Annotated in this window: 46 protein-coding genes, 2 tRNA genes and 2 pseudogenes (1 of these 50 only partly in view); 26 read left to right on the top strand and 24 right to left on the bottom strand. The window is 70.8% G+C overall.

What is annotated here, in order from left to right; all coding sequences use genetic code 11:
* Both ACWCXB_RS06710 and ACWCXB_RS06705 read right to left on the bottom strand, forming a co-directional pair.
* Nucleotides 1-255: the 5' end (the start) of an ROK family transcriptional regulator gene (locus ACWCXB_RS06710; protein ID WP_450719719.1), read on the bottom strand. The gene continues 978 nt to the left of window position 1, outside the view; 255 of the gene's 1,233 nt are visible here — the first part of the coding sequence; the start codon lies at nt 253-255; its stop codon lies beyond the left edge, outside the window.
* Between the two features lie 153 nt (nt 256-408).
* A complete protein-coding gene (locus ACWCXB_RS06705) occupies nt 409-1,464 on the bottom strand; it encodes a mechanosensitive ion channel family protein (RefSeq protein WP_450720080.1) in 1,056 nt (351 codons plus the stop codon).
* Between the two features lie 261 nt (nt 1,465-1,725).
* Between ACWCXB_RS06705 and ACWCXB_RS06700 the strand changes: the two genes are divergently transcribed.
* Complete coding sequence (locus tag ACWCXB_RS06700; protein WP_450719717.1) at nt 1,726-2,262, top strand: HNH endonuclease; 537 nt, start codon at nt 1,726-1,728, stop codon at nt 2,260-2,262.
* A gap of 350 nt (nt 2,263-2,612) precedes the next feature.
* On the opposite strand, the gene ACWCXB_RS06695 is transcribed toward ACWCXB_RS06700, so the two are convergent.
* The gene (locus ACWCXB_RS06695; RefSeq protein ID WP_450719715.1) at nt 2,613-5,534 is read right to left on the bottom strand and encodes a beta-N-acetylglucosaminidase domain-containing protein; all 2,922 of its coding nucleotides are present in this window, start codon (nt 5,532-5,534) and stop codon (nt 2,613-2,615) included.
* Between the two features lie 240 nt (nt 5,535-5,774).
* On the opposite strand from ACWCXB_RS06695, the gene ACWCXB_RS06690 reads away from it, so the two are divergent.
* From ACWCXB_RS06690 to ACWCXB_RS06680, 3 genes are read left to right on the top strand one after another with little or no spacing between them, the layout of a single operon-like run.
* Nucleotides 5,775-5,963: a hypothetical protein gene (locus tag ACWCXB_RS06690; protein WP_450719713.1), complete on the top strand. Its 189-nt coding sequence runs from the start codon at nt 5,775-5,777 to the stop codon at nt 5,961-5,963.
* A complete protein-coding gene (gene malQ / locus ACWCXB_RS06685) occupies nt 5,964-8,288 on the top strand; it encodes a 4-alpha-glucanotransferase (RefSeq protein WP_450719711.1) in 2,325 nt (774 codons plus the stop codon). It abuts the gene before it with no gap.
* 20 nt (nt 8,289-8,308) lie between these two features.
* On the top strand, nt 8,309-8,551 hold the full coding sequence (locus ACWCXB_RS06680; protein ID WP_450719709.1) for a hypothetical protein: 243 nt from the start codon (nt 8,309-8,311) through the stop codon (nt 8,549-8,551).
* Between the two features lie 121 nt (nt 8,552-8,672).
* On the opposite strand, the gene ACWCXB_RS06675 is transcribed toward ACWCXB_RS06680, so the two are convergent.
* The gene (locus ACWCXB_RS06675) at nt 8,673-8,903 is read right to left on the bottom strand and encodes a hypothetical protein (RefSeq protein ID WP_450719707.1); all 231 of its coding nucleotides are present in this window, start codon (nt 8,901-8,903) and stop codon (nt 8,673-8,675) included.
* A gap of 151 nt (nt 8,904-9,054) precedes the next feature.
* Here ACWCXB_RS06675 and ACWCXB_RS06670 point away from each other — a divergent pair, with 151 nt between their 5' ends.
* On the top strand, nt 9,055-10,056 hold the full coding sequence (locus tag ACWCXB_RS06670; protein ID WP_450720078.1) for a DMT family transporter: 1,002 nt from the start codon (nt 9,055-9,057) through the stop codon (nt 10,054-10,056).
* On the opposite strand, the gene ACWCXB_RS06665 is transcribed toward ACWCXB_RS06670, so the two are convergent.
* Entirely contained in the window at nt 10,021-11,247 is a 1,227-nt protein-coding gene (locus tag ACWCXB_RS06665) for a S8 family peptidase (RefSeq protein ID WP_450719705.1), read from the bottom strand. The two genes, ACWCXB_RS06670 and ACWCXB_RS06665, sit on opposite strands and share 36 nt — an antisense overlap.
* On the opposite strand from ACWCXB_RS06665, the pseudogene ACWCXB_RS06660 reads away from it, so the two are divergent.
* From ACWCXB_RS06660 to ACWCXB_RS06640, 5 genes and pseudogenes are all read left to right on the top strand, one after another.
* A pseudogene (locus ACWCXB_RS06660) lies at nt 11,201-11,473 on the top strand (hypothetical protein); the annotation flags it as partial. The gene ACWCXB_RS06665 and the pseudogene ACWCXB_RS06660 sit on opposite strands and share 47 nt — an antisense overlap.
* A gap of 108 nt (nt 11,474-11,581) precedes the next feature.
* Entirely contained in the window at nt 11,582-11,992 is a 411-nt protein-coding gene (locus ACWCXB_RS06655) for a PPOX class F420-dependent oxidoreductase (protein ID WP_450720076.1), read from the top strand.
* A 79-nt stretch (nt 11,993-12,071) separates the two neighbouring features.
* Entirely contained in the window at nt 12,072-12,962 is an 891-nt protein-coding gene (locus ACWCXB_RS06650) for a LysR family transcriptional regulator (protein WP_450720074.1), read from the top strand.
* Nucleotides 12,963-13,087: 125 nt separating this feature from the next.
* The gene (locus ACWCXB_RS06645; protein ID WP_450719703.1) at nt 13,088-13,978 is read left to right on the top strand and encodes an SAM-dependent methyltransferase; all 891 of its coding nucleotides are present in this window, start codon (nt 13,088-13,090) and stop codon (nt 13,976-13,978) included.
* An 11-nt stretch (nt 13,979-13,989) separates the two neighbouring features.
* Nucleotides 13,990-15,096: a terpene synthase family protein gene (locus ACWCXB_RS06640; protein ID WP_450719701.1), complete on the top strand. Its 1,107-nt coding sequence runs from the start codon at nt 13,990-13,992 to the stop codon at nt 15,094-15,096.
* 95 nt (nt 15,097-15,191) lie between these two features.
* On the opposite strand, the gene ACWCXB_RS06635 is transcribed toward ACWCXB_RS06640, so the two are convergent.
* From ACWCXB_RS06635 to pepN (ACWCXB_RS06610), 6 genes are all read right to left on the bottom strand, one after another.
* Nucleotides 15,192-16,625 carry a cytochrome P450 gene (locus ACWCXB_RS06635; protein WP_450719699.1) on the bottom strand — a complete coding sequence of 478 codons (1,434 nt, stop codon included), beginning with the start codon at nt 16,623-16,625 and terminating at the stop codon, nt 15,192-15,194.
* Nucleotides 16,622-17,254 carry a GTP-binding protein gene (locus ACWCXB_RS06630; protein ID WP_450719697.1) on the bottom strand — a complete coding sequence of 211 codons (633 nt, stop codon included), beginning with the start codon at nt 17,252-17,254 and terminating at the stop codon, nt 16,622-16,624. Before ACWCXB_RS06630 ends, ACWCXB_RS06635 begins: the two co-directional genes overlap by 4 nt.
* A complete protein-coding gene (locus ACWCXB_RS06625) occupies nt 17,235-17,597 on the bottom strand; it encodes a DUF742 domain-containing protein (RefSeq protein WP_450719695.1) in 363 nt (120 codons plus the stop codon). The genes ACWCXB_RS06630 and ACWCXB_RS06625 overlap by 20 nt, the downstream gene beginning before the upstream one ends.
* Nucleotides 17,594-18,001: a roadblock/LC7 domain-containing protein gene (locus ACWCXB_RS06620; protein WP_450719693.1), complete on the bottom strand. Its 408-nt coding sequence runs from the start codon at nt 17,999-18,001 to the stop codon at nt 17,594-17,596. The genes ACWCXB_RS06625 and ACWCXB_RS06620 overlap by 4 nt, the downstream gene beginning before the upstream one ends.
* Nucleotides 17,998-19,548 carry a sensor histidine kinase gene (locus tag ACWCXB_RS06615; RefSeq protein ID WP_450720072.1) on the bottom strand — a complete coding sequence of 517 codons (1,551 nt, stop codon included), beginning with the start codon at nt 19,546-19,548 and terminating at the stop codon, nt 17,998-18,000. Before ACWCXB_RS06615 ends, ACWCXB_RS06620 begins: the two co-directional genes overlap by 4 nt.
* 187 nt (nt 19,549-19,735) lie before the next feature.
* Nucleotides 19,736-22,309, bottom strand: a complete 2,574-nt coding sequence (pepN, locus tag ACWCXB_RS06610) for an aminopeptidase N (protein ID WP_450719691.1) — start codon at nt 22,307-22,309, stop codon at nt 19,736-19,738.
* A 182-nt stretch (nt 22,310-22,491) separates the two neighbouring features.
* Between pepN (ACWCXB_RS06610) and ACWCXB_RS06605 the strand changes: the two genes are divergently transcribed.
* Complete coding sequence (locus ACWCXB_RS06605; protein WP_450719689.1) at nt 22,492-22,992, top strand: DUF1203 domain-containing protein; 501 nt, start codon at nt 22,492-22,494, stop codon at nt 22,990-22,992.
* Nucleotides 22,993-23,056: 64 nt separating this feature from the next.
* Here the strand turns inward: ACWCXB_RS06605 and ACWCXB_RS06600 are convergent, their stop codons facing one another.
* Nucleotides 23,057-24,100, bottom strand: coding sequence for an aspartate-semialdehyde dehydrogenase (locus ACWCXB_RS06600; RefSeq protein ID WP_450719687.1), 1,044 nt, complete (start codon nt 24,098-24,100; stop codon nt 23,057-23,059).
* 192 nt (nt 24,101-24,292) lie between these two features.
* Nucleotides 24,293-27,610: a S8 family serine peptidase gene (locus ACWCXB_RS06595; RefSeq protein WP_450719685.1), complete on the bottom strand. Its 3,318-nt coding sequence runs from the start codon at nt 27,608-27,610 to the stop codon at nt 24,293-24,295.
* 243 nt (nt 27,611-27,853) lie between these two features.
* On the opposite strand from ACWCXB_RS06595, the gene ACWCXB_RS06590 reads away from it, so the two are divergent.
* A complete protein-coding gene (locus ACWCXB_RS06590) occupies nt 27,854-28,339 on the top strand; it encodes an NUDIX hydrolase (RefSeq protein ID WP_450719683.1) in 486 nt (161 codons plus the stop codon).
* Nucleotides 28,340-28,438: 99 nt separating this feature from the next.
* Complete coding sequence (locus tag ACWCXB_RS06585; RefSeq protein WP_450719681.1) at nt 28,439-29,596, top strand: serine hydrolase domain-containing protein; 1,158 nt, start codon at nt 28,439-28,441, stop codon at nt 29,594-29,596.
* Between the two features lie 48 nt (nt 29,597-29,644).
* On the opposite strand, the gene ACWCXB_RS06580 is transcribed toward ACWCXB_RS06585, so the two are convergent.
* On the bottom strand, nt 29,645-30,658 hold the full coding sequence (locus ACWCXB_RS06580; protein WP_450719679.1) for a hypothetical protein: 1,014 nt from the start codon (nt 30,656-30,658) through the stop codon (nt 29,645-29,647).
* A 236-nt stretch (nt 30,659-30,894) separates the two neighbouring features.
* On the bottom strand, nt 30,895-33,456 hold the full coding sequence (pepN, locus tag ACWCXB_RS06575) for an aminopeptidase N (protein ID WP_450719677.1): 2,562 nt from the start codon (nt 33,454-33,456) through the stop codon (nt 30,895-30,897).
* 144 nt (nt 33,457-33,600) lie between these two features.
* Between pepN (ACWCXB_RS06575) and ACWCXB_RS06570 the strand changes: the two genes are divergently transcribed.
* Entirely contained in the window at nt 33,601-34,239 is a 639-nt protein-coding gene (locus ACWCXB_RS06570) for a mycothiol-dependent nitroreductase Rv2466c family protein (protein ID WP_450719675.1), read from the top strand.
* A 145-nt stretch (nt 34,240-34,384) separates the two neighbouring features.
* Here ACWCXB_RS06570 and ACWCXB_RS06565 read toward each other — a convergent pair whose 3' ends face one another.
* The 4 genes and pseudogenes from ACWCXB_RS06565 to ACWCXB_RS06550 all read right to left on the bottom strand — a co-directional run bounded on the left by ACWCXB_RS06565 (nt 34,385) and on the right by ACWCXB_RS06550 (nt 39,274).
* Nucleotides 34,385-35,020, bottom strand: coding sequence for a superoxide dismutase (locus ACWCXB_RS06565; RefSeq protein WP_450719673.1), 636 nt, complete (start codon nt 35,018-35,020; stop codon nt 34,385-34,387).
* Nucleotides 35,021-35,100: 80 nt separating this feature from the next.
* Nucleotides 35,101-36,126 carry a 2-hydroxyacid dehydrogenase gene (locus ACWCXB_RS06560; RefSeq protein ID WP_450719671.1) on the bottom strand — a complete coding sequence of 342 codons (1,026 nt, stop codon included), beginning with the start codon at nt 36,124-36,126 and terminating at the stop codon, nt 35,101-35,103.
* 189 nt (nt 36,127-36,315) lie between these two features.
* Entirely contained in the window at nt 36,316-37,734 is a 1,419-nt protein-coding gene (locus ACWCXB_RS06555; RefSeq protein ID WP_450720070.1) for an amino acid permease, read from the bottom strand.
* A gap of 114 nt (nt 37,735-37,848) precedes the next feature.
* Nucleotides 37,849-39,274, bottom strand: a pseudogene (locus ACWCXB_RS06550) (amino acid permease).
* Between the two features lie 245 nt (nt 39,275-39,519).
* Between ACWCXB_RS06550 and ACWCXB_RS06545 the strand changes: the two are divergent.
* The gene (locus ACWCXB_RS06545; protein WP_450719669.1) at nt 39,520-40,113 is read left to right on the top strand and encodes a biotin transporter BioY; all 594 of its coding nucleotides are present in this window, start codon (nt 39,520-39,522) and stop codon (nt 40,111-40,113) included.
* Nucleotides 40,114-40,208: 95 nt separating this feature from the next.
* Here the strand turns inward: ACWCXB_RS06545 and ACWCXB_RS06540 are convergent, their stop codons facing one another.
* On the bottom strand, nt 40,209-41,642 hold the full coding sequence (locus ACWCXB_RS06540) for an amino acid permease (RefSeq protein WP_450719667.1): 1,434 nt from the start codon (nt 41,640-41,642) through the stop codon (nt 40,209-40,211).
* A 208-nt stretch (nt 41,643-41,850) separates the two neighbouring features.
* On the opposite strand from ACWCXB_RS06540, the gene ACWCXB_RS06535 reads away from it, so the two are divergent.
* Nucleotides 41,851-42,345: a ribose-5-phosphate isomerase gene (locus tag ACWCXB_RS06535; RefSeq protein WP_450719665.1), complete on the top strand. Its 495-nt coding sequence runs from the start codon at nt 41,851-41,853 to the stop codon at nt 42,343-42,345.
* Nucleotides 42,345-43,169 carry an Fpg/Nei family DNA glycosylase gene (locus tag ACWCXB_RS06530; RefSeq protein ID WP_450719663.1) on the top strand — a complete coding sequence of 275 codons (825 nt, stop codon included), beginning with the start codon at nt 42,345-42,347 and terminating at the stop codon, nt 43,167-43,169. Before ACWCXB_RS06535 ends, ACWCXB_RS06530 begins: the two co-directional genes overlap by 1 nt.
* 121 nt (nt 43,170-43,290) lie before the next feature.
* On the opposite strand, the gene ACWCXB_RS06525 is transcribed toward ACWCXB_RS06530, so the two are convergent.
* Nucleotides 43,291-44,520, bottom strand: a complete 1,230-nt coding sequence (locus tag ACWCXB_RS06525) for a GNAT family N-acetyltransferase (protein WP_450719661.1) — start codon at nt 44,518-44,520, stop codon at nt 43,291-43,293.
* A gap of 107 nt (nt 44,521-44,627) precedes the next feature.
* Between ACWCXB_RS06525 and ACWCXB_RS06520 the strand changes: the two genes are divergently transcribed.
* Complete coding sequence (locus tag ACWCXB_RS06520) at nt 44,628-45,770, top strand: PP2C family protein-serine/threonine phosphatase (RefSeq protein ID WP_450719659.1); 1,143 nt, start codon at nt 44,628-44,630, stop codon at nt 45,768-45,770.
* A gap of 191 nt (nt 45,771-45,961) precedes the next feature.
* A complete protein-coding gene (locus ACWCXB_RS06515) occupies nt 45,962-46,411 on the top strand; it encodes an HD domain-containing protein (protein ID WP_450719657.1) in 450 nt (149 codons plus the stop codon).
* Here ACWCXB_RS06515 and ACWCXB_RS06510 read toward each other — a convergent pair.
* On the bottom strand, nt 46,359-47,561 hold the full coding sequence (locus ACWCXB_RS06510; RefSeq protein WP_450719655.1) for an acyltransferase family protein: 1,203 nt from the start codon (nt 47,559-47,561) through the stop codon (nt 46,359-46,361). The genes ACWCXB_RS06515 and ACWCXB_RS06510 overlap by 53 nt on opposite strands.
* Before the next feature lie 402 nt (nt 47,562-47,963).
* Between ACWCXB_RS06510 and ACWCXB_RS06505 the strand changes: the two genes are divergently transcribed.
* Nucleotides 47,964-48,158: a hypothetical protein gene (locus tag ACWCXB_RS06505; protein WP_450719653.1), complete on the top strand. Its 195-nt coding sequence runs from the start codon at nt 47,964-47,966 to the stop codon at nt 48,156-48,158.
* Between the two features lie 78 nt (nt 48,159-48,236).
* Here ACWCXB_RS06505 and ACWCXB_RS06500 read toward each other — a convergent pair.
* Nucleotides 48,237-48,310: transfer RNA gene (locus ACWCXB_RS06500), tRNA-Gly, on the bottom strand.
* A gap of 156 nt (nt 48,311-48,466) precedes the next feature.
* On the opposite strand from ACWCXB_RS06500, the gene ACWCXB_RS06495 reads away from it, so the two are divergent.
* From ACWCXB_RS06495 to clpX, 5 genes are all read left to right on the top strand, one after another.
* A tRNA-Pro gene (locus ACWCXB_RS06495) sits at nt 48,467-48,543 on the top strand.
* A gap of 189 nt (nt 48,544-48,732) precedes the next feature.
* Complete coding sequence (gene tig / locus ACWCXB_RS06490; RefSeq protein ID WP_450719651.1) at nt 48,733-50,142, top strand: trigger factor; 1,410 nt, start codon at nt 48,733-48,735, stop codon at nt 50,140-50,142.
* A 363-nt stretch (nt 50,143-50,505) separates the two neighbouring features.
* Nucleotides 50,506-51,111 (top strand): ATP-dependent Clp protease proteolytic subunit, encoded by a 606-nt coding sequence (locus ACWCXB_RS06485; protein WP_450720068.1) that lies wholly within the window; start codon nt 50,506-50,508, stop codon nt 51,109-51,111.
* Between the two features lie 48 nt (nt 51,112-51,159).
* A complete protein-coding gene (locus ACWCXB_RS06480) occupies nt 51,160-51,843 on the top strand; it encodes an ATP-dependent Clp protease proteolytic subunit (RefSeq protein ID WP_450719649.1) in 684 nt (227 codons plus the stop codon).
* A gap of 143 nt (nt 51,844-51,986) precedes the next feature.
* Nucleotides 51,987-53,270, top strand: a complete 1,284-nt coding sequence (clpX, locus tag ACWCXB_RS06475; RefSeq protein WP_450719647.1) for an ATP-dependent Clp protease ATP-binding subunit ClpX — start codon at nt 51,987-51,989, stop codon at nt 53,268-53,270.
* A 73-nt stretch (nt 53,271-53,343) separates the two neighbouring features.
* On the opposite strand, the gene ACWCXB_RS06470 is transcribed toward clpX, so the two are convergent.
* Nucleotides 53,344-54,318, bottom strand: a complete 975-nt coding sequence (locus ACWCXB_RS06470; RefSeq protein ID WP_450719645.1) for a hypothetical protein — start codon at nt 54,316-54,318, stop codon at nt 53,344-53,346.
* 137 nt (nt 54,319-54,455) lie between these two features.
* Between ACWCXB_RS06470 and ACWCXB_RS06465 the strand changes: the two genes are divergently transcribed.
* Nucleotides 54,456-57,077, top strand: coding sequence for a valine--tRNA ligase (locus ACWCXB_RS06465; protein ID WP_450719643.1), 2,622 nt, complete (start codon nt 54,456-54,458; stop codon nt 57,075-57,077).
* Nucleotides 57,078-57,671: the final 594 nt, after the last annotated feature.

Below are 57,671 nucleotides of genomic sequence, written 5' to 3'. Positions count from 1 at the left end.
GGCGAAGGCGGCGCGGGCATTGACGGCGTACAGCTGTGCGTTCGGTCCCGGGCGCCCCTCGGTCGTCCCGGTGGCGACGACCAGCCCGGCGGCCTCCAGTCGCGCGAGCAGCTGCGAGGCGGTGGGCTTGGAAAGTCCGGTCAGCTTGCCGATCCGCGTGCGTGAGAGCGGACCGTGCTCCAGGAGCAGATCGAGCGCGGCGCGGTCGTTCATGGCGCGGAGTACGCGTGGAGTTCCCGGGGTAGTACCGGCCATGGCGCTGCACCTGCCCTTTGAAGCACTGTTAGGAAAGTTTCCTATTTGATGCCAGGAAAGTAAGCGGACCGTCAGTTGCCCGTCAATACCCGCCGACGCAGAGCACCCCCGCGGCAACCAAGTCGTTACCTGCGGGGGTGTCCGAGAACCGGGCTACTTCGAGAGGCTCGGCGGCGGGGCGATCGGGGACGCGGCCACCGACTGCGGCGAGGTGTTCGACGCGTACGCCGACGGGGCCGCCACGCCGGCCGTCGGGTCCTTGACCGGCTGCTCGCCGTCGGCCTGGAGCGGCAGACCGCCCACGATCCGGATGCCCTCCTCGTCGAAGGCGCGCTTGATCCGCCAGCGCAGCTCGCGCTCCACACCGAGCGCCTTGCCCGGCATCGTCTTCGCGGAGACCGAGACGGTCATCCGGTCCAGCAGCACCTCGCTCAGACCCAGCACCTCGACCGGCCCCCACAGGCGCTCGTTCCAGGGCTCGTCCTTGGTCATCGTCGCGGCGGCCTCCTCGATGACCTTGCGCACGTGGTCCAGGTCCTCCGACGGGGGGACGTTCACATCGACGGACGCCGTGGCCCAGCCCTGGCTGAGGTTGCCGATGCGCTTGACCTCGCCGTTGCGGACGTACCAGATCTCGCCGTTGTCACCACGCAGCTTCGTCACCCGCAGGCCGACCTCGACCACCTCGCCCGATGCGACGCCCGCGTCGACCGTGTCACCGACGCCGTACTGATCCTCCAGGATCATGAACACGCCGGACAGGAAGTCCGTGACCAGATTCCGGGCACCGAAACCGAGCGCCACACCCGCCACACCGGCCGAGGCGAGCAGCGGGGCGAGATCGATGTTCAGCGCGCCGAGGATCATCAGGCCCGCCGTGCCGAGGATCACGAACGACGCCACGGAGCGGAGCACCGAGCCGATCGCCTCGGACCGCTGACGGCGGCGCTCGGCGTTCACCAGGAGACCGCCGAGGGCCGTGCCCTCGACCGCCTGGGCGCTGCGGTTCATCCGCTCTATCAGCTTCGTGAGCGCACGCCGTACGGCGATCCGCAGCAGCACCGCGATCACCAGGATGAGGAGGATGCGCAAGCCGACGCTGAGCCAGGTGGACCAGTTCTCCTCGACCCAGCCTGCGGCGTTGGTGGCCTTCTCGGTGGCCTTGTCGAGTGTGACGGGCGGGTCTGACGGACCGGCGGCCAGGAACACGACGGATACCTCCAGGGCGTGCGTGGGCGGTCCCACCACACTAACGGGGCACACTCCGTGCCCCGGCGCCCTGTTCGAGGGAGAGACGAGCCTCACCGGGGAATTCTCAGGATGGAGGGACGTGCGCGTGTGGTCGACCGCACACAAAATCCCTCCGGCCCGTTACGGGGACGTAGTGGCGCCACGACCAGGCAGGAGGAGAGACTGGGGGCAGATCGTCCCGGCGCGAGCCACGCGCCGCCGGCGTACAAGGAGGCATCCGTGCCGCACGTCCTGGTCCTCAACGCGTCGTACGAGCCGCTCGGCGTCGTACCGCTCCGCCGCGCGCTCGTCCTCGTCCTCGAGAACAAAGCCATCTGTCTCGAGGAGTCCGGCGCCTTCATGCACAGCGAAACCCGAGTGATGCCCGCGCCCAGCGTGGTGAGACTCAAGCGCTTCGTGCGGGTCCCCTACCGGGGGCCCGTTCCTCTGACCCGGCGCGCGCTCTTCGCGCGTGACGGAGGCCGCTGCATGTACTGCGGTGGCGTCGCAACCAGCGTCGACCACGTCATTCCGCGCAGTCGCGGCGGTCAGCACGCCTGGGACAACGTGGTGGCCGCGTGCCGCCGCTGCAACCACGTCAAGGCCGACCGGCACCTGCGCGAGCTGGGCTGGCGGCTTCGGCACCAACCGGCTCCACCGAGCGGCCTGGCCTGGCGCATCATCGGCACGGGGCATAGGGACCCGCGCTGGCTGCCATACCTGCAGCCGTTTGGCGCGGACGACGCGATGGCCCGGATCGACGGCATCTCTGCCTGACGAATCCGGGCCTTTGCGTTGCCCCTGCGGGCCGGGGCGGCACGGGCCGCCCCGGCCCGGGGGTACGTGTCCGTCTGCGGCCCGGTGGGTGGTTTGTGCCCATCCTCCTCGCGCGAAGCGCGGTGACCACGCGGCGGAGCCGCATATCGGATGCAGCGACAGTCCAGGACGCGAGCCCCGGAGCGGACCGCAACGGCACTGCCCCGGCACGGGGCACCCCCGACAACCCGGCCCGTCCGGGGGTCCCCCCACGCCGCAGGGCGTAGGGGGAGCTTGAGGACGGACACACCGGACGCCGCCACGGCACCGGGCACACCGCGCCCGGGGGCAGTCGTAGGGGCCCGGGGGCGTCAGCCCCCGGTCACCGCATACGCCTCCGCCGACCACAGCGAGTAGCCGTACTCCGTCGCCCGCGCCTCGCCCTGCACCCGGACGAAGCGGGTGCCGGGCGCGTCCATGCGGACCGTCTCGCGGCCCCCGCGCCCGTCGCGGACCGTCGCCGCCGTCCGCCAGACACGCCCGTCCGCGGACACCTGGATGCGGTACCTCGTGGCGTACGCGTCCTGCCAGTGCAGCACGACCTGCCCCACCCGCACCGGCCCGGAAAGCTCCGCCTGCCACCAGGCGCCGTCCTCCGCCGGTGAGGACCACCGCGTCGCCGGGTCCCCGTCCGTCGCCGCGGACGCGGGAAAGTCGGGGGTCTCGTCCCCGGACGAGGAGGCGGACGCGGTACGGAGCAGATCCGGCCCGCCCGTCTTCGGGTATGCCCGCACCGTCAGCGTGCTCTCCTCGCCGCCGAAGGTGAACGGCACCCGGTACTCGCCCGCCGGCGTCCCCGGCGGCACGGTGACCTCGACAGGTACGGCCGTACGCGTACCCCGCGGCACGCGCACCTCCTTCGGCACCGCCACGGTGATGCCTCGGGGCGCCTTCACGGTGAGCGCGCCCCGTACCTCGTCGGGCCGCCGCGCCGCCACGTACGCCTCGGTCCGCTGCGGCCCGCCGCCGATCGGCGCGTCCAGTTCGCCCCGTACGAGAGCCAGCCGGGCCTGCGGTTCGTCCGCGAACCACGGCACGAGCTCCCGCACCGGCGGGGCCGTGGCCGTGTGGCCGGACCACACGACGCGGATCGCGTCCGTGCGCAGGCCGGTCGTGCGGGTCTGGGTCCAGCCGGACGCGGTGAGCGGGCCGATCCGCCGCCACCCCTCGCCCGGCACATGCGCCTCCAGGACCCCGGCGGATCCGTCCGTGCCCGGTTCGGTCATCGCGGTGACCGCCTCGACGGGCCGTGCCCGGTCCAGGTTCACCGTGTACACGGAGGCGGTACGGCTCACCGACCCGGCTCTGCGGTCCGCGCCCGTCCACGCGGCGGACTCCTTCGCCGCCCGGTCCAGGAACGGGTCGAGCACGCCCTTGCCGACCGTGACGTGCCGCCCGCGGATCCCCGCACGCGCCGGCGCCAGCGCCAGCGAGGCCCGCCACGCCGCTTCGCCGTCGCCCCGGGCCTGCGCCTGCAGCATGTCGACGGCGAGCTCGCCGGCCTGCCCGTACCGCGCCAACTGGTCCACCCACGGCCCCACTTCGGCGTCCAGCGCCGACAGCCGTCCCGGCGCCTCGCGCATCACGGTGAACGTCGCCCGCAGCCGGCGGGCCGCCTCGTCCCGGGCCGCCGCGTCGGTCGTGGTCCGGGACCGCCAGAACGCGGCCAGCAGTGGTCGCAGATACGCGGACTCGTCCGGGCTGAGGATCGACGAGGCGTGGTTCCCGGCGAGCGCACTCAGCGCCTCCCTGGTCTTCGCGTCGCCGCCCGCGAGGTCCGCCACGGCCGCCTCCCAGGACTCCTGCGGCCGGTAACCCTTCGGGTTCCAGGCGTAGTCGGCGGCCGTGAAGAGGGGGATGCGGGACGCCGTCGCCTGCTCCATCGCATTGGCGAGCAGCGCGGCCGAGCCGGTCGCGACGGCCGGCTCGCGGCCCGTGTAGGGGCCGAGGAAGATACGGTCCTGGGCGTAGTCGTTGACCGGGTAGTTGTCCATGGTGACCAGCGGGTGCCGGAACACCGCGCGCGCCCCGGCCAGTTCCCGCCCGGTGATGGTGCGCGGTACGACGCCGACTCCCGTCCAGGCGACCTGGACCCGGTCGTCGAGCTGCGCGGCGAGCGCCCGCCGGTACTCGGTGGCGCCGTCCTGGTGGAACTCCGTCGGCATGACCGTGAGCGGGGCGGCGGAGGGATGGCGCTCCGCGAGATGCCCGGCCAGTTCCCCGGCGAGCCGCGCATGCGCCGCCGCGGCGGCCTCGGGTCCCGAGCCGAAGGCGTCCGCGTCGCCGTCGCAGTGCCACTCGCTGTAGCTGACGTCCTGGAACTGCAGCTGGAAGGCGCGCACCCCCAGCGCCCACATGGCGTCGACCTTGCGCTTGAGCGCTTTGACGTCGTCGTCCGACGCGAGACACATGGACTGCGCGGGTGCGACGGCCCAGGCGAGCGTCACATGGTTGCGGCGGGCCCGTTCGGCCAGCTCACGGAACTCGGCGCGCCGGTCGGCGGGGTACGGATCGCGCCAGCGGGCCTGCCGGAACGGGTCGTCGCCCGGAGCGTAGAGATAGCGGTTCTGCTTGGTGCGGCCCATGAAGTCGAGCTGCGCCAGCCGCTGTTCCCGGCTCCACGGCTGTCCGTAGAAGCCTTCCGTCATGCCGCGTACGGCGGTGCCGGGCCAGTCGCGTACGACGGCCCCGGCGACCGTACCGTCCTTGATCAGCTGCCGGAGTGTCTGCACGCCGTGGAACAGCCCGTCGTCGCCGACGCCGTCGAGGGCGACGATGTCCCGGCCGGCGACGCGGCCCACGGCGAGGCGGTAGCCGCCGGCGGGCAGATCGGCGCGTTCGGGCGCGCGCAGGACGCGCAGCGCGTCCTGCGCGCCGCTGCCGCCGAGGAGGACCAGCGGTCCCTGGCCGGGGAGCGCGGCGTGGACCGTCCGCACCCCGGCGGCGCGCAGGACGTCGCGGGCCGCTTCGACGGCGTACGGGTCGGTGCCGGGGGCCGCGAGGAGGGTCGCCTCCTGGCCGAGCGGAACCGCGGGCCCGGCGGCCCTGAGCGTCTGCGGCCGAGGCCAGACGGGCGGCAGCGCCGCATCCCCCTCGCGGTCCGGCACGGTGGTGGCGGTGGGCGCATCCGGTACACCGGGCGCGGCGGCGGCGCCGGGAGCGGTCCCGAGCAGTCCGCCGATGAGGGTGACGGCGACGGCGGTCGCCGTCTGCTTGCTGCGCCCGAACCGCACGTCCGGCTCCCCTCGCTCGCCCGGTGCCCCCGAAACGCATCGAGCCCACCACCCGTGTGGTGAACGTGTCAATGCGAGTGCCTGTTGTGTCCTCTTTGCACATCGGCGCGCGAGGGCCGCTCAACTCCCGTACGTGGAGCAGAATGTGACACGGAACACGTTGACGAGAGGTGTACGTCTGCGGCCGTGCCCGCTGGGTAGGGCTGCTATGTCCTGTTGCCCACCCTGAGGAGGCCACCTGTGGCCGCATCCGCACAGCTTCTGCTCCCCGCCCTGTCCAAACAGGTGCCGGGCCCTCTGACGAGCGAGCCGCCGCTCGCCGACGCCGCACCCCTGACCAGTGAGCCGCCCCTCGCCGACGCCGCACCCCTCACCAGCGAACCCACCGCCCCCGGCACGGCCGGCGGCACGCAGTCCCCAGGAGTCTGAATGGGCCTGGCCCGCCTGGCCGCGCTGCACGGTGTCGCCATCAGCCACTCGCCGTCGGCGGGCGTCACCGTCCCCGTCCCCGAAACCACCGTCGTCTCGGTCCTCGCCGCGCTGGGCGTGGACGCATCGACCCCGGAAGCGGTACGCGCCGCCCTCACCGCTGCCGACAGCGCCGCCGCGGACCGCCTGCTCCCCCCGACAGTGGTGCTCTGGCTGCCGGCGCCCGCCCCGCCCGTGGCCCTTCCGCACGGCACACGTGTGCGGGTACGCCTGGAGGACGGCGGCAGCCGGGAGTGGCGCGAGCCGTCGCGGCGCGTGGCTGCCGCCGCGGCACCGGGCGCCGGGCGCGCTGCTGAGGCTGCCACGCCGAGCGCGGTCGTCATGTCCGCCGGGACGGCCGAGGACCACCCGCCGGCCTCCGGCCGGGCCGTGGATCCGGGCCCGGGGACCGGTCCCCGGCCCACGGCGCAGCGCGCCTTCGGGCCTGGCGGAGCCGGTGCCGGGCCCGCCGCGGGTCCCGGTGGCGGCGGGTCGGCCGAGTGGTCCCAACTGCCCCCTGGAGTGCACCGGTTGGACGTGCGCACGGCCGACGGGCGCACCGCGCGGGCCACGCTCGTCGCCGCGCCCGAGGCCGTGGCGCAGCCCGAGGGCAGGGTGCACGGGTTTCTGGTGCAGCTCTACTCCCTGCTGTCCGGGCGTTCGTGGGGCATGGGGGACCTCGGGGATCTCGGCGAGCTGGCCGCCTGGGCCGGCAGGGCGCTCGGGGCCGGGTTCGTACAGGTCAATCCACTGCACGCGGCGGTGCCCGGCGCGCCCACCGATCCGTCCCCGTACCGGCCGAGCTCCCGCCGCTTCCCCGACCCCGTGCATCTGCGGATCGAGGACATTCCCGAGTACGCGTACGTCACCGGCCAGGACCGCGTCCGGCTCGACGCGCTCGTGGAGAAGGCCGCCGGGCTGCGCACGTCCGTCCTCGACAAGGGCGCGCTGATCGACCGCGACGCCGTGTGGGAGCTCAAGCTCCAGGCCCTGGAGCTCGTGCAGCGCGTCCCGCTCGGGCCGGGGCGGCGGGCCGAGTACTGCGACTTCCTCGCCGCACAGGGCCGGGCGCTGGACGACCACGCCACCTGGTGCGCCCTCGCCGAGGTGTACGGCTCCGACTGGCACTCCTGGCCCGCCGCGCTGCGCGACCCGCGCTCCGCGGAGACCTCGCGGGCCCGGGGCGAGCTGATGGACCGGGTCGACTTCCACTGCCGGCTCGCCTGGCTGACCGACGGGCAGCTGGCCGCCGCCTCGAGCGCCGCCCGCGCCGCCGGGATGGGCGTCGGCATCGTCCACGACCTCGCCGTCGGGGTGCACCCGGGCGGCGCGGACGCGTGGGCGCAGCAGGACGCCTTCGCCGTGGGCATGTCGGTCGGCGCGCCCCCGGACGCCTTCAACGCGCGGGGGCAGGACTGGGGCCTGCCCCCGTGGCGCCCGGACGTCCTGGCCGCCTCCGGCTACGGCCCGTACCGCGGGCTGCTCCGCGGCCTCCTCCGCCACGCGGGCGCGCTGCGCCTCGACCATGTCATGGGCCTGTTCCGGCTCTGGTGGGTACCGGCCGGCGCCGAGCCGACCGAGGGGACGTACGTCCGGTACGACGCGGAGGCCATGCTCGCCGTGCTCGTCCTGGAGGCGCACCGCGCGGGCGCCGTCGTCATAGGGGAGGACCTCGGCACGGTCGAGCCCGGCGTCCGCGAAGCCCTGTCGCGCCGCGGGGTGCTCGGCACGTCGGTGCTCTGGTTCGAGCGGGACTGGGCCGGCACGGGCCGCCCGCTGCCCCCGGAGAGCTGGCGCGAGGGTTGTGTGGCGACCGCCACCACGCACGATCTGCCGTCCACCGCCGCCCGCCTGACCGGCGAGCACGTGGCGCTCCGTCACCGGCTCGGCCTGCTCACGCGCCCGCTGGAGCTGGAGCGTACGGACGACTCCGCGGAGGTGGCCGAATGGCTCGCGTATCTGACCCGGCTGGGACTGCTCCCGGAGGGCACGGGCGCGGAGGAGGGCGGGATCCGGGCGGTCTACCGCTTTCTGCTGAGCACCCCGGCCCGCATGGTCGGCGTCTGGCTGCCGGACGCGGTGGGGGACCGGCGGCCGCAGAATCTGCCGGGCACCTGGGACCAGTACCCGAACTGGCGGCTGCCCGTCGCCGACGCCGAAGGCCGCCCGCTGACCCTGGAGGAGCTGGCCGCCTCACCGCGGCTCCACGCGCTCATGGAGATCTTCCGGGGCCAGGACGCGGCGGCGCCGCCCCGGACGGGCACCCCGGGCGCGCGGCCCGCATAGCTGTTCGCTAGGTTTGCACCGTGGACAAGAAGAACGCCCTGCGCGCCGGCACCGTCGCGGCCGGTACGACGCTGATGATGCTGCTCATGTCGTCCCCCGCGCTCGCGCTGACCCCCGACGACGGCGACGACCCGGGCCCGGGCCTGAGCGTGGCCCAGACACTCGGCCTGTACGTCGCCCTGCCGATCGTCCTGTTCCTCGTCATCGCGGGCCTGGTGATGGTCCTCGACAAGTCCGACAGGCCCAAGAAGAAGCAGGCCTGAGCACCCGCTCCTACGCTCTTCGCGAGGGCGCCGTACGGCACGCGCACGACGCGACCGTACGGCGCCCTCGCGCAGTCCCGGGCCGCACTCGCGTGCCGCCGTCCGTGCTGCGCGTCGGCACTCACGCGCCCGTCGACCCCAGCAGCTTCCGCAGCAGCCCGGCCGGCTGCTCCGCCTCCTCGGCGTCGAGCGCGGCGTCCAGCGCCTTCCGCTGCACCTCGCCGGCCGCGCTCGCCTCAACGCTCCTCGGCCCGCTCTCCCCGATCACCCCGGCCGTGATCGGCCGGGCGCGCTCAGCCGGGAACCTGACGCCCGTGCAACTGCTGGGGATGGCGATCGCGTTCGGCGCCACGGTGGCCGGTCAGCCGCTCCCGCCCTCACGATCTTTCACTTTCTCTGAAAGGAATGATCGAAAAGATTCGATGGACCTGGGGATTCGGGCGGTGCGACGGTAGATCCCGCAACCAAGATCCCCCGCCGGGGGAGAGAGGCAAGGGATGCCCGTGACACTCCTGGACCGCGTCCGCAGCAGTGAGACGACGACCGCCGCGAAGAGGGTGAACGCGAAGAGGCTGAAGCAGGCATCCGGCCTCGGAGTCCTCCTCGCGCTCGTCGCGACGGTCGTGTGGTCGGGGAGCTTCGTCACCGCCCGCGCCCTCCACGACTCCGTGCCGCCCGTCCAGCACGCCTTCTGGCGCTGGATCATCGCGATCGCCGCCGTGGCGCCGTTCGCCGCCCGCGAGACCTGGCGGCAGCGCCGGCTGATCCGCCGTCACCTGGGCTTCGTCACCCTGGCCTCGCTGCTCGGCGTCGCCGTCTACAACACCTTGGTCAACCAGGCCGCAGTCGCCACCAGCGCCGGCAACATGGGCATGATCATGGCCGCTTCCCCGGTCCTGATGGCCGTGTACGAGCGCCTCGGTGGCACCCGCCTCCGCGCGCGGCGCATCACCGGCATGCTGATCGCCTGCGCAGGAGTGCTGCTGCTCGTCGGCAAGGGTTCGCTCACGACGGACATCGGCGCGGGCGACCTCTGGGTCATGGCCGGCGCGGTCTGCTTCGGCTCGTACAGCGCTCTGCTCAGGCACCGCCCGGCAGACCTCGGTGGGCTCCCCTTCCTCTTCAGCACCTTTGTGCTGGGCGCGCTGATGCTGCTTCCCGCCTACGGGATCAGCCTCGCCGTGCAGGGCGGCTTCACGCCCACGGCGATGACGGTCGGGCCGCTCGTGTACGTCGGCGTCTTCTCCTCCGCCGTCGCCTTCTTCGCCTGGAACAAGGCCATCGCCCTGATCGGCGCCGCCCGCGCGGGAGTCGTCTACTACCTCCAGCCGGTCTGCGTCGCCCTGCTCTCCTTCGCCGTCCTCGGCGAGCCCTTCGGAGCCCTGCAGGCCCTGTGCCTGGCGCTGATCCTGGGCGGCGTGGCGCTGGGTGCGCGCCACGCCGGTGCCAGGCCGGAGGCCCGACGGGCGTCACAGCCCGCCGGTGAACAGCAGCCGGTTGGGTGAGCCCCTCGAGATGCTCTTCACCACGCCCTTGGTGGTCTGCCTGACGATCCAGTCCGCGACCGTCCGCACACCGGCGCCCGGGTGGGCGGCCCGGTAGAGCGCGGCGACGCCGGCCACGTGCGGGGCCGCCATCGACGTACCGTTCATCTCGGTGCTGCCGCCGCCCAGCAGCGCGGAGACGATCTCGCTGCCCGGGGCGTAGAGTTCGAGGCATTCGCCGTAGTTGCTGAAGTCGGTCTCGGCGTCGCCGCGGTCGGTCGCGCCGACCGTGAGGACGTTCGCCGCGCTCGCGGGCGAGATGCCGCAGGCGTCCTCGGCGGAGTTGCCCGCCGCGATGACGGGCAGGACGCCACCGGCGAAGACCGCGTCGGCGGCGGCGTTCGCGGCGCGGGATGTGGCGCCGCCGAGCGAGGCGTTCAGCACGGCCGGCTGCTGGGCGTTCCTGGCGACCCAGTCGAGGCCTGCGATGATCCCGGACCAGCTTCCGCTGCCGTTGCAGTCGAGTACACGGACGCTGACCAGGGTGGCCTGGGGCGCGACGCCGTACGTCGCCCCGCCCGCCGTACCCGCCACATGGGTGCCGTGCCCCTCGCAGTCCTGCCCCCGGCGGCCGTCGCCGATCGCATCGAAGCCGAACACGGCGCGCCCGCCGAACTCGCTGTGCCCGTAGTCGATGCCGGTGTCGACGATGTAGACGGTCGCGCCCCTGCCGGTGGTGGTGGCCCCGAACCGCCCGTCCAGCGGGAGTTTCCGCTGGTCCGAGCGGTCGAGCCCCCAGCTCGCGGCGGCGGCCGCCCGGCCGGGGGTGCCGGTTCGGCGGGCGGAGTCGGTTCGCTGCGCGGGGTCGGTTCGGTGTGCGGAGGCCTTCGAGTCCTCCTCCACGGCAGCGACCCCGGGCGCCAGCCGCACCGCCGCCAGCTGATCGGCGGTCAGCGTCGCGGAGAACCCGCGCATGGCCCGGTTGTACGTGTACCGCGGCTTCACCCCGACCTGCCGAGCCACCTCCGCGGGCTCGGCGCCGGTGTTCAGCGACACGATGTAGCTGCCCTTGATCGGCTCGGCCGCGTGATGCAGGGGGGCGGGTCCGGGGGTGGGCCGGTGGGTGTGGTCCTGGGCCGCGACCGTCGGCTGGGCGACGAGGGGCATGGCGGCGAGCAGGGCGGCGGCCGCGCAGCGCGCGAACAGTCGCATGGATACTCCATTCGGAACGATGATCATGTCACCGCTCTCTTCGACCTCGCCGCGACGGTGCTTGAGCCCCTGTCCGCCGTTCGCGCGTCCGCGTCACCGGCAGATCTCGCCCCGGCTGCGGGCATTCGCGCGTGCCGTGCCGGCGCGGAGCCGCTCCTGCGGGGTCGCCTCACGCAGCGCATCCGGCGGGCAGTCAGTCGCGCCCAACCTCCTTCACACCGTCCCCGTCCGCGACTCCAAGAACCCCACCGGCCCCGTCCTCCTCTTCCCCGCCCCGCCTGGTTCGCCTTCGTCGCGCACCTGCACCGCCACGAGACGGCATAGGCTCTGCCGCATGCCGATATCACTGAGCGCGTCCGTGCAGAAGCTTCTCGACGCCCCCGTACCTGCCGTGCTCGCCACCGTCAATCCCGATGGCAGTCCGCAGACTTCGGTGGTCTGGGTGGGCCGGGACGGTGACGACCTGCTGATCTCCTCGCAGGCCGGCCGCCGCAAGGAGCGGAACGTGATCCGTGAGCCGAGGGTCAGCGTGACCCTGTACGACCCGGCCGACCCGCTCCAGTACGTGGAGTTGCGTGGCAGGGCGGCTGTCACGGAGGACACGGGGCGCGAGTTGGCGTTCGCGCTGGCGGAGCAGTACGAGGGGCCGGGCGCGGGCGAGGAGTATCTGGAGCTGCCGCCGGAGGTGGTCCGCGTTGTCATCCGCGTCACGCCGGAGCGGGCGCTGGGTACCGCCGCGCAGTGAGCGGTGGCGGCCGATGAGTCGCACCACGGCTGAGTAGCGTGTTCGCATGGCCGAGTAGGACAAGTGGGACGTCAAGAAGCTGCAGATCCTTCGCACGCTGCGGGACCGGGGCACCGTGACCGCGACCGCCGAGGCGCTCCGCATGACGCCGTCGGCGGTGTCGCAGCAGCTGACGAACCTCGCCAAGCAGCTCGGCGTGCAGCTGCTGGAGGCGCACGGCCGCCGCGTCCGGCTCACGGATGCCGCGCACCTGGTGCTGAGGCACGCGGAGGCGGTGTTCGCCGAGCTGGAGCGGGCCGACGCGGAGCTGGCCGGGTATCTGCGGGGCGAGGCGGGGGAGCTGCGGATCGGGGCGTTCTCGACGGCCGTGCCCGCGCTCGTCGTCCCCGCCGTGCAGGCGCTGCGGACGCGGCATCCCGCGCTGGAGGTACGCGTACGGGAGACCGAGGCGGCCGAGGCGTACGAGCTGCTGTCCGCCGGGGACGTGGACCTGGCGCTGTCGCTGGCCGCGCACGCGCCCACTGCGCGCGACCCGAAGTTCACCCTCGTACCGCTGCTCGCCGATCCGCTCGACGTGGCGCTGCCGGGCGGCCATCCGATGGCCGGTGAGCCGGGGCTGCGGCTCGCCGATCTGTCGGCGGAGTCCTGGATCTTCGGCGGCAGCGGCCCGTGGTCCGAGATCACCCGAGCCGCGTGCGAGACGGCGGGTTTCGTCCCCGAGCAGGCCCACTCGGCCTCCGGCTGGACCGCGATCCTGGCCATGGTGGAGGCGGGCATGGGCGTGGCGCTCGTCCCGCGCATGGCGGCCGCGGAGCGGCGCAGCGGTGTCGCGATGCGCGTGCTCGGCGCGGACCAGCCCCGGCGGCATGTGATCGCCGCGGTGCGCCGGGGCGCGGAGGAGGGGGCGGCCGTGTCTCACGTGCTGCGGGCGCTGCGGGATGCGGCCGACGCGCGGTCGTCCCGCAGTTGAACTGCGTTGGCGTTACGCCCGTTTGACGGTGTGACGGATGAGACGGGGGGTGACTGGAACGATCATTTTCGGGCAGAGTTGATCCGCCCTGTCACCCCCGCCAGGACGCAGACTGGAGAAGCCCGATGCAGAACAGCCTCGTCACCTTCGACGAGACCCAGGTGCCGCTGTACTACTCACGGAAGACGGCGGACATCCTCCACAAATACGGCCCAGGGCCGCGGGTTCACTTTCACATGGGGCTCTTCGAGCCGGGCGCCACGCCCAACACCACTGTCTCCCAGCGTGTCCTCAAGCGGCGCATTGTCGCCTCCCAGGAAGCCATCGTCGAGCACGCCGCCCGCACCTGGGGTGCCTGCACCACTCCGCCCGCGGATCTCCTCGACATCGGCTGCGGGGTGGGCGGCGGATCGCTCTACTGGGCGCAGGAGCACGGATCCCGGGTCACAGGACTCACCGTGGCCGGCGAACACATACCGGTCATCGAGGACTTCGCCCGGCAGGCCGGTGTCGCCGACCGTGTCACCCCGCTCCTCGCCGACGTCCACGACTTCGTCCCCGACCGCGCGTACGACGCGGCGTACGCCAACGAGAGCTCCGGTTACATGGACCGTGAACGGCTCTTCCAGGTGGTTGCCAAGGCCCTGAAGCCCGGCGGCTGGTTCGGGATCCAGGAGCACTTCATCTGCCGGCCGGAGTGGACCGAGTTCATCGACGGGTACTACAAGACCCGTCTCGGCACCTTCACCGAGTACATATCCGCGGCCGAGGCGGCCGGTTTCGAACTGGAGCAGGACGAGGACGTCACCGACCGCGTCGCCGAGTTCTGGGTGCAATCCATGGCATGGAACGCGGCGGAGCTCGAGCGCGTCGAGCGGGAGGGCAAGCGCAAGGCCGGTGCCTGGTCCCGCAAGCGGCTCACCGAGTCGACCATCACCCACGGGAAGCTGTTCCGTATCTGGCGCGATCACGCCATGGAGACACGGCTGCTGATGTTCCGCCTCGGGGGCAGCTGACCGTGCCTCCCGTGTACGCGGCGGACGCCGCACCCTCGCGCATCGGCTGGGAACTGCCGCCGTTCTACTGCCCGTTCAACGAGAAACTGATCCACCAGGACGCCGCCGAGCTGGAGGCGAGAGCCGTGGAGTGGATCGACACCTTCGGCATCTACCCGGACGCCACCGAGCGCGCCTGGGGACTCGGCACGCACAGCGCCGACTTCACGTCACGGATCATCCCGTACGGCGACGCCGAAGCGATCGTGCTCTTCATGGAGTGGAACTACTGGGCCAACGCCATCGACGACTGGCAGGACTCGGACGCCACGGGCAAGAGCACCGCCGCCATCGTCGACCACAGCATCCGCCTGGTCCGCTCGGTCGAGGCGCCTGGCTCGTCGATGCTTCCGCCGGGCCCGATCACCACCGCGCTGGACGACCTCGTCGGCCGGACCCGGGCCATGCTCACCCCCTTCCAGCTGCGTCGGTTCACCGAGGGCACCCGCGACTGGCTGTTCGGCGCCGGCTGGCAGACCTCCAACGCCGAGCGCGACGTGATGCCGTCGCTCAACGACTTCTGCGCGATGCGGATGTCGGTCAATGGCACCCGGTTCACGCTCACCTGGTGCGACGCGGCCAAGGGCATCACGGTCCCGGCCGACGTGCTGTACTCCGCGCCGGTCCAGGCACTCACCGACGCTGCCGGGTTCATCGTCTCCTGCGACAACGACCTGTTCTCGTACAACAAGGAGGACGACCAGGAGCCCTGGGAGCAGAACCTCCTCAACGTCGTCGCACGGCACCACGGCTGTACGCCGAAGGAGGCACTGGCGCCCGCCGTGGCCCTGCGCGACCGGGCGATGACCTTCTTCATCCGGCTCCGGGAACGGCTCGCCAAGGACGCCGACGACCAGCTGGCCCGCTATCTCGACTCGCTCGCCCACTATGTGAGCGGCTGCATCGAGTGGCAGAACCTCGCCCCGCGCTTCACCAGTCCGCGCAACCGCAACACGCTGCCGGTCGAGGGCGCGTCGTACGACATCACCTACCGCGACACTCCCAGCGACCCGAGCACGGAGCCGCTGCCGGTCCCGGCCATCGCCTGGTGGTGGGACCAGCTCGAGCGGCTCGGCTAGGCCGTGTTTGAGAACTGGAGCCGGGCGGGAGTTCTCAGACACGGCCTAGCGCCGGTGGGGCGGCCTGCCCCACCGGCGCTGCCGGTCACGGCTGCTCAGCCCCGGCCCAGCAGCCGGGACCACCATGATCGGCGCTGCTGCCGCACCTCCGGTGCCGGTGGTGCGGGCAGCGGCGGGGCCGCGTCCGGCAGTGGCGCCGACCTGGCCGGCACGGCGGCGGCCGTCGCACCTGTCGTCGAGCTGCCGGGCGGGGTGAACGTCACCGGCAGCGCGACCAGACGGTGGGACATGAGCGAGGAGTCGTGGCGCAGCGCACTCTCGTCCCCCAAGAGTTCCAGGTCGGGGAGCCGCGCCATCAGCGTGTCGATGCCGGTGTCGGCGATGGCGCGGCCGATGTCCTGGCCGGGGCACTCGTGCGGCCCGCCGCTGAAGGCCAGGTGCGAGCGGTTGCCGTGTACCGGCAGCGATAGATCGGGGCGGATCTCCGGATCCTTGTTCCCGGCCGCGAGCCCGAGCAGCAGCATGTCACCGGCCCTGATCTGCCGCCCGCCGAGCTCGGTGTCGCCCGTCGCCCAGCGGCCGAGGATCGTGGTCAGCGGCGGCTCGTCCCACAGCACCTGCTCCAGCGCGTCGGGCAGCGTCATGTGCCCGCCGGACAGCCGGCCGCGGAACCGGCGGTCGGTCAGGACCAGCCGCAGTACGTTGGCGATCAGGTTGGCGGTGGTCTCGAAGGCGGCGATCAGCACCAGCCTCAGATGCTCGATGATCTCGTCGTCCGACAGCGACGAGGAGTGCTCCAGCAGCCAGGAGGTGAAGTCCCTGCCGGGCACGGCCCGCTTGCGCTCCAGCAGCTGACGCAGTGCCACGGACACGTACTCGTTGCTGGCGACGGCCGTCTCGGTGCCGCGGGTCATGTCACGGGCCGCCTGGACCAGCCGGGAACCGTACTCGTCGGGCATGCCGACCAGTTGCGTCATCACCAGCATCGGCAGCGGTTCCGCGAAGTCCGCGACGAGATCGGCCCTGCCGGTGTCGGCGAACGAGTCGATCAGCTGGCCCGCGAAGCGGGTCACATAGCGCCGCACCCCGCGCCGGTCGAAGCGTTCCAGCGACTCCGTGACGGCACCGCGCAGCCGCTCGTGCTCCGTGCCGTCGGCGAAGTTGCATACCGGCTGCCAGGCGGCGATGGGGGTCAGCGGATGGTCCGGCGGGACCCGCCCCTCCTGCATGTCGCGCCAGCCACGTGGGTCACGCGAGAAACGGGACGGCATACGGGCCACGTCCAGGTTCTCCCGGTGACCGAGGACCAGCCAGGCGGGGAGGTCGCCGTGGACGAGGACGGGCGCGACGGTGCCGTACTCGGCGCGCAGCTTCTCGTACAGGCCCATCGGGTCGGCGTCGGCCTCCGGGCCGTACAGCCTGCGCAGGCCGCCCGGGCCGAGCGCGTGGGCCGGGCAACCCGGGGGAGGGGTGGGGCCGGGGCCCGGCTCGGGAGCGGTTCCGGTGCCGGGTGGCGGAGCCGTGGTCATGACGCCTCCTGCGTCGTGGCAAGGGTCTGGAGATAGCGCATCAGCGTCATGAGGACGTCCCGGCTCGAGCTCCGCTGCCGCGCGTCGCACAGCACGATCGGCACCGACTCCGGCAGGTCCAGCGCGGTCCGCAGCTCCTCGATCGGATAACCGGGCGCGTCGGGAAAGGAGTTGACGGCGACGACGAAGGGTACGCCGCGCTCCTCGAGGCGGCCGATGACGTCGAAGCTGACCTCGAGACGGCGGGTGTCCACCAGGACGACCGCGCCCAGGGCGCCCTCGAACAGGCCGCGCCACAGGAACCAGAAGCGTTCCTGACCGGGGGTCCCGAAGAGGTAGAGCACCAGTTCGTCGTTGACGCTGATGCGGCCGAAGTCCATGGCGACCGTCGTCGACGTCTTGCCGCCGATGCCCGCCGTGTCGTCGACACCGACCCCGGCCTGCGTCATCGTCTCCTCGGTGGTCAGCGGACGGATCTCGCTGACCGAGCCGACCAGCGTCGTCTTGCCGACACCGAAGCCGCCCACGATCACCACCTTGACGGCGGCAGCGGCGGTCGCCGGCAGCACATCCTCGCTCCGTGGCCCGCGCTCCACGGCGGTGGCCTGCTCAGAGCCTCTGAAGTCCATCGATCACTGCCTCAATCAAAGCGCGGTCGGGGAGTCGGGCGGGTGGGACGGGCGCGCGGGCGACGACCCGGTTGTCGGCGATGAGATCGCCGAGCAGGACGTTCACGACGCTGACCGGAAGGCTCAGATACGCGGAGATCTCGGCCACCGACAGCGGCGCCTGGCAGATCTGGATGATGGCCGCGTGCTCGGGCTGCATCCCGGGTTTCGGCCCCGACCTGGCCACGATCAGGGTGACGAGGTCGAGGGGGGCCGCGGCGGACGCACCGCTGCGACCGCCGGTGATGACGTAGAGCCGCTCGGGGCTGGCCTCCTCCCAGTCCCCGCCGCCCGGGTGGCTCACCTGGCCGCACCGTCCTGACGGGGCGGGCTGCTCAGGTGCTCACCGATGCGCAGGACCAGGTCCCGCATCCGCTGGCCCATCAGCCCGGCGTCGACGCCCTCGTCGGCGAGTACGGCGAGATAGGCGCCCGCGCCCGCGGCCATCAGATAGAAGAAGCCGCCGTCCATCTCGATGACGACCAGCCGCATCCGGCCTTCGCTGTACGGGAGTTCGGAGCCGACGGCACCGGCCAGGGACTGCAGTCCGGCGCAGGCGGCGGCGAGCCGGTCGGCGGTGTCGGTGTCGGTGCCGTACTGGGCCATGCGCAGACCGTCGGCGGAGAGCACGACCACATGTCTTGTCTGTGGCACACCCTCGGCGAGGTCCTTGAGCATCCAGTCCATGTTGGCCTGCTGCTGAATCATGGCTGTCTGTTCCCCTTGTCAGCGTCGGTGGACTCCCCGGAGAGGCCGCTCTGGAAGGCGGCCAGCCACATTCCGGGCTGCACCTGAGGTGTGGGCTCCTGGTCGGTAGCCGCGTTGGACGTGGACGTCGACGCCGGTGAGGCGGACGCGGTGGTCTCGGTGACCCCGGCGACGGGCGTCTTGCGGCGCCGCTGCGGCAGGCCCATCGGCGTCCGCTCGGTCACGGCCGCGGTGCTCTGGTCCGCCACCGGGCCGGTGGCCGGGCGCGCCTGGCGGGGCCCGGGCACGGCTGTGGTGTCCGCGGCGGAGGTCGCTGCGGCGGGAGCGGCCGCGGAAACGGGGGAAGCCACGGAAACGGGGGAAGCCGGGGAAGCCGGAAGGGCCGTACGGGGCACGGACGAGGCACCGATGCCGTGCGCGATGCCGGTCGCGGACGCGGCGGTCGTGATCAGTTCCTGCGGAACGACGAGCACGGCACGGACACCGCCGTACGCCGACGAGCGCAGCGAGACCTGGAAGCCGTACGCCTGCGCGAGCCGGCCGACCACGGCGAGGCCGAGGCGCGGGGTCTCGCCCAGGTCGTTGAGGTCGATGCCCTGCTGGGCCTGGCGCAGCATGCGCTCCGCGCGCATGCGGGCCTCCTCGCTCATGCTCACGCCGCCGTCCTCGATCTCGACGGCGATGCCCGACTGGACGTCGACGGCGGTCAGATGGACCTTGGTCTGCGGCGGCGAGTAGCGGGTCGCGTTGTCGAGGAGCTCGGCGAGCGCGTGGATCAGCGGCTCGACGGCGGGTCCCTTGACGGCGACCTCGGACACGGAGTGCAGCTCGACGCGCTGGTAGTCGATGATCCGCGACATGGCGCCGCGCATCACGCTGTACAGCGGCACGGCCCGGCTCCACTGGCGGCCCGGACGCGCACCGCCGAGTACGGCGATGGAGTCGGCGAGGCGGCCGATCAGCGCGGTGCCGTGGTCGAGCCGGAGCAGATCGCCGAAGACCTCCGGGGCCTTGCCGTGCCGGTCCTCCATCTCCCGCAGTTCCTGGGCCTGCTGGTGCACGATGGCCTGGACGCGACGGGCGATGTTCACGAAGGCCCGCTGCGCGGACTCGCGCAGATCCTCCTCGGCGACGACCGCGTCGACGACGGCCCGTACGACGGCCTGGTGTTCCTCGGGCGCGGTGAGCGAGGCGAGGACGTCCTCCGGGAACTCCCCCTTGCGCAGCCGCTCCACCACCTCGGGCAGCAGAGTCCCGGCGAGGTGCGCGGTCTCGGCGTGCCGGCGGGCGAGTGCGGTGTCGCGGGCGGCGAGGTCCCGGCGCAGTTCGTCGATCACCCGCCGGCGCCGGGCGGACTCCGCGCCCGAGGCGGCGACCGCCAGGACGGCGACGGCCCCGACGGCCCCGACCGGAAGCCGCGCCTCGGCGGACACCAGGACCACCGCGACAACGGTGGCGACGGCGGTCAGAGCGGCAGGCAACAGCCACACGAAAGATGCCGCGGGGCGCGGACTTCCACTTCCGGGCGACGATTCCTCACGGACCATCAGCACCCTCAAACCATCAGAACGGAAACGATCATATGACGACGCTGAGGGAGCATAGTCGTTCTCGTGTACGGGTGTTGACGCCGGGTCACAGTATGGACGCGCTTCCTCCACGCCTGTCCCCGCACGCAGAAGGGCGCCCCGGACCGAAAGGTTCCGGGGCTCCCTTCACGGGGCCGGGGCCGGGTCAGGCCGCGGCCGCTGCCGCGTCCGCCGCCTGGGCCTTCAGGGCACGCTCGATGCCCGCACGCGACTCCGAGACCAGCCGGCGCAGCGCCGCGTTCGGTGCGGCGGAATCCAGCCATGCGTCGGTCGCGTCCAGCGTCGCCTGCGACACCTGGAGCGAGGGGTAGAGCCCAATCGCGATCTGCTGGGCGATCTCGTGGGAGCGGGACTCCCACACGTCCTTGACCGCCGCGAAGAACTTCTCCGTGTACGGGGCGAGCAGCTCGCGCTGGTCGGTCTGGACGAAGCCGCCGATGACCGCTTCCTGCACGGCGTTCGGCAGCTTGTCGGACTCGACGACCGACGCCCACGCCTCCGCCTTGGCCTCCGGCGTCGGGCGCGCGGCCCGGGCCGTCGCCGCGTGCCGCTCACCGGCGGCGGTCCTGTCGCGCTCCAGCTCGGCGGCGATCTCCTCCTCGTCGAAGTCACCCGTCGCCGCGAGCCGCTCCACGAACGCCCAGCGCAGCTCGGTGTCCACGACCAGGCCCTCGATCGTCTCCCGGCCGTCCAGCAGCGCCGCCAGCAGCTCCAGCTGCTGCGGGGTCCGCGCGGTCGCCGCGAACGCCCGGGCCCACGCCAGCTGGTGGTCGCTGCCCGGCTCGGCCGCGCGCAGATGCGCCAGTGTCGCGTCCGTCCACTGCGTCAGGCCCGCCTCGCGCCACTCCGGCGCCGCGTACAGGTCGAGCGCCAGCTTCGCCTGCCGCTGCAGCGACTGGACGACGCCGATGTCCGACTCCTTCGCGATGCCCGAGAGCACCAGCGACAGATAGTCGCGGGTCGCGAGCTCGCCGTCGCGGGTCATGTCCCACGCCGACGCCCAGCACAGCGCGCGCGGCAGGGACTCGGTGAAGTCGCCCAGGTGCTCCGTGACCGCCTTCAGCGACTCCTCGTCGAGCCGCACCTTCGCGTACGACAGATCGTCGTCGTTGAGCAGCACGACCGCCGGGCGCTGCTTGCCGACCAGCTCCGGTACGGCGGTGAGCTCACCGTCGACGTCCAGCTCGACCCGCTCGGTCCGTACGAGAGCGCCGTCCTGGAGCTCGTAGAAGCCGATCGCGATCCGGTGCGGCCGCAGCAGCGGCTCGCCCTTCGCGCCCGCGGGCAGCGCCGGGGCCTCCTGCTTGACCACGAAGGAGGTGATCGCACCGGCCGCGTCGGTGTCGACCACCGGGCGCAGGATGTTGATACCGGCGGTTTCCAGCCAGGCCTTCGACCATGTCTTCAGATCGCGGCCGCTGGTCTCCTCCAGCGCGCCCAGCAGATCCGACAGCCGCGTGTTCCCGAACGCGTGCCGCTTGAAGTATGCCTGCACGCCCTGGAAGAACGCCTCCATCCCGACGTACGCGACGAGCTGCTTCAGCACCGAGGCGCCCTTGGCGTACGTGATGCCGTCGAAGTTCACGAGAACGTCGTCGAGGTCGTGGATCTCGGCCATGATCGGGTGCGTGGACGGCAGCTGGTCCTGCCGGTACGCCCAGGTCTTCTCCGAGTTCGCGAACGTCGTCCAGGCGTTCGGCCACCGGGTGCCCGGCGCGTACGCCTGGCAGGCCACCGAGGTGTACGTGGCGAACGACTCGTTCAGCCACAGGTCGTTCCACCACTCCATGGTGACCAGGTCGCCGAACCACATGTGGGCGAGCTCGTGGAGGATGGTCTCGGCCCGCCGCTCGTACGCCGCGTCCGTCACCTTCGATCGGAAGACGTACTGGTCGCGGATCGTCACCGCGCCCGCGTTCTCCATCGCGCCCGCGTTGAACTCCGGCACGAAGAGCTGGTCGTACTTCGCGAAGGGGTACGCGTAGTCGAACTTCTCCTGGAACCAGTCGAAGCCCTGCCGGGTGACCTCGAAGATCGCGTCCGCGTCCAGGTACTCGGCCAGCGACGGGCGGCAGTAGATGCCGAGCGGGACGCTCTGCCCGTCCTTCTCGTACGAGCTGTGCACGGAGTGGTACGGACCGACGATCAGCGCCGTGATGTACGACGAGATCCGCGGCGTCGGCTCGAAGACCCAGACGTTGTCCTTGGGCTCCGGCGTCGGCGAGTTGGAGATCACGGTCCAGCCGTCGGGCGCCTTGACGGTGAACTGGAAGGTGGCCTTCAGGTCCGGCTGCTCGAAGGAGGCGAACACCCGGCGGGCGTCCGGCACCTCGAACTGCGTGTAGAGATACGCCTGCTGGTCGACCGGATCGACGAACCGGTGCAGACCCTCACCGGTGTTCGTGTACGAACAGTCCGCGACGACCTTCAGCTCGTTCGGCCCCGCGTGCAGGTGCTTCAGCGCGATCCGCGAGTCCCGGAAGACGGCGGCCACGTCCAGCGACTTCCCGTTCAGCACGATCTCGTGGACCGCCGGGGCGACCAGGTCGATGAAGGTCTCCGCGCCGTCCTCGGCGGAGTCGAAGCGCACGGTGGTCACGGACCGGTAGGTGCCGCCCTCCTGCGCCCCGGTGAGATCCAGGTCGATCTCGTACGAGTCAACGGTGAGCAGGCGCGCCCGCGCTTGCGCCTCTTCACGGGTCAGGTTTGTGCCAGGCACCCGGTCATCTCCTCGGTATGTGACGTTTCCGGTCATCCTTCCACGGAGGATGGGCCACCCGCTCGGAGATACCCCGCGCAGCCGACTGCTTACGAGGAGTCATGCGCAGTCACTGCGGAACTCCGAACGCGAGGTCCGAAAGCCGCCGGACGCGGCGTGCGGCGGCGGGGACGCTGGGGCGCATGACCATCACCCACCGGCCGAGACCCATCGACGACACAACGCTCGAAGAGCTCCGCGAACGTGACGACGCCGCCCGCCGTCGTGTGCCGTACACCGACGAGGAGGGCGGCGCGCCGTTGCGCTGCTGTCTGCGTCCCAGTGAGGCGGGGGAGCGGATCGCGCTCGTCTCGTACGCGCCGCTGCGCCGCTGGGCGGCCGAGACCGGGGCCGACCCGGGCGCGTACGACGAGCAGGGCCCGGTCTTCATCCACGCCGAGGACTGCGGGGGGCCGCAGGAACGCGCTGGATACCCGTTCGCCCGCCCCGGCGCGCAGCGCACCGCCCGCCGCTACAGCGCCCGCGGCCGTATCGTCGGGGGACGCGTCCTCGACCTCGGGGACGATCCCGCGGCGGTGATCGAGTCGGCCCTCGCCGAGGCCTTCGCCGACCCCGAGGTCGCCCTCGTCCACATCAGGGCGGCAGAGTTCGGCTGCTTCCACTACGAGGTGCGCAGGCCCTGACCCGCGTACGACGAGAGGGCGGCCGCCCGTCGGCGCCCGCCGTCTCGTCGCACAGAACCCGGCGTCAGGCGCTGAGCTCCTCCGCGACCAGCTCCGCGATCTGCACCGCGTTCAGCGCGGCGCCCTTGCGGAGGTTGTCGTTGGAGAGGAAGAGGGCGAGGCCGTTGTCGACGGTCTCGTCCACACGGATACGGCCCACGTACGAGGCGTCCTTGCCGGCGGCCTGCAGCGGGGTCGGGATCTCGGAGAGCTCGACGCCTTCCGCGTCCTTCAGCAGCTCGTAGGCGCGCTCCACGCTGATCGGACGCTCGAAGCGGGCGTTGACCTGCAGCGAGTGGCCCGAGAAGACCGGGACGCGGACGCAGGTGCCGGAGACCTTGAGCTCGGGGATCTCCAGGATCTTGCGCGACTCGTTGCGGAGCTTCTGCTCCTCGTCGGTCTCGAAGGAGCCGTCGTCGACGAGGTTGCCGGCGAACGGCAGCACGTTGTAGGCGATCGGGCGCTTGTAGACGCCGGGCTCCGGGAACTCCACGGCCTCGCCGTCGTACGCCAGCTGGTCCGCCTTCTCGGCGACCGCGCACGCCTGGGTGCGCAGCTCGGCGACACCGGCCACGCCCGAGCCGGACACGGCCTGGTAGGTGGTGGCGATCATCGCGACCAGGCCCGCCTCCTGGTGCAGCGGCTTCAGCACCGGCATCGCGGCCATCGTCGTGCAGTTCGGGTTGGCGATGATCCCCTTGGGGCGGTCCTTGATCGCGTGGGGGTTGACCTCGGAGACGACGAGCGGGACCTCGGGGTCGCGGCGCCACGCGGAGGAGTTGTCGATCACCACGGCACCCTGCGAGGCGACCTTCTCGGCGAGCGCCTTCGAAGTCGCGCCGCCGGCCGAGAAGAGCACGATGTCCAGGCCGGTGTAGTCGGCCGTGGCGGCGTCCTCGACGGTGATCTCCTGGCCCTGCCAGTCGATCGTGGAGCCCGCCGACCTGGCCGATGCGAACAGCCGGAGTTGGTCGACCGAGCCAAGAGAATTGAACGCAGCCCGCTCGGCGAGGATCTTGCGCATGACCGTGCCGACCTGCCCGGTGGCTCCGACGATTCCGACCTTCACGGGGACTCCTCCGTACGTTCTTGCCAGCTGGGTGGCCTGGTGGGGTGGCCTGGGTGGCTTCCATGATGCGTATGTCCCCGGCCGCCTTGTCCAATCCATTGTCCGAGGTACGGGACGCATGGGGCCCGTCACACGGCGGAGGGCGGGCGCCCCATGGACGCCCGCCCTCGTTCTATGGTGCCGGTCACACCGTTACGGCGTGACCTTCTCGATCACCACGCTGCCGGCGCCCGCGGCCGTGCCGCGCGCGTTCAGCAGCTGCACCTCGCCGAAGAACTGCCGGCCCTCGGGGGCCGCGCTCCCCACCACGATCTCGGCGGCGACCTGCGCCGACGCGCCGTTGGCGAGCTTCACCGACTGGGTCTCGTCGACCTTGACGGTGCCGAGCGAGGACGCGAAGTACACGTCCCGGTAGTTGTACTCGGTGGAGCCGGACGGGACCGCGTAACCGACGACCTTGATCGTGTACGTACCGGCGGCGGGCTTGACGAGGCTGACCGCCTCCTCCGAGTCGCCGTCCGCGGACTGGCCGACCTGCTTGTCGCCCAGCCAGACCTCCAGGTCGAGGTCGGCCGCGGTGTCCGAGACGCCGCCGATGGCGACGTCGAGGCGCTCGACGCCCTCACCGACGGTGACGGTGGTCTCCTGCGTCTCGTGGTTGGCGATCGACGGACGGGTCACCTTCGCCGAGCCGAGCGAGCCGCCCTTCAGCTTGCCGTCGAGGGCGGCGAAGCCGTTGGTGACCTTCCAGTCGACCGCGGCCGGCGTGCCGACCTTGGCCTCGGGGAGGGTCTTCACGGCCGGGTCGAACGCGGCACCGAGAACCGTGACGTCCAGCTTGTACGGGTTGTCCAGCAGGGGCGACGTACGGCGGGACTCGACCTCGATCTCCCAGACGCCCGGCTGCGGGTCGGCGTACGACCGCAGGTCGGGGCGGCAGGTGTTGGTCGGGCTCGCGTAGTTCGGGTAGCAGAAGATCGTCGAGCTGTCCTCGACGCCCACGCCGTACGGGTGGATCGAGATGAAGCGCGTCTGGCTCTTGTCCGCCAGCCCGCCGAGCGCGACCTCGAGGGTCTTGGCGCCCTCGGGAACCGTCACGAAGTACGACTTGTGGCTGTTGCGCTGCACCGAACCGGACGCCGAGAAGGAGTACGCCGGCTTGGCCAGCTCCTGCGAGACGACGACGGTGGCGAGGATCTGCTTGTCCACGCCCTCGCTGCGGACGTCGTCCACCTCGAGGATCGCGCTGTGGACACCCGCGGTGCGGGCCTTCGCGTCGACCTTGACGGTGACCGGCTTGTTCAGCGGCAGCATGACGGAGCCGGAGCCCGGCAGGTGGAAGGTGCCGTCGTTGTACTTCCAGTCCAGCTCGTGCCGGATCGGCCAGGACGGTCCGGTCTTCCGGGTGATGGTGACCTCGTACGACTTCTTCTGGCCGGTCTTGAGGCCGCCCTCGCGGTCGTACAGGCCGGTGCCGAAGCCCGGGGTCTTCAGGAACTGGTCGATCGCGGTGTCGACCGGGGCCTTCACCGCGTACTCGTGGGCGGTGGCGCCGTCCTTGATGGCCTCCCACGCGTCCACGATGTCGATCAGACCGGAGCCCTGCTCGTGCGCCGCCACCCCGCTGATGCGGTTCGCGGTGCTGGTCAGCGCGGTGCGCAGCTTCGCCGGGGTGAGGTCGATCTTCCGCTGCTTCGCGGCGGAGATCAGCAGCGCGCTCGCGCCGGCGGCCTGCGGCGAGGACATCGACGTGCCCTGGAGCATGCCGTAACCGGCGGGCAGCGCGTAGCCGGCCTCCTTCACCGGCGCACCGGGCAGCCAGGTCTGGATGGTGTTGACGGACGCGCCGGGGGCGGTGATGGTCGGGGTGAAGCCGCCGTCCTCACGCGGGCCGCGCGAGGAGAAGGGGAACATGGCGTACGGCTTCTCCACGGCGGAGCCGTAGTTGGCGGCCCAGGTGGCCTTGCCGATCGCGGCGCCGACGGAGATCACCTTGTCGGCCAGACCGGGGTCGCCGATGGTGTTGGTGCCGGGGCCCTCGTTGCCGGCCGAGATGACCAGCTGGACGCCGTACTCGTCGATGAGGCGCGTGTAGAGCTCGGCGCGGGCGTTGTTGCCGTCGTTCAGCGCCGGCAGACCGCCGATGGACATGTTGACGATGTCCACGCCGCGGTTGATCACCAGGTCGGCCATGCCCTCGGTGAGCGCGACGTTGGTGCAGCCGCCGCTCCAGGAGCAGGCGCGCGAGGAGACCAGCTTCGCGCCGGGGGCCGCGCCGTTCATCCTTCCGCCGAACAGGCCGTTGGCGGCGGTGATGCCGGCGACGTGGGTGCCGTGCTCGGACTCGATGATGCCGACGTTGACGAAGTCGGCCTTCTTGCCGACCCAGTCGCCGCCCAGCGGGTCCATCGGGACGTCCTTGCGGATCTCGATCACGAAGGGGATCCGCTCGGCGACCTCGGTCGCCGGGTTGTCCGTGCCGAAGTACCCGATCTGGTAGCCGTCCTTGTACGGCTTCATCGGCTCGTTGTTCGTGAAGTCGCCGTCCTGGTCGGTGTCGACGCGGACCGTGCCGGCGGCCGGGTCGTACAGCAGGCCGAACCGGTCGGTGGTGTCGCCGTCCCGGTTGACGTCGCCCTTCATGTCACCGTTGGCCGTGATCGCCTCGGTGAACCGGCTGAACTGGTACGAGCCGGCCGGAGCCTTCCAGCTGCTGCCGACGGCCGTGAACACCGGGCCGTCGACGGGCGTGATCTGGGCGCGCCAGGTGCCGTCGCCTTCGGTGAGCGGGTCGGTCGCGGTCACCCAGTCGGTGATCTTGCGCTCGCCGGTGGTGGTCTTCTGGAGCGCCGGGTGACCGAGGTCGACACCGGAGTCCATGATGCCGATGGTCACACCGCGGCCGTCGTACTTCGGGTGGTCCTGGACGAAATCCACCGCGCCCGTCTCGAACGACGGGTTGTACGGGTTCTTCGCGGGGGTGTTCATGCCCGGGGCCGGGTAGGTGCCGGCGGTCGGCGTCGTGGCCGCGCCCTTGGCGATGTCGGCCGCGGGCGTCGGGTCGTCCAGCTCGATCTCGTGCTTGAGGTCGATGCCGTGGACGGAGGAGAGCTTGGTGGCCGCCTTGATGGCGGCCTCGGCCTTGGCCGTCGGCAGGGTGGCACGTACGTAGCCGAGCTTGTCGTACGTCCTGCCGACCGAGGCGCCCTGGACGGCGTCCAGCTGAGCGGCGACCTGCTCGGTCTGGCCGGGCGCGGTGGCGACCATCAGTGTGACGGTCTTCTCGCCCTTGGCCTCGGCCTCGGCGAGCAGTTCCGCGTCGGTGGCGCCGAGCTTGTCGGCGGGCGAGGCGGTTTTGACCGGTGCGGAGCCGGCCGGGTCGTCGGCGGAAGCTGCCGAGAACGCGGGCGCGGCGCCGGTGGCGACCAGTGCGGCCACCACGGAGGCAGCCGCCGCCACTCGGGCCACGCGTCTCGGCCCGGATATGGAGCTCTGGGACTCGGAGGTCATCAGCATCCCTGTTATGTGAAATCGGGTCCGGATTTCGGTGCCGGATGACCGCTCACCCTGTCGTAAGTGACAGGGGTTTGTGGAGAGTTGCCGGAGGCGGGATGTGGCCATGGCGCACATCCGCCATTGGCGGGGCACGCATGGCGGGGACAGAAGGTTCGATAACCGGCATTCCGGCGGCCGGGATCGTTTAACGTCTGACGATTTGAGCCCTGGACGATATCGGGCCTTTAATCTCGCCGCATGAGCCAGGAGTTGAGGGTGGCGGCCTACGCCGTGTGCGTACGGGACGGGCAGATCCTGCTCGCCCGCTGGGTGGCGCGCGACGGTACGAAGCGATGGACGCTGCCCGGCGGCGGGATGGACCACGGCGAGGACCCGCTCGACACGGTCGTCCGCGAAGTCGCCGAGGAGACCGGCTACGAGGCCGAGATGACCGCGCTGCTCGGGCTCGACTCGATGCGGGTGCGACGTCCGCGCAGAGGCAGGGTCGGCGCCGGCTCCGACTTCCACAGCCTGCGCATCGTCTACGAGGGACAGATCACCGGCGGCGAGCTGCGCCCCGAGGCGGACGGCTCCACCGACCTCGCCGCCTGGCACGCGCTGGACGCCGTCCCGGGCCTCGAACGGGTCGCGCTCGTCGACATCGGCCTGGACCTGTGGCGCGAACGGCCCGCCGTGGGCCGGGTGAACGGACACCATCCGGATCACCCTTCGGTGAACGGCTGAAACGCGCCCAACCCGTCATGTGCCGGGCAACGCGCACTGCCCCGGCGGAGTCCTGCTGGTCGAGCCCACATGTAGTCGCTCGCTGACAGGAGAGTTCGTATGACAGTGCGCAAGGTCCGGACGGCCCTGACCGGAGCGGTGGTGGCGGCCGCAGTCGCCGCCACCGCCTTCGCCGCCCCCGCGACGGCGGCGGCAGAGCCGAGAACCGGCGGCGGTCATGACGGCACCCGCGCCGCGGTCGAGGCGGCCGTGCGTGCCGGAGTGCCGGGTGTCGTGGCCCGGGCCCAGGACCCGCGCGGCACCTGGGACGGCACCACCGGCCTCGGCAACACCGCCACCGGTCGCGAGCGGCTCCCACAGGACCGCTTCCGCGTCGGCTCCATCACCAAGACGTTCGTCGCCACCGTCCTGCTGCAACTGGAGGCCGAGGGCAGACTGAACCTCGACGACACCGTCGAGAAGTGGCTGCCCGGCGTCGTCCGCGGCAACGGTCATGACGGGCGGAAGATCACCGTACGGCAGCTCCTCAATCACACCAGTGGGATCTACAGCTACACCGGCGACCCCGGCTTCGGGGCGAAGGTCTTCGGGCCCGGCTTCTTCGAGCACCGCTACGACACCTGGAAGGACCGCGAGCTCGTCGCCGTCGCCATGACGCACAAGCCGGAGTTCGCGCCCGGCACCGGCTGGAGCTACTCCAACACCAACTACGTCCTCGCCGGGATGGTGATCGGGAAGGTGACGGGCCGGCCGTACGGGCAGGAGGTCGAGCGCCGTATCCTCCGCCCGCTCAAACTGCACGCGACCAGCGTGCCCGGCACCGCCGCCACGATGCCGCGGCCCAGCGGCCGTGCGTACTCGAAACTCTCCGACGACCCGGCCGCGGACACGGTCCACGACGTCACCGAGCTGAACCCGTCGATCGCGGGCGCCGCGGGCGAGATGATCTCCAGCACCTCGGACCTTCAGCGCTTCTACCGTGCCCTGCTGGGCGGAAAGCTCCTGCCCGCACCGCAGTTGAAGGAGATGACGAACACCGTGCCGCTGTCGCCGGAGGCTCCCCAGTACGGATACGGGCTCGGTCTGATGCGCACCGAGCTGTCCTGCGGCAAGGAGGTCTGGGGCCATGGCGGCGGCATCCACGGCTCCACGTCCGAGGCGGTCACCACCCGGGACGCCCGTCACTCCCTCGCACTGAACTTCAACGCCGACTGGACGGGGGACCCGGCGGCGGTGATCGAGGCCGAATTCTGCTGAGGGTGCGCGATTCCGCCGGCGGTGCGCGATTCTGCCGGCGGTTCGCGATCAGCGGGGCAGCACGACCACATAGGCGGCGGGATCCCGTTCCGGCGCTGCCATCAGGGCCGTACGGATCACCGTCGCCTGCTGGACGGGGGCGTCCCGCAGCTTCTTCGGGGTGATGTGGACGACCGTGATGCCGAGCCGCTCCAGATGCTCGCGCTTGAGGCTGGACTCGGTCCACTCCACGTCCTGGGCCGTCCCGTCGTCATCGGGGCGGCCCAGGCGCGGCGCGCGGATGTCGAGTTCGACGGCGACGGACTGCTCGGGCCAGTACGCGTCGACCCCGCCGAGGTGGGGGCCGCCGGGGAGGCGCAGATTCACGTTCCACAGCGGTTCGGGCAGCCCGTACATACGGATCAGGTCGTACAGCCGGTCCTCGGCCAGGGCCCGCCCCTCGGCGAGCAGCGAGTCCACGCCGTGCACCACGTGGGGCCGGGACAGGAGCCGTGCACGGTTCAACTCCCTGACGACGGCGGTCGGTTCGCAGTGCCCGCCGCGGACGGCCTCGGTGAGCAGCCGGCGTACGGCCCCCGCGTCGGTGAGCCGCGCGACGGCGTCCGCGAGCGCGCGGGCCACCGGGGCGACGGGCAGCCCCGTCACGTCCAGCGGGCTGGGCGGCGTGTGCGTCCGGATCAGCCGGGCGCAGCCCGCCGACCGCAGCCGCCGGGTGCGCGGCACCAGCACGTCGATCCGGTCGAGCGACAGCAGCGGCGGTGCCGAGGCGAACCCGTGCAGAGCGAGGGCGGCGAGCCCGGTGATCATGGCCTCACCCGTGACGCCGGGCCGGTCCGCGTACAGCAGCACGGCGTGCAGCCGCTCCTCGCTGGTCGGCGGCCCGGGGTGCAGTACGTACACGCCCGGCAGCACCTGCTGCCACGGGCCGCCGGGCCTGCACTGCTCGGCGGCCTTGCCTGCCGGGACGCCGTGCTCGTGCAGCTGCGCGGCGGTCAGGACGCGGCTGCGTGCGTCGGAGAGGTGGCTCAAGGGGCGGGGGGAGAGCGGGGTGTTGTGGTTCATGACCCGCCAATTCCCGCGCGCCCGGCGGCTCCTAACCGCTGTTACACACCCGTCGACAATTCCGGACAACACCGTCCTAAAGTACGGACGTTCGACTGCCGATCAGCCACGCCGCCCCTGGCCCGCTTCTGAGCCCCAGTTCGGGAAGGGGCGGGGCGGGGAGAAGGCCCGCCGCAGGCGCCCCCCGTCAGGTACCCGCCCCCGTCAGGTACCCGCCCCTCAGGTACCCGCCCCCGTCAGGCCCGCGACGCGTCGCGGGCCTGGGCGCGCAGCGATCGGGCGAGGTCGTCGCGGGACTCGAGAACGAGGCGGCGAAGAGCAGGCGGGGCCGTGGGGTGGCCGGCCAGCCAGGCGTCGGTCGCCGCGAGCGTGGACTCGTCGTCCTGCAGCCCGGGGAACAGCCCCTGCACCACGTCCATCCCGATCTGGATGGACCGTTCGGCCCACACCCGCTCGATCGCCTCGAAGTACTTCTCCGCGTACGGCGCGATCAGCTCCCGCTGAGACGCCTGCACGAACCCCGAGATCGTCGCCGTCACCAGCGCGTTGGAGAGCGCGTCGGACTCCACGACCTGCGCCCACGCCTGGTCCTTGACCGCCGCCGACGGGCGGGCGGCCAGGCACCGCACCTGGTAGCGCTTGCCGGACGCGGTGTCGTCCCGCGCCAGTTCGGCGCCGATCACCGTCTCGTCCGCGACCCCGTGCGAGGCGAGCGGCTCCAGGAAGGCCCAGCGCAGCTCCTGGTCCACATCCAGCCCGTCGATCTTCGCCGTACCGTCCAGCAGCCCCTGCAGCAGCTGCAAATCCGCGTCGGTCGTCGCCGCCGTCGCGAAGAACCGCGCCCACGTCAGCTGATGCTGGCTCCCGGGCTCCGCCTGCCGCAGCTCCCGCAGCGCGCACCGGGACAGGAGCAGCCCGCCCTCCTCGCGCCACTCGGGCGCCGCGTAGTGCACGAGCGCCGTACGCGCCCACGCGTGCACCATCTGCAGCACACCGATGTCCGACTCACGCCCCGCGAAGTCCAGGACCAGTGCCACGAAGTCCCGCGCCGGCATGAGCGCGTCCCGCGTCAGGTTCCACAGCGCCGACCAGCACAGCGCCCGCGCGAGCGGGTCCGTGACGGAACCCAGATGCGACCGCAGCGTCTCCAGCGAGCTCTCGTCGAAGCGGATCTTGCAGTAGGTCAGGTCGTCGTCGTTCACGAGCACCAGCGCCGGCTTCTCCGCGCCCGCCAGCTCCTCGACCACCGTCCGTGCCCCGACGACGTCCACCTCGGCGCGCGCGTACCGCACCAGATCCGTGCCCTCGTGCCGGTACAGCCCGACCGCGACCCGGTGCGGCCGCAGGTGCTCGCCGTCCTGGACGACCGCCAGCTCGGTGATCCGGCCGCCCGCGTCGTACGTGACGACAGGGGTCAGCGCGTTGACGCCCGCCGTCTCCAGCCACGACCGCGACCACGCCGTCATGTCCCGCCCGGACGTCTCCTCCAGTACGGACAGCAGGTCGCCGAGCCGCGTGTTCCCGTACGCGTGCCGCTTGAAGTAGCGCCGCGCGCCCTCCAGGAACGCGTCCCGTCCCGCGTACGCGACGAGCTGCTTCAGCACCGACGCGCCCTTGGCGTACGTGATCCCGTCGAAGTTGAGCTTGGCGTCCTCCAGGTCACGGATGTCGGCCGTGACCGGGTGCGTGGACGGCAGCTGGTCCGCGCGGTACGCCCAGGACTTGCGGTTGTTCGCGAAGGTCACCCACCCGTCGCGGAAGCGGGTCGCCTCCACCATCGAGAAGGACCCCATGAAGTCCGCGAAGGACTCCTTCAGCCACAGGTCGTCCCACCACTGCATGGTGACCAGGTCGCCGAACCACATGTGCGCCATCTCGTGCAGGATGACGTTCGCCCGCCGCTCGTACGACGCCTGCGTCACCTTCCCCCGGAAGACGAACTCCTCCCGGAAGGTCACGCACCCCGGGTTCTCCATGGCGCCGATGTTGTACTCGGGCACGAAGGCCTGGTCGTACTTCCCGAAGGGATAGGGGAAGTCGAAGTGGTCGTGGAAGAAGTCCAGGCCCTGCTTGGTGACCAGGAAGATGTCGTCCGCGTCGAAGTGCTTGGCCAGGCCCTTGCGGCACATCGCGCCGAGCGGGATCTCCAGCGTCGTGCCGTCGTCGAACGTGCGCGTGTAGAGATCGGTCTCGTGGTGGTACGGCCCGGCGACGACGGCGGTGATGTACGTCGAGATGGGCTTCGTCTGCGCGAAACGCCACGTCTCCCCGTCCCGCGGCTCCTCGGCCCCGTTGCTCCAGACCGTCCAGCCATCGGGCGCGGCCACCTCGAAGCGGAAGGGAGCCTTGAGGTCCGGCTGCTCGAAGTTCGCGAAGACGCGGCGCGCGTCGGCCGGCTCGTACTGCGTATAGACGTAGACCTCGCCGTCCTCCGGGTCTTCGAACCGGTGGAGGCCCTCACCGGTCCGGCTGTACGCGCACTGCGCGTCGACGACCAGGACGTTCTCGGCGCGGAGTGCGGGGAGCGCGATCCGGGAGCCGTCGAAGACGGCGGCCGGGTCCAGCTCCTCCCCGTTGAGCGTGACGGCGGACACGGACGGGGCGACCAGATCGGCGAAGGTGGCGGCGCCCGGCTCGGTCGCGCGGAAGCGGATCGTCGTCACCGAGCGGAACGTCCGCGGCTCCGGACCGCCCTCCCCGATCGCGGACCGCAGATCGAGGAAGACCTCGTACCCGTCGACGGCCAGCAGTGCGGCCCGCTCGCGGGCCTCGTCGCGGGACAGATTCTCTCCGGGCACGGCCACTCCTTTGTGTCTCGTTCGAACAGCACCGATCCTCGCACGCGCCGCTGACCGGGGACATCGGGGAATGCCCACGGGGGAATGCCCACGGGGACCGGCGGCGTTTGCTCCTGGAGGTGCGCATCCCACACGAGGAGTGAAATGTCCGAGAACAGGACCCCCGCCGACTTCTGGTTCGACCCCCTGTGCCCCTGGGCCTGGATGACTTCCCGCTGGATGCTCGAGGTGGAGAAGGTCCGCCCGGTGGACGTGCGCTGGCACGTCATGAGTCTGGCAGTGCTCAACGAGGACAGGCTGGACGAGCTGCCCGAGCAGTACCGCGAGCTCCTCAAGACGGCCTGGGGCCCGGTCCGTGTCGTCACCGCCGCCCAGCAGAAGCACGGCGACGACGTCGTCGGCCCCCTCTACACGGAGCTCGGCACCCGTATCCACAACGAGGGCCGCGGAGCGACCCCCGAGGTGATCCTGGAAGCCCTCGACGCGGTGGGCCTCCCGGCCGAGCTCGCGGACTACGCCGACTCGGACGCGTACGACGTCGAGCTGCGCGCCTCCCACAAGGAGGGCATCTCCAAGGTCGGCCAGGACGTCGGCACGCCGGTTATCGCGGTGCCGGGCGCGGACGGTGAGCAGATCGCCTTCTTCGGCCCGGTCGTCACCCCGGCGCCCAAGGGCGAGGAGGCGGCGAAGCTGTGGGACGGCACGCTGCTGGTGGCGTCGGTCCCGGGCTTCTACGAGATCAAGCGGACGCGTACGGCGGGTCCCGACTTCTCCAACCTCTGATCCAGCTTCTGATCCGGCCTCTGAGCGTCATATGGGGGAAGGGCCCCCGCGAGTCATGTCCTCGCGGGGGCCCTTCCTCACTCCGCCTGCAGGTGAAGGTTGAGAAGACGATCACGAGCAGGACGACTGTGCGGCCCCGGTTCCGTCACGGGGCGATGAGCGGGGTGCGCTCCTTGGCCTCGGCGTAACGCTTCGCCACGTCCTGCCAGTTGACGACCTGCCACATGGCCTCGATGAAGTCCACCTTCTGGTTCTTGTACTGAAGGTAGAAGGCGTGCTCCCAGGCGTCGAAGACCAGGATCGGCACGGACCCCTGGCCGACATTGCCCTGATGGTCGTACACCTGCTCGACGATGAGCCGCCCGCTGACCGGCTCGTACGCGAGGACGCCCCAGCCCGAGCCCTGGGTGGTCGCGGCGGCCTTGGAGAGCTGGGTCCTGAACTTCTCGAAGGAGCCGAACGACTCGGCGATCGCGTCCGCGAGCTCGCCCACACCGTCCACGGCCAGTGGCTCGCCGCCGCCGTCACCGGTCATGTTGTGCCAGTAGATGCTGTGCAGGATGTGCCCGGAGAGATGGAACGCGAGGCTCTTCTCCAGCCCGTTGATCGCCCCCCACTGCTCCTTGTCGCGGGCCTCCGCCAGCTGCTCCAGCGTGTCGTTGGCGCCCTTGACGTAGGCGGCGTGGTGCTTGTCGTGGTGCAGCTCGATGATCTGCGGGTTGATGACGGGTTCGAGCGCCGCGTAGTCGTACGGAAGTTCAGGAAGCGTGTAAATGGCCATGTCCGAGCCCTCCGACTGCTTATTGCAAGTTATTCGCAAGTGCAGGCTAACAGCAAGAGGGGCCGAAGATGATCAGCCGCTCAGTTCAGGCAGTGCAGCAGCGGCTCGCCCCGGAACCAGCGCCCCGCCTCCGCCGCCGCGATACGCGCCGCCTTGTGCGCGACCTCGCGGCTCGCCCCGGCCAGATGCGGGGTCAGCACCAGCCCGGGCGTACGGAACAGCCGCGATCCGGCGGACAGCGGCTCCTGCTCGTACGTGTCCAGCGCCGCGGCCGCCAGCTGCCCGCTGTCGAGGGCGTCGCACAGGGCTTCCGTGTCGACGAGCCCGCCACGCGCCGCGTTCACGAGAACCGCGCCGTGTGGCAGCAGTGCCAGCTCGCGGGCGCCGATCATGCCGAGGGTCTCCGGCGTGAGGCGGGCGTGCAGCGTGACGATCCTCGACCGGGACAGCAGCGCGTCCAGCGACGCGGTCCGCATGCCGTGCACATCGCCGCGTACGTACGGGTCGTACACCTCGACCTCCGCGCCGAAGGCCGTCAGCACCCGGGCGACCCGGCTGCCGACCGCCCCGTACCCGATCAGGCCGACCGGGGCGTCCTCCAGCTCGGGCCCCACGCCGTCGTACGTGTACTGCCCGCCGTCCCATCTTCCTTCCACGGCGAGGGAGTTGTGGGCCTGCGGGATTCCGCGCAGGGCGGCCAGCAGCAGCCCGACCGTGAACTCCGCGGTCGCCGCGGTCGTGCGCCCCGGCGCGAAACACACACGTACGCCCCGCGCCCGCGCCGCCTGCGCGTTCACATTGACCGGCCCGCCCCGGCACACGGCGATCATCCTCAGCGCGGGCGCCGCGGCCAGCACGCGCTCCGTGAAGGGCGCCATCTGCGTCACGCACACCTCGGAGCCGGCCGCGCCGAGCGCCTCGATCAGCGCGTCCTCCGCGTCGCTCGCCTCGTCCACCTCGGCGACCCTGCCGCAGGGCACCCGTGGCCACGGCAGCTCCAGCTCCGCGAGCTCGATCGGGCCTTCGATCTCGTGGCGCAGGGCCTCGCCGATCAGGGAGTTGAGCACGAAGCCGTCGCCCGCGGCGAGGATGCGGATGGGACTCATGGCGGGGACGGTAACAGCGGCAGGTCCGGACCTTGCACCGCCAGAAAGAGGGAATCACCGCCGGAAAGAAGGAATCGCGGACGACCACCCCGGCAGCCCGCCCCTCCCCGGACGCGGAGGACCCCCGGGCCGTGGTGGCCCGGGGGTCCGGGAGAGTGGGGTGGCCCGGCGCGCCGCGCCGGCCGAGGGTCAGTCGTTCGAGTGCACGGCCTCCGGCTTCGCGCCCGCCCGCTGCCGGATCGCCCCGATCACCGCCAGCGCCAGCGTCAGCCCGCCCGTGAAGTACAGCTGCAGACGGGTGTCCGGCTCGCGCGCCATCAGCACGAACACGGCCGCCATGCCGGCGAGCGCCACCCAGGTCAGATACGGGTACGCCCACATCTTCACTACCAGCGTCTCCGGCGCCTCGCGCTCCGTCCTGCGGCGCAGCAGCAGCTGCGAGACGGCGATGAAGATCCAGACGACCAGGATGATCGCGCCGATCATGTTGAGCAGCCAGATGAAGACGTCGTTGGGCCGCCAGTAGCTCAGCATCACGCACACGAACCCGAAGACGCACGACGTCAGCACCGCAACCCGCGGCACCCCGCCCGAGATCCTGCCGAGCACCTTCGGGCCCTGGCCGCGGGCGACCAGTGAGCGGGCCATGCGCGAGGCGCCGTAGACGTTCGCGTTCATCGCGGAGAGGAGGGCGACCAGCACGACCACGTTCATGATCTGGCCCGCGGCGGGGATGCCCAGGTGGTCGAGCGCCGCGACGTACGGGCCCTTCTCGACGACCGCCTTGTCGTCCCAGGGGACCAGCGTGACGATGACCGCCATCGAGCCGACGTAGAAGATGGCGATGCGCCACATCGCCGTACGCACGGCCTTCGCCACGCCCTTCACGGGGTGCTCGGACTCGGCCGCAGCGATGGTGACGGTCTCGAGCCCGCCGTAGGCGAAGACGGAGGCGAGCAGTCCGACGACGAGGCCCTCCGTGCCGTGGGGCATGAAGCCGCCCTCACCGGTGAGGTTCGCGGTACCGGGCGCGTCCGTGCCGGGCAGGACTCCGAGGATCGCGAGGACGCCCAGCCCCAGGAACAGCACGATCGCGCCGACCTTCAGAGCGGCGAACCAGAACTCGAACTCGCCGAAGTTCTTCACGGCCGCAAGGTTCGTCCCGCAGAACACCAGCATGAAGAGGGCCACCCACGCCCACTCCGGCGTTCCCGGCAGCCAGCCGGTGACGATCTTCGCGGCGCCGATCCCCTCCAGGCCGACGGCCACGCAGAGCAGGAACCAGAACGCCCACCCCGCGGTGAACCCGGCCCAGGGCCCGATGGCCCGCTCGGCGTGGACCGAGAAGGAGCCGGATGCGGGATTCGCGGCCGACATCTCGCCGAGCATGCGCATCACGAGCATGACGAGCAGACCGGATATCGCATAGGCGATCACGATCGACGGTCCGGCGGCGGCGATACCGGCTCCTGAGCCGACGAAGAGGCCGGCTCCGATCACACCGCCGAGGGCGATCATCGACAGATGGCGCTGCTTGAGGCCGTGCGCGAGCGCTTCCGAGACGACTGTGGTGTCGTCGACGGGCGCGGGCGCCGAGGTCCGAGACATGGGCATGCCCTGTTCATGAGCGGATAAGGAAAGTGCCCCACAGTCTGGGCCCCACCCCGCTCACAGGGCTTCGATGACCGCTATACGGACAAGATGCTCACACAATGTGAAGAGTCAGGAACGATTTGCCCGCGCGCCACGCCACTCCCGTACGCCCGCCACGACCAGCACCACAGCCGTCGCCGCCGCCGACCAGAGCACCTGCGGCCGCGCGTCGGCGTCGCCCAGCATCAGCACCACCACGGCCGCCATCCCGGCCAGTGCCACCCAGGTCAGCCACGGGAAGCCCCACATCTTCAGGACCAGCTTCTCCGGGGCCTCGCGCTCGATGCGCCGCCGCAGCCGCAGCTGCGACACCGCGATCAGGGCCCAGACGAACAGCAGCACCGCGCCGACCGCGTTGAGCATGTAGAGGAAGACGGAGTCCGGCCACTTCAGATTGAGCAGTACGGAGACGAAGCCGAAGGCGACCGAGGCGAACACGGCCCGCCGTGGCACCCCGCCGCGCGACACGGCGAGCAGGCCCGCGGGCGCCTCGCCGCGCTCGGCGAGCGAGAAGACCATCCGCGACGAGCCGTACAGATTGGCGTTGAGGGCGGACAGCAGCGCCACGAACACCACGATGTTCATGATCTGCCCGGCGCCCGGCACACCGATCGCGTCGAGGACGGCGACGTACGGGCTCTGACCCGGCTTCATCGCGGTCCACGGCAGCACGGTCACGATGACCAGCATCGAGCCGACATAGAAGAAGAGGATGCGCCACACCGCGCTGCGCACGGCACGCCCGACCGCGCGGGCCGGGTCCTCGGACTCGGCTGCCGCGATCGTGACGACTTCCAGGCCGCCGAAGGCGAAGACGACGGCGAGGACTCCGGAGACGACGCCCTCCCAGCCATGGGGCAGGAACCCGCCCTGCCCGGTCAGATTCGTGAGACCGACCGGGTCCGTGTCGGGGAGTACGCCGAAGATCGCCAGGGTGCCCAGCAGCAGGAACAGGACGATCGCGCCGACCTTCAGCGCGGCGAACCAGAACTCGAACTCGCCGAAGTTCTTCACGGCCGCGAGATTGGCGGCGGTGCTGTGTTCAACCGGGGGACACCCCCGGACCCCCGCCCACCATGAAGATCAGCACCCAGGTCCACTGCGGGACGCCCGGCATCCAGCCGTTCGCGATGGTCGCCGCGCCCGTAGCCTCCACGGCGAGCACGACCACCAGCAGGAACCAGTACAGCCACCCGACACTGAACCCGGCCCAGCGGCCGAGCGCCCGCTCCGCGTGCACCGAGAAGGCTCCGGACGCGGGCATCGCCGCGGACATCTCGCCGAGCATCCGCATCACGAGCATCGCCAGCGCGCCCGCCAGCAGATACGACACGACGATCCCGGGTCCGGCGACCGCGATCCCGGCGCCCGAGCCGACGAAGAGACCGGCGCCGATCACCCCGCCGAGGCCGAGCATCGTCAGGTGACGCTGCTTCAGCCCGTGCGAGAGAGGCTCGGCCTCCGTGGCCAACGGGCTGGGCGGTGCGTCGTGCATGGTGCTCGTCACTCTCGGGGATTTGGCAAGAACCTACAGTCTCCCCAAGCCCGGCACCGATCACCAAAACGGGCTCCCTGGCCCACCACCTCAGTGACGAGCATCACGCGCCCCGGACGCTTGTCGAGGAGGTTTTGTTCGAACTCCACCAAGCCGCCGACCGGCCCTTTGTCATCGACTGATGGTGATCGCTCGTTCACTCCTGGGCTAACGTCGCCATGTCCATACCGACTTCAGGAGACCCGATGAGCACTGCCGCCGCCCCCGTCCGATCCGGAGCGGTCCTCGCCGACCTGCTGCCCGCCTCCCGTACGAAGTCCGCAGTGGACGCGGCCCTCGTCGTCGGCGGTGCCGCGCTCACCGGCATCGCGGCCCAGCTCGCCGTCCCGGTCCCCGGCTCCCCGGTGCCGGTCACGGGCCAGACCTTCGCCGCCCTCCTCGTCGGCACCGCGCTCGGCGCCCGCCGCGGCTTCCTCTCGCTCGCGCTGTACGCGCTGGCCGGCATGGCCGGTCTGCCGTGGTTCGCCGAGGCCTCGTCCGGGTACGCGATGCCGTCCTTCGGCTACATCCTCGGCATGCTGCTCGCCGCCACGGTGGTCGGCGCGCTCGCCCGTCGCGGCGCGGACCGCTCCGTCCTGCGCACCGCCGGCAGCATGGTGCTGGGCTCCGCGATCATCTACGCGGTCGGCGTGCCGTACCTGGCCCTCGCCACCGGGATGACGCTTTCCGACGCCGTGGCCGTGGGCCTCGTCCCGTTCCTGATCGGTGATGCGCTCAAGGCCGCGCTGGCGATGGGCGTGCTGCCGGGCGCCTGGAAGCTGCTCGGCCGCCGCGGCTGATCCCCCCGTACCGAGGGGCCCGTACCAAGGGCGAAGCCCCGTCCCGCGAGATGCGGGACGGGGCTTCGTCGTAGGTGACTGCGGCGCGTCGGGCCTCAGGCCTTGACGGCGGCCTTGCGCTTGCGGTCGAGCACGAAGCCGATGACCAGCACGACGGCCGCGACCAGCAGTGACAGCAGCACGACCTCGCGGTTCTCGTCGTCGTAGAGCATGTAGCCGAGCACGAAGACGATCATCGCGGCGGTCGCCCAGGTCAGGTACGGGAAGAGCCACATCTTCACCGTCACCTTCTCCGGGACCTCGCGCATCAGAATCCCGCGCATCCGCAGCTGGGTGAAGCAGATCACCAGCCAGACGAACAGGGCGACGGCACCGGACGAGTTCAGCAGGAACAGGAAGACCGTGTCCTTGAACGCGTAGTTGAAGTAGACGGCGATGAAGCCGAAGACCACGGAGCCCAGGATCGCCCACATCGGCACGCCCTTGGCGTTGACCTTGGCGAAGGCCTTGGGGGCGTCACCGCGCTCGCCCAGCGAGAACGCCATGCGCGAGGCGGTGTACAGGCCGGAGTTCAGGCAGGACAGCACGGCCGTCAGGACGATGACGTTCATGATCTGGCCGGCGGCCGGGATGCCGATGGAGTCCAGGGCCGCGACGTACGAGCCCTTCTCGACGATCGACTTGTCGTTCCACGGCAGCAGCGTCAGGACCACGAAGATCGAGCCCAGGTAGAAGACGCCGATCCGCCAGATCACGCTGTTGGTGGCCTTGGTGACCGCGCGGCGCGGGTCCTCGGACTCACCGGCGGCCAGGGTGACGATCTCGCTGCCCATGAAGGAGAAGACGACCATCAGCACACCGGTGAGGATGGCGCCCGCGCCGTTGGGCAGGAAGCCCCCGGCGTCGGTCAGGTGCGCGAAGCCCGCACCCGGGTTGTCGGAGCCCGGCAGCACGCCGAACACGGCCAGCAGACCGATGATCACGAAGCCGCCGATGGCGACGACCTTGATGCCGGCGAACCAGAACTCGAACTCGCCGTACGACGACACCGACGCGAGGTTGGTGGCCGTCAGCACGACCATCACGATCAGCGCCCACGCCCACTGCGGCACGGCCGGGACCCAGCCCTCGAGGATCACCGCACCCGCGGTCGCCTCGACCGCCAGCACCACGACCCAGAAGAACCAGTACAGCCAGCCGATGGAGAAGCCCGCCCAGCGGCCGAGCGCACGGTCGGCGTACGCCGAGAAGGAGCCCGAGTTCGGGCTCGCGGCGGCCATCTCGCCGAGCATCCGCATCACGAAGACGACGAGTGCGCCCACGAGGAGGTACGACACGAGGATGGCGGGGCCGGCCGCAGCGATGCCACCGGAGGACCCGACGAACAGGCCTGCTCCGATCACGCCGCCGATGGCGATCATGGAAAGATGGCGGTTCTTCAGTCCGGCCTTGAGACCGTCCGAAGGCTGGGGAATACCGGGTTCTCCGGTGCTTTCGCCTGCCTTCGTAAGGGTCGACTGCGAGGTCATGGACGATTCCTTACGTGTGCGGATCGCTCAGGTTGCGAGCCCGTGCATTCAAACGGGTGACTCGCCGGTACGGAAGAGCTGATTCCGATTCGTGATAAAGGGCACTTTCGTCCCCACTGGCCCGGGACGTCCGCCAGGCCTGGTGACAGGGCGGCCGGGCGCGACCCCGCTGATCGCTACCCGGTCCGCCGCGTGCCACACTCGGACCATGCGCGTGTACCTCGGCTCCGACCATGCCGGCTTCGAACTCAAGAACCACCTCGTCGAGTGGCTCACGGCCCATGGCCACGAGCCCGTCGACTGCGGCCCCCACATCTACGACGCCCAGGACGACTACCCGCCGTTCTGCCTGCGTGCCGCCGAGCGGACGGCCGCGGACCCGGACAGCCTGGGCATCGTCATCGGAGGCTCCGGCAACGGCGAGCAGATCGCCGCGAACAAGGTCAAGGGCGTGCGCGCGGCGCTCGCCTGGAGCGTCCAGACGGCGGCGCTCGGCCGGGAGCACAACAACGCCAACGTCGTGGCCGTCGGCGCCCGGATGCACACCACCGACGAGGCGACGACCTTCGTCGAGGTCTTCCTGAAGACGCCCTACTCGGGTGAGGAGCGTCACACCCGCCGCATCGAGATGCTGTCGGCGTACGAGACCACCGGCGAGCTCCCTCCGATCCCGGCCCACCACCCGCAGGAGCCGACCGCCTGATGCCCGAGGGGCACACGATCCACCGACTGGCCGCCGACTACCGGGAACGGTTCGGCGGCCGGTCCGTGCGGGTGACGAGCCCGCAGGGCAAGTTCGCCGACTCCGCGGCGCTGCTCGACGGCACGGTGCTGGAGCGCACCGAGGCCCACGGCAAGCACCTCTTCCTCGGCTTCGGCGGCGAGGAATGGATCCACATCCACCTCGGCCTGTTCGGCAAGGTGAACTTCGGCGACGCCCCGGCGCCCCCGCCCACCGAGACCGTACGGCTGAGGCTCGCGAACCCCGACAGCTATGTCGACCTGCGCGGCCCCACCACTTGTGCCCTGATCACGGACCCCGAGAAGCGCGCGATACACGAGCGCCTCGGCCCGGACCCGCTCCGCCCGGACGACGGCCCCGACCGCGCCTGGTCCAGGGTCTCCGCCTCCCGTACGACCGTCGCGGCGCTGCTCATGGACCAGAAAGTCGTCGCGGGCGTCGGCAACGTCTACCGCGCCGAAGTCCTCTTCCGCCATGGCATCGACCCGTACCGCGCGGGGAAGGACCTCACCGAGCGCGAGTGGCACGCCATCTGGGCGGACCTGGTCGCGCTCATGCGTGAAGGCGTACGCAACAACCGCATCGACACAGTCCGCCCCGAGCACACCCCCGAGGCCATGGGCCGACCGCCGCGCGTCGACGACCACGGCGGCGAGGTCTACGTCTACCGCCGGGCCGCTCAGCCCTGCCACATCTGTGGCGGCGAGATCCGCACCGCCGATCTCGCCGCCCGCAATCTCTTCTGGTGCCCGTCCTGCCAGAAATCCAGCCCCGCCGGCGTTTGAGTCGCGGGGTCCCGGACAGCGCCCCAGCTCGGGAAGGGGCGGGGCAGGGCGGGGCGAGGCATTGTCCGATATGTGGCTCCGCCGCGTGGGCCCGCCGCAGGCGCCCCACCCACTCCCGGCACTAGAACCCGTGCGGCAGCCACGGCGCGACGTCCGAGCCGAAGGCGAGCGACGCCTCCGCCAGCGCGCCGCCGCGCAGTTCGCGCACCCGCCCCGCCCCGGCCAGGGACGACAGCGTCACCCCGCCCAGGTAGGCCGAGCCCAACTCCCTTACGGACAGCGCCAGATCCGCCGCGTCCCCGGTGCGCTCGCAGGACGCGCCCTTCGCGTCACCGGTGAGCCGCCAGCGCCCCTCGTTCCAGGGGCAGAACGCGTCCTCGACCTCGAACACCACATCCACCGGCGCCTGGTAGGTCCGCGCCGCCAGAGCCGCGCCCACGTCCACCAGCCGTACGTACATCGAGTCCCGCACGAGAACACCGCACCGCCGGATGTCGGTGACCAGCTGCAGCAGCGGGTCGTCCACCGGCCGCATCCGCGCGCTGACCGTCGACGTCAGATCGATGTCGAAGAGGAAGCGCCACAGCGCCGCGTACGCCGCCGGGTCCAGCGCGTCGATGTGCCGCAGCATGATCGAGCCGTGCGCTCCCGACGCCTGCCACTCCGGCTTGTTGTGGAAGCGGACGTACCCCACCACTTCGCCGTTCCGCTCGGCGAGCACGCACTGCATCGGCGAACCGCCCTCCCGCTCGCCCGGGGGGTCGAGCAGAGGCAGCCGATCCCAGCCGGGCGTCCGGGCGAGCATCCCGGGCCGTGAGCCGATCGTGCGCAGATACACGGCCTCGCACGCCTCGGCCGCCTCCGCGACGGGAACGAACCGCAGCCGTACGTCGTCCGTCCCCGGCGGCGCGGCGATCCGCACCCGGGACGTGTCGATCTCAAAATTCAGCTGCTGCGTCCCGACGCCGTACCCGAACCGCCCGTAGATCGCCGGCTCGGACGCCGTCAGCACGGCGAGTGGCTCGCCCCGTCCCCGTACGTCATCCAGCTGGCGCCGCATCATGGAGGTCAGCACTCCGCGCCGGCGGTGCGTCGCCGCCACGCTCACCATCGTCACCCCGGCAGCGGGGACGAACGCGCCGCCCGGTACCGACACTTGGTAACTGAACGCCCCGGCCGTACCGATGCACTCGTCGCCGTCCCAGGCGGCAATCGAACGGTCGACCTCGGTCAGCGTGCGAAACAGCTCGCGCTCCTCCGCCGTCTCGGCCACTCCGCCGAAGGCGCGCTCCAGCTTCCCGTACCACTCGTCCCACTCGGCCGGCTGGAGCACCCGTAGTTCAGTCGTCATGCGCCATCCCTACCAGCGGGGCGCGGCCTGTCGCGACCCGATTTCGAACGCAATGTCACAGGGGTCCCCCTGCACGCCGCCGGAGCGGGTGGATAGGGTCCACGACGATGGCACGTGGCGCAGCAGACTCGCTCACGGCCCGGCTGCGGAAGTCCGTACGCCGGGCCCGCACCGCGCTGCGCAAATCCGGCGTCGACTACTTCCGCGGCGACGGCTCCGACTGGATCGCGCTGGCCGGACTGCTGCTGACCATCCCGGCGATCGCGTGCGGCACGATCGCGCTGCCCGTCTGGTTCTCGCCGGCGGCACTCGTCCTCCCGATCGTCGCGGGCGGTCTGCTGCTGCGGCCCGCCAGCCTCCTCGGGCTGTACGCGACGGCGGCAGGCGCGCTCATCGTCGAGTCGCTGGTGCTCGGTCCGTACATGGAGGGCCCGGCGCGGGTCACCCCCGGAACGGTCCTCGTCGTGGCCGCCTGCGGATTCTTCGGGCTGCTCATCGCCCAGTTCAGGGCCCGGGTCGGCGTGCCCTGGCGGCGCGGCGGCACGATGCTCTTCGACCTGCGCGAACGCATCCGGGTGCAGAGCGCGCTGCCACGGCTGCCCAGGGGCTGGCACCGCGAGATGGCACTGCGCCCGGCCGGCGGGCAGTCCTTCTCCGGCGACTTCGTGGTCGCGGCCCGGACGAACGACGGCCGCACGCTCGAAGTCGTCCTGACGGACGTCTCCGGCAAGGGCATGGACGCGGGATCGCGTGCCCTGCTGCTGTCCGGCGCCTTCGGCGGACTCCTCGGCTCACTCCCGCCGCACGCCTTCCTGCCCGCCGCCAACGGCTATCTGCTGCGCCAGGACTGGGACGAGGGCTTCGCGACTTCTGTCCATCTCGTCCTCGACCTGGACTCCGGCGACTACGAACTCCTCTCCGCCGGCCACCTTCCCGCCCTCCAGCTCCACGCGGGCTCGGGCCGCTGGGAGGAGAAGTCCGCGGAGGGCCCACTGCTCGGCGTGTACGACGGCGCCCAGTTCGACCCGGTCAAGGGGACCCTGCGGCCGGGCGATGTGCTGATGCTTTTCACGGACGGCCTGGTGGAGGCGTCCGACCGCGAGATCGCCGAGGGCATGGACCGCCTCACCGGCGAGGCGGACCGCTATGTCGCGACGGGCTTCGAGGGCGCGGCCTGGCACCTCATCGAGGCGGTCGCCAAGGACGTCAACGACGACCGCGCCCTCCTGCTGCTCCGCCGCGAGTTTTAGGGGCTCCGCCCCGTTTCCAGCCCGTCCGGCGTTCGAGGACGGACACGCGGGCCGACCGGGCGGTACCGGTCACCTCCCCCCGGGGTCCGGGGCGGACCCCCCGTGGCGGAGCCGTACATCGGCACAGCGGGAAGGGGCGGTTAGGGGAAAGCTCCGCGCAGCGCCGCCGCACCGCCCCGTACAGTCCCCCCATGCCCCATCTCACCCTGACCGAGGTCGAGGCCATCGCCCGCAAGGCCCACGCGACGCAGACGGACAAGGCAGGCCGCCCGTACACCGAGCATCTGCGGGCCGTCGCCGACGGCGTCCGTGCCCGGGGCGGCAGCGAGGAGCAGATCGCGGCCGCGTGGCTGCACGACGCCATCGAGGACGACGCCCTCTCCCGCGACTGGCTGGACTCCGCCGAACTCCCGCAGTCCGTCAAGGAGATGGTCCTCGCGCTGACCAAGCGCAAGGGGGAGGACCTCCCCGACTACACCCGCCGCATCCTCGCCACTCCCGGTGCTCTCCTCGTCAAGGAGTCCGATCTCGCCCACAACGCGGACCCGGCCCGCCTCGCCGTCCTGGACGAGCCGACCCGGGTCCGTCTCAGCGAGAAGTACGCGACGGTGCGCCGGCTGCTGGGCCTGACAGCCGGCTGACGTCCTGCCGGAACGCCCAGGACATCTCCGGCTCCGTCGCGAACCGCAGCGCACGCCGCACCGGCGGCGTGCAGAACACCGTCACCGCCACAGCCATCGCCACCGTCAGCGCGATCTCACCGGCGGGCTCGGTCAGCCAGGGGTGCCGCGCCACCAGGCCCAGATAGTCCATGCCCTTCACCAGGAACCCGTGCAGCAGATAGCCGCAGATGGTTCCCGCGCCCAGCACCGTGAACCAGGTCCTGCGGCGCGGCACCCAGGCGAGGAAGGCCGCCGTCAGCAGCAGGGCGCAGCCGAAGAGGCCGACGGTCATGACGGGCGCCGCCCACCAGGGCGCGTCCAGTTCCTCGGCGCTGGTCGAGCGGTAGAACCAGCCCATCCGCAGATGCGGCGCCACCCAGTACGTGAAGGCCGCCGCGGCCGCGACCACGGGTAGCGCCAGCAGCCGCACCTCCCGGCGCCTGACCATCTGGAAGTGCTCCGGCTTCAGCGAGAGGCCGAGCACGAAGAACGGCAGGAACTGCAGGATCCGCTGGAGATCGAGGTCCTGCCCGATGCCCGGGGTGAGCGAGCCGAACGCAGCGATGACCAGTGCGACGGGCAGCGGGTACCGGATCGAGCGCCACAGAGGCGCCGAGAGCCGCCAGACGAAGAGCGCGATCAGGAACCAGGTGAGGTACATCGGATCGGTCATGCTGAACGGCTGACCGGGATCGTCGGCGACCACGCGCCGGAAGAGCGTGTACGCCGCCTCGAAGACGAGGTACGGCACCGCCACGCCGCTCACCAGCCGCTTCAGCTGACCGGGCCGGGCGTCGAAGCTCCGCGAGAAGTAGCCGGAGACGATGATGAACGCCGGCATGTGGAAGGTGTAGACGAGCATGTACAGCGCTCGTGTGGCGCGACTGCCCTCCATCACCGGCTCCCACGCGTGCGCCACCGCCACCAGCACGATGGCCAGGTACTTGGCGTTGTCGAAGTAGGGATCGCGTTTCCCGGACCGCGGCGCCGCGGCAGGTTCCGCCGGTTGTGCGGCCGGCTCGGTCGACGCCGGTCCCGCCGTCGCCGTCACCGTCGTCGGGACGGGCTCCGGCTCCCGGGAGGCCTCGGGGAGTCGGTCCCTCTGCAATCCATTCGGAGCGTGGAACATTCGAGGCACCCTAGCCCCGCCGAATCGATTACGTAAAACCCCGCTCAAGGGTCCGTCCATTCGCCACTGAAACTACCACCAAACGCCCGATATGCCCCAATTAATCCCGCTTAAACAGTGCAAATCAACACGCCGAATGGCTGGGTGAATTTCCTCACCGATATTGCTTGAATTTCCTGTGACCGGGCTGTGTGAATTTCGCGCCGACGGGTAGACGTCGAAGCGACGGCCGGGCCTCGCCCGGCGCGCCGGCCCGCCGCATGTGACGTGATCCATTCGCCGACGATGTGTCAGCCGGCAGCCGTCACGGTGGGGTTGGTGGCACGATGGAGGTAACGGGGGTGTGCCGGGCCGCATGCCCCCGGGCGGGCAAGGTGGGACCGACCGAGGGTGTGATCAGTTGTGGCCATTTCGCTGTCTGTGGTGCTGCTGTTGGCGATCATCCTCGTGGTGATGGTCCGCGGCGGCTCGATCAAGGCCGGACCCGCGATAGTCGCGGCGCTCTTCGGCTTCTTCCTCGCGTCGACCGGTATGGCGCCGTCGATCAACAACTTTCTGAACTCGCTGGCCGATTCGATCAACGCGATCAAATTCTGACGTGACGCGCGCTGCAGAACGACAAACGGCTCAGGGCCGGGTCGGAAGGTGATCCTTCCGACCCGGCCCTGAGCCGTATGGAGCGGGCGACGGGAATCGAACCCGCGTAGCTAGTTTGGAAGACTAGGGCTCTACCATTGAGCTACGCCCGCGAGGCGCGCGCCGCAGGTCATCAAGGCCGCGGCACGAAGAGCATCGTAGCGGGTCCCTGCCGGTCGCCGCACACCCCATTCCGTACGCAGCGCGTTCGTACGAAACAAAGGGGCAGGAGCACTGGCTGCGGGCATGTACCCTACGTGTCGCACCGACGGGGTGTGGCGCAGCTTGGTAGCGCGTCCGCTTTGGGAGCGGAAGGCCGTGGGTTCAAATCCCGCCACCCCGACCATCAGTCCTGATCGCCAGGCAAGATCACGTTGTGGGGCTCATCCCGCTTGCGGTTACTATGCAAGCTGTGTGCCCGTGTGTCTGACGAGTCTCTGAAGAGCCGGGCCCGATCCGCTGAGCCGCCGCCGGACATCACGCCGCAGCGACCACAGCAGAACCCCAGAATTCAGCCCACCAAGGAGACCGAACCGTGAAGAGCGCCGTGGAGACCCTGAACCCGACCCGGGTTCGGCTCACTGTCGAGGTGCCCTTCGAGGAGCTCAAGGACAGCCTCGACGCGGCGTACAAGAAGATCAACCAGCAGGTCACGGTCAAGGGCTTCCGCAAGGGCAAGATCCCGGCCCGGGTCATCGACCAGCGGTTCGGCCGCGGTGCGGTGCTGGAGGAGGCCGTCAACGACGCCCTCCCGAAGTTCTACACGCAGGCCGTCAACGAGGCCGAGGTCAACGTCCTCGGCCAGCCCGACGTCGACATCACGGAGCTGAAGGACGGCGAGACGCTGGCCTTCACCGCCGAGGTGGACGTCCGCCCGACCATCGAGATCCCGGACTACTCCGGCATCTCGGTCGAGGTCGACGCGATCGAGGTCACCGACGAGGACGTCGAGAAGTCGGTGGAGCAGCTGCGCACCCGCTTCGCCTCCACCTCCCCGGTCGAGCGCGCCGCCGCCGAGGGCGACGTCGTGACGATCGACCTCGAGGCCAAGGTCGACGGCGAGGTCCTCGCGGACGGCGTCGCCAACGGCGTGCAGTACACGATCGGCTCCGGCGAGCTCCTCGAGGGCATCGACGAGGCCGTCACCGGCCTGGAGGCCGGCGGCGAGGCCACCTTCACCTCCCAGCTGAAGGGCGGCTCCGCCGAGGGCAAGGACGCCGAGGTCACCGTCAAGGTCACCCAGGTCGCCGCCCGTGAGCTCCCCGAGCTCGACGACGAGTTCGCGCAGATGGCGAGCGAGTTCGACACCCTCGAGGAGCTGAAGGCCGACAGCCGCAAGCGCCTCGGGAACATGAAGGAGTACGACCAGGCCACCCAGGCCCAGGAGCGCGTCCTGGACAAGCTCCTGGAGCTGGTCGAGGTCCCGATCCCCGAGAAGCTCCTCGAGGACGAGATCAACACCCGCAAGCACAACCTGCAGCACCACCAGCTCGGCCAGATGGGCCTCGACCTCGCCAAGTACCTGGAGATCCAGGGCAAGACCGAGGAAGAGTTCGACGCCGAGACCAAGGAGCAGGCGGTCAAGGGCATCAAGACCCAGTTCGTCCTCGACGAGCTGGTCTCCAAGGAGAAGCTGAACGTCAGCCAGGAGGAGCTCACCGAGCACCTCATGCGCCGCGCCGCCTCCTCCGGCATGTCCCCCGACCAGTTCGCCCAGGCGGTCGTCGAGGGCGGCCAGGTGCCGATGCTCGTCGGCGAGGTCGCCCGCGGCAAGGCGCTCGCCGTGGTCGTCGAGGCCGCGACGGTCACCGACACCAACGGTGAGGTCATCGACCTGAGCGACGAGGACGAGGTCGAGGAGGCCACCGAGGTCGCCGCCGCGGCCACCGGTGACGCCGACGCCGAGGCCGCCGCGAAGGACGACGAGGACAAGACCGAGGCCTGAGCCTCGCGCTGAATCCCGTACGACGGGCCCGGCCGCGCCCTGTGCGCGCCCGGGCCCGTCGCCGTACCACGGCGCCGTACCACGGCCGGGCGCACCGGCCCGGCCGGATCTCCGCGGAGCCCGCACGTGGACGTACGCGGAGCGCTGACGTCGGCGTACGCGACACTCGCGCGCCCCCGCACCTTGCGCTCCCAGCGAACAGTTCGGGAAGCGGGATGGCGCCCGTCCACCAGCGCGTTAGGGTCCATGAATACGAGGGCAGGGGACTACCCGCCCCGGGGATCTTCCGGCCCCCGTTAGTACGAAGACGCTGAGACGGCCGCAGCCGTCAGAGACGAGCAGGTGGATTACGTGACGAATCTGATGCCTAACGCCGCCGGTGAGCCGTCGATCGGTGGAGGCCTCGGCGACCAGGTCTACAGCCGGCTGCTCGGCGAGCGCATCATCTTCCTGGGCCAGCAGGTCGACGACGACATCGCCAACAAGATCACGGCGCAGCTCCTTCTCCTGGCCGCAGACCCCGAGAAGGACGTCTACCTCTACATCAACAGCCCCGGTGGCTCGGTGACGGCCGGCATGGCGATCTACGACACCATGCAGTACATCCCGAACGACGTCGTCACCATCGGCATGGGCATGGCCGCCTCCATGGGCCAGTTCCTGCTCACCGGCGGCTCCGCGGGCAAGCGCTTCGCGCTCCCGCACACCGACATCCTGATGCACCAGGGCTCCGCCGGGATCGGCGGTACCGCATCGGACATCAAGATCCAGGCCGAGTACCTGCTCCGCACCAAGAAGCGCATGGCGGAGATCACCGCCCACCACTCCGGCCAGACCGTCGAGACGATCATCCGCGACGGCGACCGCGACCGCTGGTTCACCGCCGAGGAAGCCAAGGACTACGGGCTCATCGACGAGATCATCTCCCTCGCCTCGGGCGTTCCAGGCGGTGGCGGCACCGGGGCCTGAGCCCCGCCCCCGCCCGACCGGACCCTCAGCCCGCCGAACGCCACCAGGATGGTGAACACCGACATGCACATGCAGAACAATCTCTCCGCGAGCGGCCTGTACACGGGCCCGCAGGTGGACAACCGCTATGTGGTCCCCCGCTTCGTCGAGCGCACCTCGCAGGGCGTGCGCGAGTACGACCCGTACGCGAAGCTCTTCGAGGAGCGCGTGATCTTCCTCGGCGTCCAGATCGACGACGCCTCCGCCAACGACGTCATGGCGCAGCTGCTGTGCCTGGAGTCGATGGACCCGGACCGCGACATCTCGATCTACATCAACAGCCCCGGTGGCTCCTTCACCGCGCTGACCGCCATCTACGACACGATGCAGTTCGTGAAGCCGGACATCCAGACGGTCTGCATGGGCCAGGCGGCCTCCGCCGCCGCCGTCCTGCTCGCCGCGGGCACCCCCGGCAAGCGGATGGCCCTGCCGCACGCCCGCGTGCTGATCCACCAGCCGTCCTCGCAGACCGGCCGGGAGCAGCTCTCCGACCTGGAGATCGCGGCCAACGAGATCCTGCGCATGCGTGAGCAGCTCGAGGAGATGCTGGCCAAGCACTCCTCGCAGCCGATCGAGAAGATCCGCGAGGACATCGAGCGGGACAAGATCCTTACCGCCGAGGACGCCCTCGCGTACGGCCTGGTCGACCAGATCGTGTCGACCCGCAAGAGCACGGCCGCAGCGGCCGCCTGACGCCCGACCTTCCCTTGGCGCGGTACACGTCAATGTGAACCGCGCCAAGGGGGGCCCGAACGAGGGGCCCGGCAAGGTACCGTCGGATATGAGGCACCAGGAGCCGCTGAACCAAGCGCTCCCAGGCGAAGGGGAAGCACCTCGTGGCACGCATCGGTGATGGCGGCGACCTGCTCAAGTGCTCGTTCTGCGGAAAGAGCCAGAAGCAGGTGAAGAAGCTCATCGCAGGCCCCGGGGTGTACATCTGCGACGAGTGCATCGACCTCTGCAACGAGATCATCGAGGAGGAGCTCGCCGAGACCTCCGAGGTGCGGTGGGAGGAACTCCCCAAGCCGCGCGAGATCTACGAGTTCCTCGAGGGGTACGTCGTCGGGCAGGAGCCCGCGAAGAAGGCGCTCTCGGTCGCGGTGTACAACCACTACAAGCGCGTCCAGGCCGGCGAGAACGGCGGCGGGCAGGGCCGCGACGACGCGATCGAACTCGCCAAGTCCAACATCCTGCTGCTCGGCCCCACCGGCTCCGGCAAGACGCTCCTGGCCCAGACCCTGGCCCGTATGCTCAACGTCCCGTTCGCCATCGCCGACGCGACGGCGCTGACGGAGGCGGGCTATGTCGGCGAGGACGTCGAGAACATCCTCCTCAAGCTGATCCAGGCCGCCGACTACGACGTCAAGAAGGCCGAGACCGGGATCATCTACATCGACGAGATCGACAAGGTCGCCCGCAAGAGCGAAAACCCGTCGATCACACGGGATGTGAGCGGCGAGGGCGTTCAGCAGGCGCTGCTGAAGATCCTCGAGGGCACCACTGCCTCCGTGCCCCCGCAGGGTGGCCGGAAGCACCCCCACCAGGAATTCATCCAGATCGACACGACCAACGTGCTCTTCATCGTGGGCGGTGCCTTCGCCGGCCTGGAGAAGATCATCGAGTCGCGCGCGGGAGCCAAGGGCATCGGTTTCGGCGCCACGATCCGCTCCAAGCGGGAGATCGAGGCGAGCGACCAGTTCCGGGAGGTCATGCCCGAGGACCTGGTGAAGTTCGGCATGATCCCCGAGTTCATCGGCCGCCTCCCGGTGATCACGTCGGTCCACAACCTCGACCGCGAGGCGCTCCTCAAGATCCTTGTCGAGCCGCGCAACGCCCTGGTCAAGCAGTACCAGCGGTTGTTCGAACTCGACGGCGTCGAGCTGGACTTCGACCGCCCGGCCCTCGAGGCCATCGCCGACCAGGCGATCCTCCGAGGCACGGGCGCGCGCGGACTGCGCGCCATCATGGAGGAAGTCCTCATGTCCGTGATGTACGAGGTGCCCTCGCGCAAGGACGTGGCCCGCGTCGTCATCACGGCGGACGTGGTCCACAACAACGTGAACCCGACGCTGGTGCCGAGGATCGTGAAGAACGACGGACGGCACGAGAAGAGCGCGTAGCGCTCGACCGCACATACGAGAGGGGCGCCCGGCCGGTTACGTCAACCGGCCGGGCGCCCCTCTGCGTTGGGCGTCACGCCTTGACGCGGATCTCCTTGCGGAGGTCGACGGTGAGCTTGATCGCCGTGTCCTTGTCCATGCCCTTGGTGGCATCGCCGGGCGAGACCATCGCGATCGTGCTGTAGTCCGCCCAGGCACAGAACCAGTCGGTCTTGGGCTGCTTGGTCTGCGGGTTCTTTCCCTCGGCGGCCTGGCACTTCATGATGCCGTTGTCGAAGCCGTCAGGGCTGACCTCCTCGGGCGCTCCGACCAGCTTCCCCGTGTTGCCTTTGCTGCTGGACGAGTCCTTGTTGACCTGCGCGAAGAACGTGTCCAGCGCCTTCTTGGGGTCATCGATCCTGCCGTAGGCGCCGACGAAGACGATTCCCTTGGCGGTGGTCAGGTCGGGCAACGAACTGGGGTCGGACGGGTCGTACTTGCTCATGTCCGCGGTCGTGTACGAGCCCAGCACGGACGTGCCGTTCTTGATGCCGCTCTGCTCCAAGTCCTTGACGACGGAGGCGTCCTTGCTGCCGGATTCGCCGTCCTTGGACATCCGGTTGTAGTCGGAGAGGACCTTCGCGGGCGTGGCCAGCTTGTGCGGGCCGTCGTCGGAGAGGCCACCGCCACCGCCGCCGAACACGAAGTACGCACCGACACCGAGCGCGACCACCACGGCCACCGCGCCGATGATCAGGCCCGTCTTCTTGCCGCCGCCCTGGGCAGGCGGCGGGGGCGGGTACGCGCCGGGGCCCGCGCCGTACGGGGGCTGCTGGGGAGGCTGGCCGTAGGGGGCCTGCTGCTGGGGCTGGCCCCAGCCCTGCTGCTGCGGCGGGACGCCCTGGGGAGCCTGCTGGGGGTACCCGTAGCCAGGCTGCTGGGGAGCCTGCTGCGGGTAGCCGTAGCCGGGCTGGGGCGCCTGCGGCTGTTGGCCGTAAGGGCCCGGCTGGCCGTACGGACCGGGCTGCTGGGGCTGACCGCCGTACGGGCCCGGCTGGTTGTAGCTCATTACTGGGTTCCCCTCCAGATGCTTATGCGTTCCGAACATCCTGGCGGAAGGGCCGCTGCCCCGGGGCACCGGGGCACACACCGTTACGGAAGATTCCCGTTTCAGAACGGGCCCGTGACACCTCTAAACTGTGGCCCGTGACCGAGAACACTCAGCAGCAGCCAGCCAGCAACCCCGAACTGCCGACCCAGTACGCGCCGGCCGAGGTAGAGGGGAAGCTGTACGAGCGCTGGGTAGAACGCGGTTACTTCGAGGCCGACGCGAAGAGCGAGAAGCCTCCGTACACCATCGTCATCCCGCCGCCGAACGTCACGGGCAGCCTCCACCTGGGTCATGCCTTCGAGCACACGCTGATCGACGCCCTCACCCGCCGCAAGCGGATGCAGGGGTACGAGACGCTGTGGCAGCCCGGCATGGACCACGCCGGCATCGCCACGCAGAACGTCGTCGAGCGCGAGCTCGCCAAGGAGGGCAAGTCCCGCCACGACCTGGGCCGCGAGGCGTTCGTCGAGCGCGTCTGGCAGTGGAAGGGCGAGTCCGGCGGCCAGATCTCCGGACAGATGAGGCGTCTGGGTGACGGTGTCGCCTGGTCGCGTGAGCGCTTCACGATGGACGAGGGCCTGTCCAAGGCCGTCCAGACCATCTTCAAGAAGCTCTACGACGATGAGCTCATCTACCGCGCCGAGCGCATCATCAACTGGTGCCCGCGCTGTCTGACCGCCATCTCCGACATCGAGGTCGAGTACCAGGACGACGACGGCGAGCTCGTCTCCATCCGGTACGGCGAGGGCGATGAGTCCATCGTCGTCGCCACCACCCGCGCCGAGACGATGCTGGGCGACACGGCCGTCGCGGTCCACCCGGACGACGAGCGCTACAAGCACCTGGTCGGCAAGGAGATCGAGCTGCCGCTGACCGGCCGCCGTATCCCCGTCGTCGCCGACGAGCACGTCGACCCCGAGTTCGGCACCGGTGCCGTCAAGGTCACGCCCGCGCATGACCCGAACGACTTCGAGATCGGCCAGCGGCACAACCTGCCGAGCCTCGCCGTCATGGACGAGCACGCGATCATCACCGCCCACGGCCCCTTCCAGGGCCTGGACCGGCTGGAGGCCCGCAGCACCATCGTCGGCGCCCTGCGCGCCGAGGGCCGGATCGTCGCCGAGAAGCGTCCGTACGTCCACTCGGTCGGCCACTGCTCGCGCTGCAAGACCACGATCGAGCCGCGGCTGTCCATGCAGTGGTGGGTCAAGGTCGGCCCGCTGGCGCAGGCCGCGGGTGACGCGGTCCGCGACGGCAAGGTCAAGATCCACCCGCAGGAGATGGAGAGGCGGTACTTCGACTGGGTCGACAACCTCCACGACTGGTGCATCTCGCGCCAGCTGTGGTGGGGCCACCGCATCCCCGTCTGGTACGGCCCGAACGGCGAGATCGTCTGCGTCGGACCGGACGAGCAGCCGCCGAGCGGCGAGGGCTGGACCCAGGAGACCGACGTCCTCGACACCTGGTTCTCCTCCGGGCTGTGGCCGTTCTCCACGCTCGGCTGGCCGGAGCAGACCGAGAGCCTCGCGAAGTTCTATCCGAACTCCGTCCTGGTCACCGGCTACGACATCCTCTTCTTCTGGGTCGCCCGGATGATGATGTTCGGTCTGTACGCGATGGACGGCACCCCGCCGTTCCACACCATCGCCCTGCACGGCATGGTCCGCGACCAGTTCGGCAAGAAGATGTCGAAGTCCTTCGGCAACGCGGTCAACCCGCTGGACTGGATGGACAAGTACGGCTCCGACGCACTGCGCTTCACGCTGGCGCGCGGCGCCAACCCGGGCGTCGACGTCCCGATCGGCGAGGACTGGGTCCAGGGCTCCCGCAACTTCGCCAACAAGATCTGGAACGCGACCCGCTTCGCGCTGATGAACGGCGCCACGGTCGAGGGCCCGATGCCCACGCCCGAGCAGATGTCGGCGACCGACCGCTGGATCCTGTCGCGGCTGAACTCGGTGGTCGCCGAGGTCGACGCGTACTACGAGGACTACCAGTTCGCGAAGCTGTCCGACACGCTCTTCCACTTCGCGTGGGACGAGGTCTTCGACTGGTACGTCGAGCTGTCCAAGACCACGTTCATGGGCGGCGGCGAGCCCGCGAAGGCCTCCGCCCGCGTCCTCGGCGAGGTCCTCGACGTCACGCTGCGCCTGCTCCACCCGGTCGTCCCCTTCGTCACCGAGACGCTGTGGACCACCCTCACGGGCGGCGAGTCCGTCGTCATCGCCGACTGGCCGAACGACTCCGGCTTCCGCGACCAGGCCGCGGAGCAGGAGATCGAGCTGGTCCAGCGGGTCGTCACCGAGGTCCGCCGGTTCCGCTCGGACCAGGGGCTGCAGCCGGGCCAGAAGGTCCCGGCCCGCCTCACCCTGGACGGCACCGCGCTGGCGCCGCACGAGGGCGCCATCCGGCAGCTGCTGCGCCTCCAGCCGGAGGGCGATTCCTTCCACGCGACGGCGACCCTGCCGGTCGCGGGCGCAGAGGTCGCGCTGGACCTGTCCGGCGCGATCGACGTCGCCGCGGAGCGCAAGCGCCTCGCGAAGGACCTCGCGGCGGCGGAGAAGGAGAAGGCCCAGGCCACGGCGAAGCTCGGCAACGAGGCGTTCCTCGCCAAGGCCCCGGACAATGTCGTGGACAAGATCCGCGGCCGTCTCGCCAAGGCCGAGGAGGACATCGAGCGCATCAGCGCCCAGCTGGCCGGCCTGCCGCAGGCCTAGGCAGGGGGCTTCGCCCCCGCACTCCCGAGCCCCGGTTCCCCTGCGCCCTGCGGGCGCGGGGGAACCCAGCGGGTCTGGATTTCGGGGTGTGACTCGCCGACGGGCTCCTTCGGGAGCCCGTCCGGCGTTTGAGGACAGGGCGGGCCCTTTCCCGCCTGTCTGGCGTTCGAGGACGGACATGCCGCCATACCCAGCCTGTCCGGCGTTCGAGGACGGACACGGGCCCAGCCAGCGGTACTGGGCACATATCAAGGCCGTCCGCCGTTTGAGGACGGACACCCCGGCCTACGCGGCGGTGCGGGGCGCGTATTGAGCCCGTCCGGCGTTTGAGGACGGACATACCGGCCCGCCTGGCGGTGCCGGGCACCCATCAAGGCCGTCCGCCGCCTGAGGACGCACACGCGGGCCCACCGCACGGTCCCGGGCGCCCCCAGGGGCCCGCGCGGAAACGCGCGGGCGTGCGACGCGCCCCGCACCTTGGATGATGGAGGCATGCCGCACGAGCCCGCCGTCGCCCCGCGCGCCGGCGGCCCCCCCCGCCCGCCGCCGGCCCCGGGTCGGGGCCCCCGCGGCGGGCCGCGCCGCGCCGGGCCA

This window comes from Streptomyces sp. NPDC001514, assembly GCF_053597075.1.
The sequence above is the reverse complement of the archived record's forward strand: the minus strand, read 5'-3'. Positions and strand labels throughout refer to the sequence as shown.

Bases quoted from the DNA above. Each gene is read 5' to 3' on its own strand.
- ACWCXB_RS06565 (WP_450719673.1), bottom strand. From the start codon at position 35,020: ATGGCCATTTACACGCTTCCTGAACTTCCGTACGACTACGCGGCGCTC.
- ACWCXB_RS06655 (WP_450720076.1), top strand. From the start codon at position 11,582: ATGCCGATATCACTGAGCGCGTCCGTGCAGAAGCTTCTCGACGCCCCC.
- ACWCXB_RS06590 (WP_450719683.1), top strand. From the start codon at position 27,854: ATGAGCCAGGAGTTGAGGGTGGCGGCCTACGCCGTGTGCGTACGGGAC.
- ACWCXB_RS06585 (WP_450719681.1), top strand. From the start codon at position 28,439: ATGACAGTGCGCAAGGTCCGGACGGCCCTGACCGGAGCGGTGGTGGCG.
- ACWCXB_RS06620 (WP_450719693.1), bottom strand. From the start codon at position 18,001: ATGATTCAGCAGCAGGCCAACATGGACTGGATGCTCAAGGACCTCGCC.
- ACWCXB_RS06535 (WP_450719665.1), top strand. From the start codon at position 41,851: ATGCGCGTGTACCTCGGCTCCGACCATGCCGGCTTCGAACTCAAGAAC.
- ACWCXB_RS06525 (WP_450719661.1), bottom strand. From the start codon at position 44,520: ATGACGACTGAACTACGGGTGCTCCAGCCGGCCGAGTGGGACGAGTGG.
- ACWCXB_RS06470 (WP_450719645.1), bottom strand. From the start codon at position 54,318: ATGAGCTACAACCAGCCGGGCCCGTACGGCGGTCAGCCCCAGCAGCCC.
- ACWCXB_RS06580 (WP_450719679.1), bottom strand. From the start codon at position 30,658: ATGAACCACAACACCCCGCTCTCCCCCCGCCCCTTGAGCCACCTCTCC.
- ACWCXB_RS06485 (WP_450720068.1), top strand. From the start codon at position 50,506: ATGCCTAACGCCGCCGGTGAGCCGTCGATCGGTGGAGGCCTCGGCGAC.
- ACWCXB_RS06530 (WP_450719663.1), top strand. From the start codon at position 42,345: ATGCCCGAGGGGCACACGATCCACCGACTGGCCGCCGACTACCGGGAA.
- ACWCXB_RS06570 (WP_450719675.1), top strand. From the start codon at position 33,601: ATGTCCGAGAACAGGACCCCCGCCGACTTCTGGTTCGACCCCCTGTGC.
- ACWCXB_RS06510 (WP_450719655.1), bottom strand. From the start codon at position 47,561: ATGTTCCACGCTCCGAATGGATTGCAGAGGGACCGACTCCCCGAGGCC.
- ACWCXB_RS06645 (WP_450719703.1), top strand. From the start codon at position 13,088: ATGCAGAACAGCCTCGTCACCTTCGACGAGACCCAGGTGCCGCTGTAC.
- ACWCXB_RS06560 (WP_450719671.1), bottom strand. From the start codon at position 36,126: ATGAGTCCCATCCGCATCCTCGCCGCGGGCGACGGCTTCGTGCTCAAC.
- ACWCXB_RS06555 (WP_450720070.1), bottom strand. From the start codon at position 37,734: ATGTCTCGGACCTCGGCGCCCGCGCCCGTCGACGACACCACAGTCGTC.
- ACWCXB_RS06545 (WP_450719669.1), top strand. From the start codon at position 39,520: ATGAGCACTGCCGCCGCCCCCGTCCGATCCGGAGCGGTCCTCGCCGAC.
- ACWCXB_RS06595 (WP_450719685.1), bottom strand. From the start codon at position 27,610: ATGACCTCCGAGTCCCAGAGCTCCATATCCGGGCCGAGACGCGTGGCC.
- ACWCXB_RS06540 (WP_450719667.1), bottom strand. From the start codon at position 41,642: ATGACCTCGCAGTCGACCCTTACGAAGGCAGGCGAAAGCACCGGAGAA.
- ACWCXB_RS06515 (WP_450719657.1), top strand. From the start codon at position 45,962: ATGCCCCATCTCACCCTGACCGAGGTCGAGGCCATCGCCCGCAAGGCC.
- ACWCXB_RS06630 (WP_450719697.1), bottom strand. From the start codon at position 17,254: ATGGACTTCAGAGGCTCTGAGCAGGCCACCGCCGTGGAGCGCGGGCCA.
- ACWCXB_RS06520 (WP_450719659.1), top strand. From the start codon at position 44,628: ATGGCACGTGGCGCAGCAGACTCGCTCACGGCCCGGCTGCGGAAGTCC.
- ACWCXB_RS06665 (WP_450719705.1), bottom strand. From the start codon at position 11,247: ATGCGACTGTTCGCGCGCTGCGCGGCCGCCGCCCTGCTCGCCGCCATG.
- malQ (WP_450719711.1), top strand. From the start codon at position 5,964: ATGGGCCTGGCCCGCCTGGCCGCGCTGCACGGTGTCGCCATCAGCCAC.
- ACWCXB_RS06635 (WP_450719699.1), bottom strand. From the start codon at position 16,625: ATGACCACGGCTCCGCCACCCGGCACCGGAACCGCTCCCGAGCCGGGC.
- ACWCXB_RS06480 (WP_450719649.1), top strand. From the start codon at position 51,160: ATGGTGAACACCGACATGCACATGCAGAACAATCTCTCCGCGAGCGGC.
- ACWCXB_RS06605 (WP_450719689.1), top strand. From the start codon at position 22,492: ATGACCATCACCCACCGGCCGAGACCCATCGACGACACAACGCTCGAA.
- ACWCXB_RS06615 (WP_450720072.1), bottom strand. From the start codon at position 19,548: ATGGTCCGTGAGGAATCGTCGCCCGGAAGTGGAAGTCCGCGCCCCGCG.